The organism is Synergistetes bacterium HGW-Synergistetes-1, from assembly GCA_002839185.1.
In the GTDB taxonomy this organism is placed as follows: Bacteria; Synergistota; Synergistia; order Synergistales; family Synergistaceae; genus Caenicola.
Genome location: PGXO01000004.1, coordinates 57,672 through 115,342, shown reverse-complemented (window position 1 = coordinate 115,342; position 57,671 = coordinate 57,672). Strand labels below are relative to the sequence as shown.

At 47.7% G+C, this 57,671-nt stretch carries 51 protein-coding genes, 1 tRNA gene and 1 other RNA gene (2 of these 53 cut by a window edge); 7 read left to right on the top strand and 46 right to left on the bottom strand.

Annotated features, from left to right (window positions below):
• From CVV54_04135 to CVV54_04105, 7 genes are all read right to left on the bottom strand, one after another.
• A protein-coding gene (locus CVV54_04135; GenBank protein ID PKL04677.1) for a KipI antagonist crosses the window boundary here: on the bottom strand, nt 1–712 show its 5' portion. Its footprint begins 344 nt before the window's first position; the window shows 712 of its 1,056 coding nt (coding positions 1–712); its start codon is at nt 710–712; its stop codon lies beyond the left edge, outside the window.
• A gap of 2 nt (nt 713–714) precedes the next feature.
• Nucleotides 715–1,458, bottom strand: a complete 744-nt coding sequence (locus tag CVV54_04130) for an allophanate hydrolase (GenBank protein PKL04875.1) — start codon at nt 1,456–1,458, stop codon at nt 715–717.
• Between the two features lie 58 nt (nt 1,459–1,516).
• Entirely contained in the window at nt 1,517–2,722 is a 1,206-nt protein-coding gene (locus CVV54_04125; GenBank protein PKL04676.1) for a hypothetical protein, read from the bottom strand.
• A gap of 278 nt (nt 2,723–3,000) precedes the next feature.
• Entirely contained in the window at nt 3,001–4,242 is a 1,242-nt protein-coding gene (locus tag CVV54_04120; GenBank protein ID PKL04675.1) for a hypothetical protein, read from the bottom strand.
• Nucleotides 4,235–5,590: a sigma-54-dependent Fis family transcriptional regulator gene (locus CVV54_04115; protein ID PKL04674.1), complete on the bottom strand. Its 1,356-nt coding sequence runs from the start codon at nt 5,588–5,590 to the stop codon at nt 4,235–4,237. The genes CVV54_04120 and CVV54_04115 overlap by 8 nt, the downstream gene beginning before the upstream one ends.
• On the bottom strand, nt 5,571–6,974 hold the full coding sequence (locus CVV54_04110; GenBank protein ID PKL04673.1) for a hypothetical protein: 1,404 nt from the start codon (nt 6,972–6,974) through the stop codon (nt 5,571–5,573). Before CVV54_04110 ends, CVV54_04115 begins: the two co-directional genes overlap by 20 nt.
• Nucleotides 6,943–8,394 carry a sodium:solute symporter gene (locus CVV54_04105; GenBank protein PKL04672.1) on the bottom strand — a complete coding sequence of 484 codons (1,452 nt, stop codon included), beginning with the start codon at nt 8,392–8,394 and terminating at the stop codon, nt 6,943–6,945. Before CVV54_04105 ends, CVV54_04110 begins: the two co-directional genes overlap by 32 nt.
• A 238-nt stretch (nt 8,395–8,632) precedes the next feature.
• Between CVV54_04105 and CVV54_04100 the strand changes: the two genes are divergently transcribed.
• On the top strand, nt 8,633–8,821 hold the full coding sequence (locus CVV54_04100) for a hypothetical protein (GenBank protein ID PKL04671.1): 189 nt from the start codon (nt 8,633–8,635) through the stop codon (nt 8,819–8,821).
• Between the two features lie 143 nt (nt 8,822–8,964).
• Here the strand turns inward: CVV54_04100 and CVV54_04095 are convergent, their stop codons facing one another.
• Nucleotides 8,965–10,323 (bottom strand): glucose-6-phosphate isomerase, encoded by a 1,359-nt coding sequence (locus tag CVV54_04095; GenBank protein PKL04670.1) that lies wholly within the window; start codon nt 10,321–10,323, stop codon nt 8,965–8,967.
• Nucleotides 10,324–10,353: 30 nt separating this feature from the next.
• Nucleotides 10,354–10,599: an NrdH-redoxin gene (locus CVV54_04090; GenBank protein PKL04669.1), complete on the bottom strand. Its 246-nt coding sequence runs from the start codon at nt 10,597–10,599 to the stop codon at nt 10,354–10,356.
• A gap of 334 nt (nt 10,600–10,933) precedes the next feature.
• On the opposite strand from CVV54_04090, the gene CVV54_04085 reads away from it, so the two are divergent.
• Entirely contained in the window at nt 10,934–11,779 is an 846-nt protein-coding gene (locus CVV54_04085) for a dihydroorotate dehydrogenase (protein PKL04668.1), read from the top strand.
• On the top strand, nt 11,770–13,179 hold the full coding sequence (gene gltA / locus CVV54_04080; protein ID PKL04667.1) for a glutamate synthase (NADPH), homotetrameric: 1,410 nt from the start codon (nt 11,770–11,772) through the stop codon (nt 13,177–13,179). The genes CVV54_04085 and gltA overlap by 10 nt, the downstream gene beginning before the upstream one ends.
• A 53-nt stretch (nt 13,180–13,232) precedes the next feature.
• Here the strand turns inward: gltA and CVV54_04075 are convergent, their stop codons facing one another.
• The 12 genes from CVV54_04075 to miaB all read right to left on the bottom strand — a co-directional run bounded on the left by CVV54_04075 (nt 13,233) and on the right by miaB (nt 29,043).
• A complete protein-coding gene (locus CVV54_04075; GenBank protein ID PKL04666.1) occupies nt 13,233–14,390 on the bottom strand; it encodes an MFS transporter in 1,158 nt (385 codons plus the stop codon).
• Between the two features lie 177 nt (nt 14,391–14,567).
• Nucleotides 14,568–16,655, bottom strand: coding sequence for an elongation factor G (gene fusA, locus CVV54_04070; protein ID PKL04665.1), 2,088 nt, complete (start codon nt 16,653–16,655; stop codon nt 14,568–14,570).
• Between the two features lie 159 nt (nt 16,656–16,814).
• The gene (locus CVV54_04065) at nt 16,815–18,272 is read right to left on the bottom strand and encodes an Asp-tRNA(Asn)/Glu-tRNA(Gln) amidotransferase GatCAB subunit B (GenBank protein PKL04664.1); all 1,458 of its coding nucleotides are present in this window, start codon (nt 18,270–18,272) and stop codon (nt 16,815–16,817) included.
• The gene (gene gatA / locus CVV54_04060) at nt 18,269–19,750 is read right to left on the bottom strand and encodes an Asp-tRNA(Asn)/Glu-tRNA(Gln) amidotransferase GatCAB subunit A (protein ID PKL04663.1); all 1,482 of its coding nucleotides are present in this window, start codon (nt 19,748–19,750) and stop codon (nt 18,269–18,271) included. The genes CVV54_04065 and gatA overlap by 4 nt, the downstream gene beginning before the upstream one ends.
• Nucleotides 19,751–19,752: 2 nt before the next feature.
• Nucleotides 19,753–20,082, bottom strand: a complete 330-nt coding sequence (locus tag CVV54_04055; GenBank protein PKL04662.1) for a hypothetical protein — start codon at nt 20,080–20,082, stop codon at nt 19,753–19,755.
• 33 nt (nt 20,083–20,115) lie between these two features.
• A complete protein-coding gene (locus tag CVV54_04050) occupies nt 20,116–22,140 on the bottom strand; it encodes a DNA ligase (NAD(+)) LigA (protein ID PKL04661.1) in 2,025 nt (674 codons plus the stop codon).
• A 5-nt stretch (nt 22,141–22,145) separates the two neighbouring features.
• A complete protein-coding gene (gene lysS / locus CVV54_04045; GenBank protein ID PKL04874.1) occupies nt 22,146–23,621 on the bottom strand; it encodes a lysine--tRNA ligase in 1,476 nt (491 codons plus the stop codon).
• 116 nt (nt 23,622–23,737) lie between these two features.
• Nucleotides 23,738–24,820, bottom strand: coding sequence for a dihydrouridine synthase (locus CVV54_04040; protein ID PKL04660.1), 1,083 nt, complete (start codon nt 24,818–24,820; stop codon nt 23,738–23,740).
• Nucleotides 24,798–25,565: a pantothenate kinase gene (locus tag CVV54_04035; protein ID PKL04659.1), complete on the bottom strand. Its 768-nt coding sequence runs from the start codon at nt 25,563–25,565 to the stop codon at nt 24,798–24,800. The genes CVV54_04040 and CVV54_04035 overlap by 23 nt, the downstream gene beginning before the upstream one ends.
• A 60-nt stretch (nt 25,566–25,625) precedes the next feature.
• Nucleotides 25,626–27,056, bottom strand: a complete 1,431-nt coding sequence (locus tag CVV54_04030; GenBank protein PKL04658.1) for a hypothetical protein — start codon at nt 27,054–27,056, stop codon at nt 25,626–25,628.
• The gene (locus tag CVV54_04025) at nt 27,046–27,750 is read right to left on the bottom strand and encodes a hypothetical protein (GenBank protein ID PKL04657.1); all 705 of its coding nucleotides are present in this window, start codon (nt 27,748–27,750) and stop codon (nt 27,046–27,048) included. Before CVV54_04025 ends, CVV54_04030 begins: the two co-directional genes overlap by 11 nt.
• Before the next feature lie 15 nt (nt 27,751–27,765).
• On the bottom strand, nt 27,766–29,043 hold the full coding sequence (miaB, locus tag CVV54_04020) for a tRNA (N6-isopentenyl adenosine(37)-C2)-methylthiotransferase MiaB (protein ID PKL04873.1): 1,278 nt from the start codon (nt 29,041–29,043) through the stop codon (nt 27,766–27,768).
• Nucleotides 29,044–29,185: 142 nt separating this feature from the next.
• Between miaB and CVV54_04015 the strand changes: the two genes are divergently transcribed.
• On the top strand, nt 29,186–29,659 hold the full coding sequence (locus CVV54_04015) for a hypothetical protein (protein PKL04656.1): 474 nt from the start codon (nt 29,186–29,188) through the stop codon (nt 29,657–29,659).
• Nucleotides 29,660–29,682: 23 nt separating this feature from the next.
• Complete coding sequence (locus tag CVV54_04010) at nt 29,683–30,387, top strand: iron-binding protein (GenBank protein PKL04655.1); 705 nt, start codon at nt 29,683–29,685, stop codon at nt 30,385–30,387.
• A 114-nt stretch (nt 30,388–30,501) separates the two neighbouring features.
• Here CVV54_04010 and CVV54_04005 read toward each other — a convergent pair whose 3' ends face one another.
• From CVV54_04005 to CVV54_03990, 4 genes are all read right to left on the bottom strand, one after another.
• Complete coding sequence (locus CVV54_04005) at nt 30,502–31,449, bottom strand: homoserine O-succinyltransferase (protein ID PKL04654.1); 948 nt, start codon at nt 31,447–31,449, stop codon at nt 30,502–30,504.
• A 293-nt stretch (nt 31,450–31,742) separates the two neighbouring features.
• Nucleotides 31,743–32,009 carry a Txe/YoeB family addiction module toxin gene (locus CVV54_04000; GenBank protein ID PKL04653.1) on the bottom strand — a complete coding sequence of 89 codons (267 nt, stop codon included), beginning with the start codon at nt 32,007–32,009 and terminating at the stop codon, nt 31,743–31,745.
• Nucleotides 32,002–32,241 carry a type II toxin-antitoxin system prevent-host-death family antitoxin gene (locus tag CVV54_03995; GenBank protein ID PKL04652.1) on the bottom strand — a complete coding sequence of 80 codons (240 nt, stop codon included), beginning with the start codon at nt 32,239–32,241 and terminating at the stop codon, nt 32,002–32,004. Before CVV54_03995 ends, CVV54_04000 begins: the two co-directional genes overlap by 8 nt.
• 88 nt (nt 32,242–32,329) lie before the next feature.
• The gene (locus tag CVV54_03990) at nt 32,330–33,934 is read right to left on the bottom strand and encodes a hypothetical protein (GenBank protein PKL04651.1); all 1,605 of its coding nucleotides are present in this window, start codon (nt 33,932–33,934) and stop codon (nt 32,330–32,332) included.
• Nucleotides 33,935–34,384: 450 nt separating this feature from the next.
• Between CVV54_03990 and CVV54_03985 the strand changes: the two genes are divergently transcribed.
• Together CVV54_03985 and CVV54_03980 are read left to right on the top strand one after the other, a co-directional pair.
• The gene (locus CVV54_03985; protein PKL04650.1) at nt 34,385–35,404 is read left to right on the top strand and encodes a hypothetical protein; all 1,020 of its coding nucleotides are present in this window, start codon (nt 34,385–34,387) and stop codon (nt 35,402–35,404) included.
• A gap of 46 nt (nt 35,405–35,450) precedes the next feature.
• Nucleotides 35,451–35,984: a hypothetical protein gene (locus tag CVV54_03980; GenBank protein PKL04649.1), complete on the top strand. Its 534-nt coding sequence runs from the start codon at nt 35,451–35,453 to the stop codon at nt 35,982–35,984.
• A gap of 138 nt (nt 35,985–36,122) precedes the next feature.
• On the opposite strand, the gene ssrA is transcribed toward CVV54_03980, so the two are convergent.
• The 21 genes from ssrA to CVV54_03875 form a co-directional block, all read right to left on the bottom strand.
• Nucleotides 36,123–36,477: a transfer-messenger RNA gene (ssrA, locus tag CVV54_03975) on the bottom strand.
• Nucleotides 36,478–36,526: 49 nt separating this feature from the next.
• Nucleotides 36,527–36,994 (bottom strand): SsrA-binding protein, encoded by a 468-nt coding sequence (locus tag CVV54_03970; GenBank protein PKL04648.1) that lies wholly within the window; start codon nt 36,992–36,994, stop codon nt 36,527–36,529.
• A gap of 108 nt (nt 36,995–37,102) precedes the next feature.
• Nucleotides 37,103–37,180: transfer RNA gene (locus tag CVV54_03965), tRNA-Pro, on the bottom strand.
• A gap of 37 nt (nt 37,181–37,217) precedes the next feature.
• Nucleotides 37,218–38,192 carry a threonylcarbamoyl-AMP synthase gene (locus CVV54_03960; protein PKL04872.1) on the bottom strand — a complete coding sequence of 325 codons (975 nt, stop codon included), beginning with the start codon at nt 38,190–38,192 and terminating at the stop codon, nt 37,218–37,220.
• An 8-nt stretch (nt 38,193–38,200) separates the two neighbouring features.
• On the bottom strand, nt 38,201–39,322 hold the full coding sequence (locus CVV54_03955) for a tRNA guanosine(34) transglycosylase Tgt (GenBank protein PKL04647.1): 1,122 nt from the start codon (nt 39,320–39,322) through the stop codon (nt 38,201–38,203).
• Nucleotides 39,315–40,136 (bottom strand): TatD family deoxyribonuclease, encoded by an 822-nt coding sequence (locus tag CVV54_03950; GenBank protein PKL04871.1) that lies wholly within the window; start codon nt 40,134–40,136, stop codon nt 39,315–39,317. The genes CVV54_03955 and CVV54_03950 overlap by 8 nt, the downstream gene beginning before the upstream one ends.
• A gap of 194 nt (nt 40,137–40,330) precedes the next feature.
• The gene (locus CVV54_03945) at nt 40,331–42,289 is read right to left on the bottom strand and encodes a methionine--tRNA ligase (protein PKL04646.1); all 1,959 of its coding nucleotides are present in this window, start codon (nt 42,287–42,289) and stop codon (nt 40,331–40,333) included.
• On the bottom strand, nt 42,290–43,126 hold the full coding sequence (rsmI, locus tag CVV54_03940) for a 16S rRNA (cytidine(1402)-2'-O)-methyltransferase (protein PKL04645.1): 837 nt from the start codon (nt 43,124–43,126) through the stop codon (nt 42,290–42,292).
• A 1-nt stretch (nt 43,127) separates the two neighbouring features.
• Nucleotides 43,128–43,856 carry a methyltransferase gene (locus CVV54_03935; GenBank protein PKL04644.1) on the bottom strand — a complete coding sequence of 243 codons (729 nt, stop codon included), beginning with the start codon at nt 43,854–43,856 and terminating at the stop codon, nt 43,128–43,130.
• Nucleotides 43,856–47,275, bottom strand: a complete 3,420-nt coding sequence (smc, locus tag CVV54_03930; GenBank protein ID PKL04643.1) for a chromosome segregation protein SMC — start codon at nt 47,273–47,275, stop codon at nt 43,856–43,858. Before smc ends, CVV54_03935 begins: the two co-directional genes overlap by 1 nt.
• Nucleotides 47,250–48,758, bottom strand: a complete 1,509-nt coding sequence (locus CVV54_03925; protein ID PKL04870.1) for a ribonuclease E — start codon at nt 48,756–48,758, stop codon at nt 47,250–47,252. The genes smc and CVV54_03925 overlap by 26 nt, the downstream gene beginning before the upstream one ends.
• Before the next feature lie 16 nt (nt 48,759–48,774).
• Entirely contained in the window at nt 48,775–49,377 is a 603-nt protein-coding gene (locus tag CVV54_03920; GenBank protein PKL04642.1) for a hypothetical protein, read from the bottom strand.
• Nucleotides 49,370–51,154: a B12-binding domain-containing radical SAM protein gene (locus CVV54_03915; GenBank protein PKL04641.1), complete on the bottom strand. Its 1,785-nt coding sequence runs from the start codon at nt 51,152–51,154 to the stop codon at nt 49,370–49,372. Before CVV54_03915 ends, CVV54_03920 begins: the two co-directional genes overlap by 8 nt.
• 105 nt (nt 51,155–51,259) lie before the next feature.
• A complete protein-coding gene (locus tag CVV54_03910) occupies nt 51,260–52,372 on the bottom strand; it encodes a rod shape-determining protein RodA (protein PKL04640.1) in 1,113 nt (370 codons plus the stop codon).
• Nucleotides 52,365–52,646 carry a cell division topological specificity factor MinE gene (gene minE, locus CVV54_03905; protein PKL04639.1) on the bottom strand — a complete coding sequence of 94 codons (282 nt, stop codon included), beginning with the start codon at nt 52,644–52,646 and terminating at the stop codon, nt 52,365–52,367. Before minE ends, CVV54_03910 begins: the two co-directional genes overlap by 8 nt.
• A 12-nt stretch (nt 52,647–52,658) precedes the next feature.
• Nucleotides 52,659–53,456 carry a septum site-determining protein MinD gene (minD, locus tag CVV54_03900; protein ID PKL04638.1) on the bottom strand — a complete coding sequence of 266 codons (798 nt, stop codon included), beginning with the start codon at nt 53,454–53,456 and terminating at the stop codon, nt 52,659–52,661.
• Between the two features lie 12 nt (nt 53,457–53,468).
• Nucleotides 53,469–54,137, bottom strand: a complete 669-nt coding sequence (locus CVV54_03895) for a septum site-determining protein MinC (protein PKL04637.1) — start codon at nt 54,135–54,137, stop codon at nt 53,469–53,471.
• 14 nt (nt 54,138–54,151) lie between these two features.
• Nucleotides 54,152–55,924: a penicillin-binding protein 2 gene (gene mrdA, locus CVV54_03890; GenBank protein PKL04636.1), complete on the bottom strand. Its 1,773-nt coding sequence runs from the start codon at nt 55,922–55,924 to the stop codon at nt 54,152–54,154.
• Nucleotides 55,917–56,384 carry a hypothetical protein gene (locus CVV54_03885; protein ID PKL04635.1) on the bottom strand — a complete coding sequence of 156 codons (468 nt, stop codon included), beginning with the start codon at nt 56,382–56,384 and terminating at the stop codon, nt 55,917–55,919. The genes mrdA and CVV54_03885 overlap by 8 nt, the downstream gene beginning before the upstream one ends.
• Nucleotides 56,381–57,166 carry a rod shape-determining protein MreC gene (locus tag CVV54_03880; protein PKL04634.1) on the bottom strand — a complete coding sequence of 262 codons (786 nt, stop codon included), beginning with the start codon at nt 57,164–57,166 and terminating at the stop codon, nt 56,381–56,383. The genes CVV54_03885 and CVV54_03880 overlap by 4 nt, the downstream gene beginning before the upstream one ends.
• Nucleotides 57,167–57,213: 47 nt before the next feature.
• Nucleotides 57,214–57,671 carry the final stretch of a rod shape-determining protein gene (locus tag CVV54_03875; protein ID PKL04633.1) on the bottom strand. The gene runs 598 nt beyond the window's last position, so the window shows 458 of its 1,056 coding nt (coding positions 599–1,056); its start codon lies beyond the right edge, outside the window; its stop codon occupies nt 57,214–57,216.

The window sequence follows — 57,671 nt, the reverse complement described above, 5'->3', positions numbered from 1 at the left end:
CATCGGATACGATGTCCGCTCCCTTTTCGGTGTGTTCGATCTTTGCACCTTCCAGACGGCAGCCCATCCTGTCTGATTCAGCTGTGATCGTGTACTCAGATTCGAAAAGGAGTTTCTTTCCTTCTTCAGTGAAGGCATCTTCCTGGAGTCCTGTTATTATTGCAAGCGGAGCATTTGCATCCTGTGCCGGGTCCAGATCTTCAGGCAGACAAAATCCTTCAAGTTTCTTCCATAGTGCCGCCGGTTCCCCGATCTTAATAACGTCTCCGATTTTAAGAGCGCGTCCCTCAACTCCGCCGATCTTTGCGCGTATATACGTTGAACAGCTGTTCATGACGGGCGGGATATAAACACCGCCGGCAAAACAGAGGTTTCCTCTGCAGCCCTTCCCTTTCGGTCCCTTAAAAGTTATCACATCTCCATCGTTCAGTACAACAGCCCGCCATGAGCCGACTGCCTTGCCGTTTACGCTGAACCCTAAGTCAGCTCCTGCAAAGACCGCTGCACCGGATCCCTTTACCTCAATTTCAGGTCCAAGGAGAGTCACTTCAAGGGCGGCAGAGCCTTCCGGATTACCAAGCATCGCATTTCCAAGCCTGAGGGCAGGAAGGTCCATCGCCCCTGCCACAGGGACACCGCTTGACTGGTATCCCCATCGTCCCAGGTCCTGCACGGATGTGAGCATTCCTGCTTTTTTAATGATCAGTTCCATTGTCATTTCGCCTCCGTTATGAGGGGTTGGTAAGTCCCCGCAGCCACTTCGGCCTCAATTTTCTTATATTCTTCTTCAGTAACAGGAACAAAGCGCACTTCATAACCTGCTTCGATCAGCGTGGGGCGGGAAGCTTCAGGCGTGAACAGCCGCAGCGGAGTCCGGCCGATAAGCTGCCATCCTCCCGGGCTGTCTATCGGGTATATCCCTGTCTGTTTTCCTGCTATCCCGACACTTCCGCCATTTATCACTGTACGCGGGTTGGTCAGCCTGGGTGTCGCTATGCTCTCGTCCATGCCGCCAAGATAAGCGAAGCCCGGCATGAAGCCTATCATGTAGCAATGGCATGACTTGGAGCTGTGTCTTTTTATTACCTCTTCTTCCGTTATCCCCGCATGTTCTGCAACGTTAGCTATGTCCGGCCCGTATTCTCCCCCGTAGCAGACCGGAATAGATATCTCGGCAAATAAGGCCTGACCATCTTCACCGTCAAATTCCGGAGCTGACTTAGCCGCATTGACTACCTCATCTGCGCTGACAACTGTCGGATCAAAATAGACAGCCAATGACCGGTATGTCGGCAGGCACTCGACTATAGGGATATCCTTCTGTGTAAGAAGATGTTTTTTGAGATTCATCACAGCATCATTGGCGCCGCGGTCGATCTCATCGGCAAATTCGACAACAACGCAGGACTCCCCTGCTGTAAGATACTTTGGATCCTTGATGTACAACGACATTGATATCACTCCTTGCTGACAATTACATGGGAGAATTTAAATTCTCCCATGTAATTGTACATCCCTATGAAAAAAGTTTGGCAATTCCGGTCAATGATTTAAAGCCCATCCATGCCGTAAATACGACCATGATCCATCCCAATACCGCAAGGACTTTCGGATGATGATAATCAGCTCCGACGATCTTCTTATTGAAAGCCGCAAGCAGCATGACTCCAAGAGAGACAGGGAGGATCAGCCCGTTCAGCGATCCTGCCACTATCAGAAGGGGTACCGGACTCCCCAGTGTTGAGAAAATAGCCGTTGAAACACAGATGAATCCGATTATCCAATAGCGCGCATACTGCTCGATCTTTCCAAAAAGTGTTCTGAGGAAGGATATTGATGTGTAGGACGCGCCAACCACAGAAGTGATGGCAGCACACCAGAGTATCAGGCCGAATATACGGTAACCGATCTGTCCTGCTCCGATGAGGAAGGCTGATGCCGGAGGATTTTTAGGATCAAGAACTGCTCCGGTCGCAACAACACCCAATATTGCCAGGAAGAGAAGGTATCTCATAATGCCTGTGATGGTGATCGCCTTGACAGAACCGGAGGATATCTTGGGAAGATTTTCCATTCCAGTTATACCTGCGTCAATTATGCGGTGAGCACCTGCAAATGTAATATATCCACCGACTGTACCGCCTACCAGAGTAAGGATGGTCATCCAGTCGATCTTTGAAGGCATTACTGTCTCCTTAAGAGCCAATGCCACCGGGGGCTGTGTCTTGAAAACCATGAAAAGGACCATTGCGATCATTGTTACTCCAAGTATCTTTGTAAAATTGTCCATCGCCTTTCCCATCTCTTTGTTTAGGAATAGGGCTATGGCGATCCCGGCGCTAACTATCGCTCCCGGTACAAATGGCACCCCGAGCATTACGTTGAGTCCCATTGCTGCGCCACCGACGTTGCCTATGTTAAAGACAAGTCCGCCCAATGCAACAAGAAAAGCGAGGAAATAGCCCAGTCCGGGGAGTACCTCGTTGGCAACATCCTGCGCGCGCTTGCCTGAAACACCGAGAATGCGCCAGATATTCATTTGCACTACGATATCGATAAGGATTGAAACTAAAATTGCAAAAGCAAAGGCCGCTTTCAGCTTATCTGTAAAGACAGCTGTCTGTGTCAGGAACCCCGGTCCGATAGCCGAAGTTGCCATCAAAAATGCTGCACCGATAAGAACACTTGCTGCTGATCCAGGATCCTTTTTCTTTTCTGCCATAATTCAGCACCTCCAAAATTAATTAAGCAATAACGCCTGCTTTATTACATGCAATAAAGTTGCCAAAATGACAAATAACTAAATTTGAAGAGCAGAAAAGTCAGATAAACATAATATCCATTACAACGGATCATTTTTTTAAGAAAGTCATCTCATTTTACTTTGAAAGGAAAGTTGTTTTACGGGGTAATTTTTGTGTTTTGCTTAAAACAGATCTTTAAGTGTGCGTTTCTCGCACATCATTAAAGAATTCGCACATTTCTTAATATTGTGCATCTTTAACTATTTGCTGCCCGGGGCAGCCCCATTTTTTTTCTGTGCCAGGCAACTGTTCTGGTCGGCATAGAAATAATGTCACCTATCATACGGTCGTTTTTTCCCTTTTTGTTAAGGTCTATGATCATTGACCTTAGTTCCTTCACGCTGATATCCGGCCTCGATGATAGTCCCCTGGAAAAAAACGTCTTCATCCTGATCGTCCTGTTAAAAGCGCGGCACCAGGTATTGCCGATCGAACGGCAGACAGTTGAAGCGCTTAGTTCCAGCCTTCTTGCAGCATATCCGTAAGTCAGGGGGGAGACGGTATCTTTTTCGCCTTTCAGAAAATCTGACTGGATCTCAGATATCAGAATAGCTATTCTGAGCAGAGTCCTGTACCTCATTCCCAGCCTTATAAGCGTAAATTTTGTTTTGGACCATAAGGGAGATATCCATTTTTCTTCAAGAAGCTCATTAAGAGTCATGGGCATCTCGCCCAGATTGCTCTTTATTGATGGTAGGTTCTCCCTCAGTAATTTTGGAACAGGGGTCCCATTTCTTATCACAAATTCTATTTCGGGGCAGGCAGCAGAGACAGTTGAGAAATTTGATCCAGGAGAGGGGTCAAGCTTTCGAATCATATCCAACGCTTCTTCTATAGCTCTTTTGTCGCAGCACATTTTTCTTGAAAGGTCAGAAAGTCGACCCTCCGTCAGATGTTCATAGCCGTCCGTCAGTATTGACCATGAAAGGCTCTCTTTAAGACCCCCTCTTTCAAGCTGTATGAGCAGGCATTCCCTTAGGTCTGAAGCAAAAAGACCGGGCGGATCGACGTATCCCTGCAGGCTTTTTATGTATTCAAGCGCTTTATCTGAGCACACTCCTATCCTTTGGGCTATGCTTTCAGCAGAAGTGTTTAAATATCCTTTATCGTTTAGGAAAGAGCACCAGAATTCGGCTGATGAATATGGAGGTGGAAGATCATCAACGTTCGGACAGGTTGCTATTTGCAGTGACAGATGCTCCTCAATGTTTTTGGGCGCAGGGATCGAATCAGAATCTAAAGTATCTATGTCAACTGCGCTGCTCTGCCATCCGGGTGGTACAAAATGAAAAAAAGGATTGTCTCCTAGGATATTACTGCACTCTTCCGTCAGTTCTTCCAACGGCACAAAAAGGAGGTTTGATCCCAGCAGGACTTTTGGATCGAGCCTGTTTTTAATTTTGAGTTTTTGTCGCTGGATCAGCTGATGATCATTCAAGTCCGTGTCTCTGCATCCTTCTCAAGAGTGAAAACCTTGAAATGCCGAGTTCCGTTGCCGTCTGAGTACGGCTTCCCATACATTTGGCAAGTGCAGATACTATCATTTCCCGTTCGATCCTGTCCATAGTGTGCGGAAGTGATTCGCCGCTCAAGTGACCCGCAGAAACTCCGATCATGCTTTGCTGCTGTATTTCAAGCATTTCTGCAGGGAGATCTGCAAGCCGAACTATATTGTCCGAGTTATCCTTCAGGATCAGTATCCTTTCGATCAAATTACGCAGTTCTCGTACGTTGCCGGGCCACCAATAGGTCAGGAACACATCCTTTACATCGTCTGTGAAGACGTTTGCCCCCTTTCCCAGTCTTTTTGAAAATTCTGCAAGATAAAAAGAAGCAAGTTCAAGCACATCCTTATCTCTCTCCCTGAGCGGAGGTATCGTTATCGGTATGACTGAGATCCTGAAGAAAAGGTCTTTTCTGAACTTCTCTTCCCTGACATGTTTCTCAATGTCTATACAGGTAGCGCAAATAAGATTAAGACTGACATTCTTTTCTTTGGTGCTTCCCAGCGGCCGGAAGGATCTTTGATCAAGGAACCTGAAAAGCTTGCTCTGTAGACTGAGAGGCATGTCTCCGATCTCGTCCAGGAAAAGTGTCCCCTTGTCTGCAATTTCTATCAGGCCCTGCTTATCCGTGTCAGCGCCTGTGTATGCACCTTTATGATAGCCGAACAGTTCCGATTCAAGCAACGATTCAGGGATAGCAGAGCAGTTCAGCGCAACAAAATCACCCTTGCAGTTCGACGCATGATGGATCATTCTTGCCGCTACCTCTTTGCCGGTTCCGCTTTCACCCTGCAGGAGAACTGTAATATTCTGATGCCGGGCGATCTTCATGATCGTATCTCTGACCTTGTGCATTTCATTTGAAGTTCCAAGCAGCTGGTTGGGACCTTCTGAGAGGAGAAATTCTGCCTGATTCCTGAATCTTATCGATTCAATAGCCTTTTCTACCATATTTTTCGCCGCGTCAAGAGGGAAAGGCTTGTCCAGGTAGTTGTATGCCCCCTCCTGTATGGCCCTCACGACCAGTCTCGAATCACCAAAGGCCGTCATGAGGATGACCTTGCATCTGGGGTACTGTTTAAGAATTGCAGGCAGGACGTCTATTCCGTTTCCATCAGGCAGACGCTGATCCAGAAATATGAGCGCAGGTATTTCAGCTCCAAGAAGCTGATGGAGTTCTGATATCGTTTTTACCGTTTTAGCGCTGTAGCCGCTCTTTTCAAAAGCTCTTTTCAGCCCGTTTGCAAGGTTGACCTCATCGTCAACTATCCATATATTCATTTGCTGACACCTCCATTGGTTCAAGATCAACGTCGTACCGGTCACCCTCGGCAAGGGGGGCAAGGGGTATGAATATGTTAAAATTCGTGCCCCCTGAAGAAGTATCCATTGAAAGAGTGCCTCCCAGTCCGTCTACTATCCTTTGCACTATGCTGAGTCCCAGCCCGGTCCCGTCCTGCCTGGTAGTAAAGAACGGATCGAAAATCCTGTGCTGTATCTCGGCAGGTATCCCAGGCCCTGTGTCACTTACCCTGATAAGCCCCATCGTTTTTATCCCATGGTCGGTTCCAGAATAACCGGTCACTATCGAAAGCACCTTCTCTCTGTCCGACCCTGATGCGGACATTGACTGGATAGCGTTGAGCGAAAGATTCATGATAACATGCTGGAGCATCTCGTTATCAGCCAGCACGTTCACACCGCTGTCCTGTTTTTGAGTGACAAGCTCTATGTCCTGCTTGTCCGCCTGAGGCTTTAACATCGATACGCACCATGGAAGGATATCGTCCAGTCGCACCTTTGCCATCATAGGCTGCTTGGGCCTTACAAAGGAGAGAAGCTGGGTCACTATCCTGTTAAGCCTGTCTATTTCATGATCAAGTATCGCAATATATTCTTTAGCATCTGAAAGGCCGATGCCGATTGAAGATCCTGTATCATCTGGGATCGATTCCAATTCCATCCTCAAAAGGTCCAGCTGGATCCTGATGCTTGCAAGGGGATTCCTTATCTCGTGAGATAATCCGGAGAGCATCTCTCCCAGAGCCGCCAGCCTGTCCATCCTGCTTACCTGTCTCTGTACCTCTTTCCATCTTTCCAGCTGTTTGGCCATATCATTAAAGCTGTCTGTCAGCTCGTGGAACTCGTAAGGACTTAGTGCGTTATGTCTTATGGTCACAGGGCTTCCCTGCGCGATCTGTTTGCATCCCCAGGCAAGACGCCTTAAGGGCCTTGTCAGCACATAAGATATCAGAACAGCAAGTTCCACAGCGGCGATAAGACCGAGCAGGCCGACAAGGATGAGGTAGCGCTCATCTTCAACGAGAGAAATAATTATATTTTTAGGATCAAGAATGAAACTTAACGACTGATCTCCGTTTTTGATAACGAGCTCCGGCTTTTCATCCGGCAGAGGCTCCCTCCAGAAAGGTCCGAGCTGTCCCATCACTATCTCTTTCTGAAGAGAATATTTTCTTTCCTCTGATATAACCATTAATTCCCTGCCGAATTCTTCCGCTGAGTGTTTTTTGGCGACATAACTCTGGTGAAGTCTCGCGCCCAGTGTCAAAGAAACCATTGAGATGGCAAGGGACATAAATATCCATTTCATAAGGGTTTCAAGGCTGTATTTGCTATACATCTTTTTCCTCTCCCGCGGGATCATTCTGTGTTTTTCTGCTATTGTCAAAAGTTGAATATTTGAACATTTTAAAAAGGAGCGCCTCAAGCATCAGAACAGCAAGCATTGCATTTTCCGGGCTGATCTCTGCTGCAAAAACCAAAAAACATTGAACTGAAAGCGCAGTACTCAAAACAAAGAATAATTTATCATTGATTATCCAAGAGGGAAGGAAAAGCGGAAAGAAAAAGCAAATAGCTACGAGAGTCCAGCTTATGCGTCCCAGCATCAGATAGCCCGGTAGCCCTGCGTGGGACAAAAGGAGCGCAATAGAGGCTATTACAGTTATAGCTATCCTGTTTATTACAAGAAACCGGTCTTCATAATATACAATGCTCTCTTTTTTATTCTCTTCCATTTTGATGGGGAAAAGATCATAACAGAGCGAGCACGCAGCAAGCAAAAGCTGAGAATTAGCTGTGCTTACAGCTGCAGCTATTACGCCGATAAGCAGAAATGTGCTGGCAAAGGCTGGAAGATACTGACCTAGTCTTGCAAACGAGAGTGTCTCCTCGATGTTGACTATAGCAGGATAATAGGATCTGCAGACCAGAATAAAAAAAGTCACACAAATATAGATCCATCCTACGATAAAGGGTGAAGCGGCTATCATTTTGTATGCATCTTTTTCTGTACGGCTGGCAAGTATCCTCACCGCGTACTGGGGATTTCCGGCTACTCCAAGACCCCACGAAAGCATTATTGCAAAGGCTGAAAAGATCTCAGCGTTACTTAAAGATTTTACGGTTTCAAGCTGGCCTTTCATCAAAAATACATTTGCGGCAGTTGCAAATGAAAAACCTGACGGAAGGGCAAAAGCTGCTGCCACTGTCACGCCAAGCACAATAAGCAAAAGGTTGAGCATGTCGCTCCTGACCACGGAGATGTAGCCTCCAAAGGTCGTGTAGAGCACGAAAAGATATATGAGCGAGGTCGATGCAAAGCCTGAGGGGATGTCCAGCATATAGGAGACTATTATGCCGAAAGCCCTGAACTGTATTACAAGATAGAGTGTGTAGAGGAATACCATCGTCAGGGCGACCAGTTTCCGGACCCTCTTGTCGCCATAAGTTTTCTCCAGCCACTCAGGAAGGGAAAGTACCCGTTTCATACGCAGCCTTTTAACGATAAACGGAAAGAAAAGCAGCCCCAGAATCCATCCATTGACAGAGGCAAGAAATGCGACGTACCCGTCGCTGTACAGCCACATGCTGTATCCTACCAGAGAGAGAGGGCTCATCCATGTAGCGCAAAAAGTCGCAGTCGTCGGCAAGGCGGAAAATCTTCGCCCTCCGAGATAAAAAGAAAGCCTTGTCTCTTTCCAGGCAAAAGACTGCCCTGTCATTAAAATTATTGAGATAGTGTATGCGCCAAAAGCCAGCAGATAATATATCAGGGGAGACATCTGTAAAACACCCCGCTCATCCTCTGTTTTTCTTCTCCCGGGCAATGCGGAAAGCTATGATGCCGGGCAAAATAACAAGGACAGCAAAGAGAATCCAGCTGAAAACTATAAGAGTCATCTTATCCTCTCCCAAAAAAGGATCGACAGACCAAAGGGCAGATCTGACTGGTCTGAACCGCCTTAATGTAGTAACATATACAGCGGACAAAAAAGATAATTATACGGAGGCCGCAGCAATATGGCAAAACAGCAACCAGAAGGCGTCTATCTTTATATTGATGACAGCGGTTCACGGTTCATTGCAGTAATTGACGCATTTGGCACTGCTAATATGCTGCCGTGGAAACAGCCGGGAGAATTAAGCAGCATACAGGAAAAAAGCTGGAATCTTCAGGGAGAGTTCATAAGGCTTAAGCTCTCCGACTGAAGACAGCTGCAACTCTCTTTGCCGCTAAAGTAAATAATGTCATCGGCTTAAATCAAATAAAATTCGCCCGGAAAAATTTTCCGGGCTTTTTTCTTGTTTTAAAGATTTAAGGACGTCCGGTATCATCCATGTTCATTTGTATTCTAGATTTCAAGAGAGACGTCCGATATTTTTTTGAACCAGTCTTTTGCTTCTGCCGCATCCTCTTCGAATCCCTTGCGTCCCATAAGGCCGTAAGTGTATTTTTTACCCTGTTCCACACCCGGCTGATCAAAGGGATCTATCCCCATCATCCTGCCTGTCATCGCTGTCATATATTCATAATAGAATATCAGGGCACCTAAGGTTTTGCAGTCTATCTTCTCTGTCTCTATCCATATCAGAGGGTGTCCTGTCTTGGCTACAGCAGCTGCAGTGCTCATGGCTTCAAGCCCGAGCATATTGCCGATTTCTGCACCGTCAAGGTATGAAAGAGGCTTCAGCGCTTCGCAGTCCACCGGAGGCACATTGACCTTCTCACCATGTTTCTTAAAATTTATGATCGTGAAGAGCTTGTCGTCAGGTCCCTCTGTGTATAGCTGGACCTGAGAATGCTGGTCTATCGCACCTACAGCTCTAACCGGAGTCGTGCCCATCCCCTTTTTTCCAAGGCTCTCGCCCCAGAGCTGGGCAAACCATTCAGCAAAAAAAGCCATCCTGCTCGAATATGGCATTATGACAGTCATCGGCCTGCCCTGTTTTTCGTGGTAAAAGTGCAAAGATGAATCGACCCAGGCTGGATTAGTCTCTATTGAGTCATTTTCAAGAAGATATTTTTTCATCTTCCCTGCACCCAGCAGAAGTGCATCTATATCGATACCTACTGCAGAGGCGCTTACCAGTCCTGCAGCAGACAGAACAGAATACCTTCCGCCAACTGAAGCCGGCAGGTCTATGACCCTGCATCCTGAATTGCGGGCAAACGAACGGAATATCCCCTTTTCAGGGTCGGTTATGACGAGTATGTTATCCTCTGCCTTGCCTCTGAGCTTTATCATTTCATTCCTGAACCAGAGAAACTGAGACATGGTCTCTGCTGTGGCCCCGGATTTGCTTACGCCTACAAGGGCTACGCTTCCCCCTTTTACCTGTTCCCAGATGGCACGCGTCTTTGTGGGGTCAGGGTTGTCTGCAAGATAAAATTTTGGGCTAACTCCATCTGAGTTACGGAATTCGCTCAGCAAAGCCTGATTCAGCATCAGGTTGCCCAGCGCCGAACCTCCGATGCCGACATGTATTATTGAATCATAGCCCTTCAGCCATTCAGCCGTTCGTTTTATTTCAGCTGTATCTATTTCAGGAAGATCCATCCATCCGTGGCCATCTGTATTTGCAGGGGTCTCTCTAAGCCAGTCAGCAGCTTCGGCACAGGGGACAGCGTGCTCTTTTCTGAAATCAGAGAAAGAAATATCTTCCCTACCTAAGGCTCCCCCAAAATGAAAACAGATCGACAGGTTATCCATGAAAACACTCCCCTTGGGGTCTATTTTGAATTATTTCAGCAGACCTGCTTCTTTAAGTGTTTCATTGATCTTGGTTTGGTCGAAGCCTACTATGTATTTTTCACCGATCTGGATGACAGGGACTCCCATCTGCCTTGTTTTTTTAACAAGCTCCATTGCCGCTGCCTTGTCTCCTGTAACGGTCTTGACCTCATACTCAACATTCAGCGACGAAAGATACTCTTTCGCCTTATCGCACCACGGTCAGGTGTTGGTAGAATATACTTTTACTTCCATCACGATCACTCCTTGTTGTTGGTGTGGGCCGGGAACGTCCCTGCTGTTAATTATAACGCCAATTTCAGGTTTTATTTTTTGACGAAAGATATCTTTTCCTCTTTTGATGACTTTGCTGATAATATTAATAATAAAGGTTTATTACTGTCTTTTTCATTCGGTATCATCTTTTTATCCAGCCTTGTACCATTATCGCTTTTTTTCTTTTTTGGGTGGTTTGGTTTTGTGCCCTTTTATATGTTGCAATTATTCACAAATTGAGATAGATTTAACAACGCATGTTTAAAAATTTACAAACAAGAGTTTTATGAAGAATCTTTAGAGGAGGTACGTTATGTTCAAGATCGTTTCAAAGCAAAAAATTGCACCCAAAGAATTTGACATATGGGTCGAAGCCGAGCGCATAGCCAAACATGCGAAGGCAGGCCAGTTTGTCGTTCTTCGCGTTGATGACCAGGGAGAAAGGATACCCCTTACTATCGCAGATTATGACAAGGAGAAGGGGCTTATCCGCCTTATTTTCCAGGTAGTAGGCAAGACCACTGCTGCAATGTCATGTCTGAATGTGGGAGACTCTATCAAGGATATATCCGGTCCCCTCGGCACTCCGAGCGAAGTTGAAAAATTCGGGACCGTCCTGATGGTCGGCGGTGGAGTCGGTATTGCCGCTCTCTATCCCATCATCAAAGAACTCAAGCTCGCAGGAAACAAAGTCATCACTATACTGGGCGGACGTACTTCTGATCTCGTAATAATGAAAGAAGAATGCGCAAAATACTCTGATGAGCTTATCATTACCACTGATGACGGTTCTGAGGGTATGAAGGGCGTTGTTACAGAGGCCATGAAGATGGTCGTTGAACGCGGAGAAAAAATTGACCGCTGCTGGTGCATAGGCCCCTCAATAATGATGAAATTCGGCACAAAAGCCGCGGCTCAGCTGGGCCTTCCTATAACTGTATCGCTCAACCCGCTGATGCTCGACGGAACAGGAATGTGCGGATGCTGCCGTGTTACAGTAGACAACAAGATCTTTTTCGCATGTGTTGACGGACCGGAGTTTGACGGGCATAAAGTGAACTGGGATGAGTTCATGAGCCGCCTGCGCCAGTACAAGGACGAAGAAAAGATCTCCATGGATAAATTCGAAGCTGAAGTAGGTGAACCGTCATGGCAGTAACATTTTCTAAATGGAAGACCCCCATCAAAGAACAGGACCCCGAGGTACGCAGAAGCAACTTCAAAGAGGTCTGCCTTGGCTACTCGATCGAAGAAGGAATGAAGGAAGCTGCACGCTGCCTACAGTGCAAAACAAAGCCCTGTGTAGCCGGATGCCCTGTTGCAATAGACATCCCGAGTTTCATTAAATGCATCAGAGAAGGAGATATGGCCGGAGCAGCTGAGGTAATGAACAAATACACCAACCTTCCAGCGGTATGCGGCCGTGTATGTCCTCAGGAAACACAGTGTGAGGAGCGCTGCACCGTAGGCAAGATGCCCGGTTTCGAGCCCGTTGCGATAGGCAAGCTGGAACGGCTTGTGGCGGACTGGAAATATACCCAGGAAAAGACTGCATCGGAAAAAGCACAGGCAGCTTCAAAGGGCAGAGTAGCAGTAGTCGGCTCAGGACCTTCAGGCCTGACAGTAGCAGGCGACCTTGCGAAGAAAGGCTATGAAGTAACGATATTCGAAGCCCTTCATGCCGCCGGTGGAGTTCTCATTTACGGTATCCCCGAATTCCGTCTTCCGAAGAGCATAGTTAAGATGGAGATCGACGCTATGCAGGATCTGGGAGTTAAGATCGAATGCAACGCAGTCGTAGGCAAGAACATAACAATGCAGGAGATAATGGAAGAGTTCGATGCCTGTTACATAGCTGTCGGTGCGGGAGCTCCCCATTTCCAGGGCGTACCGGGAACAACACTGAACGGTGTTTACTCAGCAAGCGAATACCTTACAAGGATCAACCTCATGCACGGATACGAGTTCCCTGGATACGACACGCCAACTAAAAAGTCAAAGAAGGTCGTCGTCATTGGCGGAGGAAACGTAGCCATGGACTCTGCCCGCTCTGCAAAGAGGCTTGGAGCGGATGAAGTTACCATCGTTTACAGGCGCTCTCTCAAAGAGCTCCCTGCCCGTATCGAAGAGTATCACCATGCCGTAGAAGAAGGCATAGTCTTCAACTGGCTCACCAACCCCACAGAGTATGTAAACAACGGAGAAGGCCAGCTCTGCGGAGTAAAATGCATAAGGATGGAGCTTGGAGAGCCGGATGCTTCCGGACGCAGGCGTCCCGTTCCCGTTGAGGGCAGTGAATTCTTCATCGAAGCTGATTGCGCGATCGAAGCCATAGGTCAGGGTTCAAACAAAGTCCTTCTCTCCACCTTCCCCGAGATGAAGCTCAACAAGTGGGGATACATCGAGGCAGACCCCAAGACAGGCGCAACCTCAGTCCCCGGAGTCTACGCAGGCGGCGACATAGTTACAGGAGCGGCTACGGTCATCCTAGCTATGGGAGCCGGAAAAGATGCGGCTGAAGCGATCGACAAGTACATTACAGAAAATAAATCAAAGTAAGTAAAGAATCAGCTCATAACTAAAAGACCGGGTCCGAGAGGGCCCGGTCTTTTTTACGCCTGTTCCTTAAGACTTCTGCGGAGAGGCATCCAGCAGAAGTACTGCATCGCTGAAGAACCTACCAATACAAGGATACCTATAAGACGAAATGCTCCGCTTGCTCCGAGCAGGGGCGATATTAATCCAAAGATAAGAGGCGTTATGACCCACCCCAGATCTATTGCTAGAAGCAGTGAGCCTGTCGCTTTAGGGTGGTATTCAATGGAGAGCAAATCTCCGATTATTGATAGGTCCGTAGGAAACCCTGCCCCTATCCCAAAACCAAAGGCCAGACCAAAAGTAACAAAAGAGATCCAGCTGGAGCTGAAAGACAGACACAGCAGAGAAACCCCCATAAGTCCCGCTGCAGGTGCAGCAAGTAGGATCCTGGGAACATTGTCCATCGTTCTGAACCCGGCTGTTCTGATGATCACAGCGGCAACTGCTACTGAAATCATGAACCATGAGACCGGGACTCCCCTGTCCTCTGCCAGCGCCGCAGCGCAGAGTGTCGCACCATCGGCCAGGGACATGAGGAAAGCTGTAAGATAAAGAGTCTTCACCCCGGGACAGCAAAGCATGTTTTTATAAGTCCCCCAGACAGGCTTCTCCTGAGTCTCTGCCGAAATGTCTCTTACACCAAGGCTTATTGCAAGGCAGATAAAAGCGACGAGTACCGGCAGCCAGAGATAATAATTTGAATGTCCCATTTTCAGAAGAAATTCCGACAGAGGAACTATCGTCGCCATGGGAAGCATAGAACCGGTCGTAAAAAGAGCAAAACCAATACCTCTCGACCTCGCGTCCAGTATCATCGACTGATATGCAATAGTTGCAACTATAAAAACACTTGCGCTTATTCCGGAGATGGCCCTGAAAATAAGAAGTATCGCCGGATCTGAAAGAGACAGGGCTATCCCCGCGGCTGCAGCGGCAGAGATGATGGAACTCCCTATAAGTGCCCTTCTTATCCCAAGTCTCTCCATAGTCCAGCTGCCAAGCGGCCTGCAGACTATCATAGCCATGTAGAAGATACTGAGAAACAGCCCTACCGCCCTCGGAGATGCTCCCGATGCGCTGTAAAAGGGACCGAAAACAAAATAGACGTTTGAAAGGCAGTTGATGCCGTAATAGGCAAGAAATACCAGCAGGACTTGTTTTGAGACCTTCATTAATGATACATCTCCAGTTGTTCCTTAAGATCTGTCTTCTTTGATCCAAGCTTTAAAAAAATAATAGAAGAGAAGAATATTGCAGTCAATATAAGAAACGCGAGATCCTGAGACGCGTTTGAAACGTCATGGATCCCGCGCGAAACTTGCTTAATGAGCTTAAGTCCGACTGGCAGGCTACTCTTCCTCTTCTACGCGATCCTTCTCTGCTGCTTCTATTATTTTCTTTGAAATATCTCCCGGAACCTCTTCATAATGTGAATATTCCATTGTGAAGGTACCTCTTCCGGATGTCATCGAACGAAGGATGATCGCGTAGCGGAACATCTCTGAAAGCGGGCACTGGGCCTTGACTACCTGAAGTTTTCCCTCGCTGTCTATACCCATTATACGTCCGCGGCGGCTGTTGAAGTCTCCCATTACGTCTCCCAGACACTCTTCCGGCACCATGACCACAACATTCATAACCGGCTCCATAAGTATAGGCATAGCATCTGCCATTGCTTTTTTGAAGGCCAGCGAAGCTGCGATCTTAAATGCCATCTCAGAAGAGTCGACATCGTGGTAGGATCCGTCATATATCGCGCATGAGAAGTCTGTGGTAGGATAACCTGCAAGGTAACCTCTCTGTGCAGCTTCCCTCAGGCCCTTTTCAGCTGCCGGGATATAGTTCTTCGGAACTACTCCGCCGACTACGCGGTCAATGAATTGGATACCGGCATTCTTTTCGATCGGGGCAAGCTCAAACCATACGTCACCGTACTGTCCTCGACCGCCGGACTGCTTCTTGTGTTTTCCCTGTGCGCGGGCGGTCTTCTTTATCGTCTCCCTGTAAGGGACCTTTGGGGTGCGTGTCTCAAGGTCGACCTTATAGCGTTCTTTGATCTTTGAAAGCATAATATCAAGGTGCATGTCACCCATTCCAGAAAGAACTGCATCGTTAGTTTCGGGGTTCTTTACGAATGAAAGTGTCCTGTCCTCTTTCAGTGTCTTTGTTATTGCTGTGCCGAGCTTATCTTCGTCAGCACGGCTCTTGGGCAGTACTGCTACGCTGTATACAGGCTGAGGGAACTGTATCGGGCGGAACTTGAGAACTTCGCCCTTTGTTCCCAAAGTATCTCCGGCTGTGGTGCTTTCAAGCTTCGGGATCGCAACTATGTCACCAAGTACGATCTCTTTTTCCTCAACGCTCTCTTTGCCTTTCATGAAACGGAAGGAGCTGATCCTCTCCTCTTCACCTTCGGTGACGTTGAATACCGTCTGATCGCTTTTAAGGGTGCCGGAGAAGACCTTTACAAAGGAAAGCTTTCCGACATAAGGGTCGACCATGACCTTGAAAACAAAACCGAGGAAGGGGCCCTTCTCATCAGGAACTATCTTTATTACTTCATCACCTTTAAGGGCAGCGCGATTAAGCATGTCCTTTGGTGACGGCATATAGTTCACGACCATGTCCATGAACTGATATACGCCGATGTTCCCTGTGCAGGATCCCGGAATTATCGGAAATATTGATCTTGCACAGACAGCCTTGCGAAGTACTTCCTGGAGTTCGTCAAGAGAGATCTCTTCTCCGTCAAGGTAACGCATCATGAGCTCGTCATCAGCTTCCACTGCTCTTTCCACAAGCGTCTCTCTTGCTGCAGCAACAGCATCAGCCATATCGGCAGGAATCTCTCCCTCTGTGACATCCTTGCTCCCGTCGCCTTTGTACATGTATGATTTTCCGGTCAGTACGTTTACTACTCCTTTGAAATCAAGCTCTTTGCCTATTGGCAGGTAGAGCGGGACCGCCCTGTCCGATATATTTTCCTGAATATCCTTGACTGCGGTTTCAAAATTAGCATTTTCACGGTCAAGTTTGCTTACGAAGAAGATCGCCGGCGTTTCAAATGTCTCAGCAAAAGCCCAGACGCTCTGGGTCTGTACTTCGACGCCTGCTGTGGCGTTCACGAGAACTACGGCACCGTCGGATACCCTCATGGCACAGCGCTGTTCGCCCACAAAATCCGCAAAACCCGGCGTGTCCAGCACATAGATCGTTTTATTCTTGTATGGGATGGTAGCAAGAGAAGTGCTTATTGAAATTCCGCGCTTCTGTTCTTCAGAATCAAAGTCTGAAACAGTGTTCTTGTCTTCGATCCTCCCCATCCTCGAAATAAGGCCGGCATCATAAAGCAATGCCTCGTTAAGTGATGTCTTTCCTGCTCCTCCGTGTGAAATTAGAGCAATACTGCGAATGTCCTCAGGTTTACGTGTCCCCATTTATTTCACTCCTTCTGATGAAGCTGAATATACTATCTCATGGTTACATGGTGCCCCGTTTCTTCACAACCCGTTGATGATAACCTTTGAAACACCTTTACGTCAATCTCCGACTGTACAAAAAAGGGTGAAGACAGACTCATCCTCACCCTTTTAGTTTTAATTCAGCATTGAATTTACAAGCGACGCCACCTCAGCAGGGTCGGCAGATCCTCTTGTCTCCCTCATTACAAGCCCCTGGAGGAATTTCACCTTTGCGCCCTTCTTGTCGTTTCCTGCCCTAATAGTCTCAACTGCTTCCGGTTCGCTTTCGAAGATTTTACTGATGACATCCCGAAGGGCAGGACCTGTGATTCTGCCGTCTGAGACTCCGCAAAGTCTGATAGCCTCTTTTAGAGACATCTTTTTTTCAACCATCACCGCAAGAACGTCTTTTGCCTGAGTGTTGGAAAGTTCTCTCTTCTCCACCTTGATTATAAGCTTTCCAAGTTCCGAAGCAGGGACGGGAAAATCGTTTATCCCTATGCTAAGGTCATGCAATATCCTCTGAACCTCCATGCGCATCCAGTTGGCACATTTTGAAGGCGGGGCTCCCTCCGATACACATGCCTCGAAGTAGTCCGCGGTCTCCTTCTGTTCTGTCAGCTGCAGGCTTTCTTCCAGAGATACGGAATATTCCCTTATGAACCTGTCAAGTTTCTCCCATGGCATCTCAGGAAGGCTCTCCCTTATCTTCTGCACATATTCAGGATCTGCTGATATCGGGGCCAGGTCCATCTCCACATAGTACCTGTAGTCCCTCTCCCCCTCCTTGCTCCTCATCGACCTTGTCACACCAGCGACATCGTCCCAGAGCCGCGTCTCCTGCACAAGACGTCCGCCTTCGTCAAGGACTTTGTTCTGGCGTGCTATCTCATATTCCAGTGCCCGCTCTATGGATCTGAGTGAGTTTACGTTTTTAATTTCCACTCTTGTACCAAGGCTGCCGTCCGGTTTGCTGAGCGAGACATTTACGTCGACCCTTAGTGAACCTGACTCCATCTCTCCGTCTGATACATCCAGATACCTTGCCAGCTGTCTTATCCGTGTTATGTACGCTATTGCCTCTTCTGATGAATTCATGTCGGGTTCCGAAACGATCTCGGAAAGCGGCATTCCTCCGCGGTTATAGTCAACGAGTGAATAAGAGGCTCCTGTAAGGCGTCCGTCTGAGGTGGGATGTACAAGCTTGCCCGCATCTTCTTCAAGGTGCAGATGGTGGACCCTTATCCTCTTTTCTTTGCCGTCTGCAAAAATGTCGACATAGCCCCCCACGGCTATAGGATGTTCGTACTGTGTGATCTGGTACGCTTTGGGCAGGTCCGCATAGAAATAATGCTTCCTGTGGAACCTGGTGTTGTCGCATATCGAGCAATGAAGTCCAAGTCCTATCTTCACACCAAGCTCCACAGCATGGTCATTGAGTATCGGGAGTGTTCCCGGAACTGCAAGGCATACAGGACATACATTGGTGTTTGGAGTGGCTCCGATGTAGTCGCTGGAACAGCTGCAGAAAAGTTTGGTCTTCGTCTTCAGCTGAAGGTGTATCTCAAGACCGATAACAGACTCTCTCTTCATTCCCTGCAGCCTCCTTTCTTTTCAATATCAGCGATCGGAGGAGAACCGGCTTTATTTTCTATCGCGCGCGCAAGCGACAGCAATCCGGCGTCTCCGAATCGCGGCCCCATAAGCTGAACGTTCGTAGGAAGACCTTCTTCTGTAAAGCCGACGTTAAGGCTTATGCTGGGCAATCCTGCGAGGTTGGCTATCGAAGAAAAGGCGTCTCCCAGATATATGCGTACAGCATCTTCCTCTACAAGCCCCTTTTTATATGGCAGCGCAGGGGATATGGGACAGATCAGCGCATCAACGCCCTTGAAAAGTTCGGCGTATTCGTCAGCTATCATCTGCCTCACCTTTGTGGCAGGAACGTAGTAATTTTCATAGTAACCCCTCGTAAGGATGCATGTACCTATCAGTATCCTTTTGCGGACTTCTTTTCCAAAACCCTGGTTCCTGCTTCTTTTGTACATTTCAACCAGGCTTCTTCCGTCTGCATGGTGTCCGTAACGCATGCCGTCAAAACAGGCCAGTTTGGAACTGGCATCGCCCAGTGCCACCATGTAGTAGCAGGCGACAGCGTGTTTCATCGTTATCGGGAGTTCAGCCTCAACTATTTCCGCTCCTGCGGACCTGCAATATTCAACGGCTTTTTCTATGGCTTCTATAAGGGGCCTGTCCATGCTTTCTGTATCATAGCCGGTCAGGACGGCGATCTTCTTTCCTTTTATCCCCGCTGAAGCCGCTTCAGAGAAAGAGGGCCTTTCGTATGCATCACATGTAGTATCGTTTGGATCCGGACCGGCAAGAACTTCCATAGCTACAGCCATGTCACTGATATTTCTTGTTATGGAACCTACCTGATCCAGAGATGAAGCATATGCTACAATGCCATATCTGCTGATCTGACCATAAGAGGGTTTCATTCCCTGCACGCCGCAGAAAGCTGAAGGCTGCCGGACAGAGCCTCCGGTGTCGCTGCCCAGCGCTATAGGACAAAATCCGGCGGCGACCGCAGCCGCGCTCCCACCCGAGCTGCCCCCCGGGACCCTGTTGAAATCCCTTGGATTCAGTGTGGGGCCGAAGATAGAGCTCTCTGTAGTACTGCCCATTGCGAACTCATCCATGTTGGTCTTTCCCATAAGGACAGCTCCCGCATCTTTCATCCTTTTGACAGCTGTCGCGTCATAATCAGGTATCCAGTCGGAAAGCATTTTGCTGCAGCATGTGGTCCTGATGCCATCAGTGCAGAAATTGTCCTTAACCAGAAAGGGTACTCCTGCCAGCGGACCCGGATCTTTTCCTTCCGCAACTGATTTGTCTATTTCTTTTGCATCTCTATGAGCGCTTTCCTCTGAAAGGGTCACTACTGCGTTGATCCGCCCGTCAAATTTTTTTATGCGCTCCAGGTGTGACGATAATACCTCGGACGCTGTCCAGTTTCCTTTTTTTACGCCTTCTGCGATCTCGAGGGCGGATAGTTTATGGAATTCCATCTCTATTCCTCCTCTTCCATTTCCAGATCATCTCTGGCTATGATCCTGGGAACGTGGAAGAAGTCTCCCTCTCTGACAGGAGCCTGATCAAGGAATTGATCCCTTCCCTCCCAGACAACTGCGCTGTCCTGTCTTCTCGCAGGAGCTTTCATGACATCCCACTCGAAGGGGCTGACGTTTGAGCTGTCAAGTTCCTGCATGTCATCGCACATCCTGAGGACCGCGTTGACCCTGTCAAGGACCTCTGCGTACTCTTCTTCGGGAAGGCCTATGCAGGAAAAGCCCAGGACCTCTCTCAGCCTTTCCTCGTCCATTTCCATCTTCTTTATCATCCCTGATCCCTCCAAACTGCGGGGAGCACTCTGCTATTGTGCTTCGCTCAGTCTTTTGATAAAATCCTCTTCTTCAAGCACTTCTATTCCCAGTGAGCGGGCCTTCGAAAGCTTGCTGCCCGGTTTCTCTCCCGTCACAACGAAATCTGTCTTTCTGCTTACGCTGTCTGATGTTTCTCCGCCAAGGGCCTTTATTTTTTCAGATGCCTCAGGTCTTGTCATCGTGGAAAGTTCCCCGGTGAGAACAAATTTGAGACCGCTCCAGGGAAGATCCTCACGGGTTTTAGCAGAGCTCTCTATGATCATGTTGACCCCGGCCTCTTTGAGCCTCCTGATCACATTTGCATTATGAGGCTCCAGAAAAAAAACCCTGAGAGATTCTGCTATCACAGGTCCTATGCCTTCCATCGACTCAAGTTCATCGGTCCTGTTTACTGCAATTTCAGACAACAGTTCAAGGGAACGGAATTTCTCTGCGAGATCGTTGGCTGTCCTCTCACCGACATTCCTTATCCCAAGAGCGTTTATAAGGGCTCCGAGTGGCCGCTTCTTTGACTTTTCTATAGCTTCTGTAATATTGCGGGCTGATTTTTCTCCCATTCTCTCAAGCGGGATGAGATCTTCTGTTTGGATAGTATACAGATCCGCAAAATCAGATACTATCCCTTTTTCGACGAGCAGGGCGACGATCTTATCTCCGAGGCCGCGTATGTCCATTGCCGCTCTTGAGGCAAAGTGGGATATCCCCTCTTTTATCTGCGCAGGACAGGTACTGTTTGAGCATTTTATCGCCGCTTCACCACTGAGGCGAACTGCGCCGGAACCGCAGACAGGGCATATTTCCGGTATCCTGAACGGGATTGTCCCTTCAGAGCGCCTTTCTTTTTCTACCCTTATAACTTCCGGAATTATCTCGCCGGCCTTGTGCACGAGCACGTAGTCCCCGATGCGGATATCCTTGCGGTCTATCTCGTCCTGATTGTGCAGTATCGCCCTTCTGACAACTGTTCCTGATAGATGGACTGGCTCAAGCACTGCGGTTGGGGTAAGTGTCCCGGTACGCCCGACAGTGATTTCTATATCGATTATTCTGGTCACTTTTTCTTCAGGCGGAAACTTGAAGGCTATCGCCCATCTGGGAGCTTTTGAAGTAACTCCGAGCATTGCCCTCAGTCCTATGTCGTTCAGTTTTACAACTACTCCGTCAGTGTCTATAGGGTGTTCAAATCTTTTTTCGGTCCATGCTTCAAGATAGGACTCCACCTCTTCAAGGGTCGAGCAGAGACGCTCCGAACCCTGTACGGGAAGTCCGAGCCGGCTGATCGTCTCCAGCATCTCTTTCTGGCTTCTGATGCCATGCTTTTCAGGATCCACTACCTGATAGAGGTATATCTTCAATTTTCGCACTGCCGTAACTTTGGGGTCCAGCTGTCTTACACTGCCGGCAGCGGCGTTTCTGGGGTTTGCGAAAAGAGGCTCTCCAGCTTCTTCCCTGGCAGCGTTAAGCGCGGCAAATCCTTTTTTGTCCATGCAGATCTCGCCGCGGACTTCCAGTTTTCCACTGACTGTTTCACGAAGTATAAGGGGGAGGCTCTTTATAGTCCTCAAATTGACTGTGATGTCTTCTCCCACACGGCCGTCACCACGTGTCGCGCCGCTTACGAAGACACCGTCCTCATAGATGATGGAGACTGCAAGTCCGTCGATCTTAGGCTCACATAACACCTGTACACTATCCACGCCAAGCGCCTGTGACGTCTTCGCATAGAAAGAGCGGAGTTCATCTTTGTCAAGCGCGTTGTCCAGACTCATCATTGGCTCGCTGTGCTCGACTTTTACAAAACCTTCCCTCGGAGCTCCACCTACGCGATGTGTCGGGGAATCAGCCGTCAGGAGTTCAGGATACTTTTCCTCTATAGCTGCAAGTTCCCTTAAAAGCTGATCGTACTCGAAATCCGTTATTTCAGGGCTGTCCTGGACATAGTAAAGCTCCGCGTGGCGTTTAAGCTCCGCGCGAAGCTCAGAGACCCTCTTTTTAAGGCTTTCGGGTACTGCCATTGATATTAATCCTTCGGCTTCATCGTAGGGAAGAGGAGTACGTCCCTGATGCTCTTGGAGTTGGTCAGCAGCATTACTGTTCTGTCTATACCGATCCCCATTCCTCCCGTAGGCGGCAGGCCGTACTCAAGGGCGTTGATGAAATCTTCATCAAAGGGATGGGATTCCTCATCGCCTTCGTTTTTTTTCTTCTCCTGATCCATGAAACGCTCCCTCTGATCTATAGGATCATTGAGTTCGCTGAAAGCATTGGCAAACTCCCAGGCGTTTATAAAGAGTTCAAATCTGTCAGTGATATCCGGGTTTTCCTTGTTCCTCTTTGAAAGAGGTGAAATAACCGTAGGGTGTCCGATTACGAAGGTCGGCTGGATGAGTTCCTCTTCCACATACTCTTCAAAGAATATCGGCAGTATGTCGAACCTGGTATCTGAGGGCTTCACCTCAAGTCCGCGGATAGCTGCCTGCCTGCGTGCCTCTTCGTCGGTTATCGTGCTGAAATCTATCCCTGTGTGCTCTGTGACCAGTTCAGTCATGGTCGCTCTGCGGAAGGGAGGATTCAGGTCGATCTCTGTGTCCTGGTAGTTGATTACACGTCCCCCAAGTTCATCTGCACATGCTACTATGATCTCTTCGGCAAGGTCCATCATATCTTTGTAATTGGCATAGGGCCAGTAGACCTCAAGGGTGGTAAACTCCGGGTTGTGCTTCATGTCCATGCCCTCGTTGCGGAACTGCTGGCCTATCTCATAGACTCTCCCGAGCATTCCTACGACCAGCCTCTTGAGATAAAGTTCAGTCGCTATCCTGAGATACATGTCTATATCCAGCGTATTGTGATGCGTTATGAAAGGCCTGGCGTTTGCTCCACCCGCTATCGTTGAAAGTATAGGGGTCTGGACTTCAAGCGTTCCGTGGTCGTCAAGGACCTTTCGGAAGGTCTGCATTATCTTTGTCCTTTTGCGGAAGGTATCTCTTACCTCGGGGTTAGCAATCATATCAGCATAACGCTGCCGGTAGCGTACTTCCATATCCTTGAGTCCGTGCCACTTTTCGGGCATCGGCCTGAGGGCTTTGGAGAGCAGACAGAAACTTTTTACTGAAAGTGTAAGTTCTCCGCGCTGTGTGCGGAACGGTATCCCTGTAATACCAAGGAAATCTCCTGCGTCTACCCATTTTTTGAAGAACGTGTAATCCTTTTCACCGAGAACATCGAACTGAAAACAGAGCTGGAGCTTTTCAAGTTCGTCTTCAAACGTAACAAAGGCCGTCTTTCCGTGGCGTCTTACTATCATTACCCTGCCCGCAGTCTGGATCAGGTCTTCGGACCACTCTTCCTCTTTGAGGGAATCGTAATTTTCTTTTACATATGACAATGTATGCTTAACATCCCAATGGTCCTGCTGGAATGGGTCATACCCCTCTTCCTGGCGCAGTCTCATCAGCTTGTCTTTGCGCTGGCGAAATATCTCCTCTTCAGGCATGATATTTTTCTGCTGCTGTTCTTCTTTCCTTGTTTCGTCCGCCAATTGGATCACTTCCTCTGTCGTATTGTCTTTCCTTTATAAAATCATTCCACGGGAATATTCGGGATAAGTTGCTATCCGCCAATAATTCCCCTTGGAAAATTTTCCGCTGTTATCTCGATCTCCGGCATGCTCCTGACTTCCTGCCACCTTATCAGGAGATCTTCCATCTCCTGCCATGTCCTGGCTAAGGCCCCTCTCCTTCTGAGCTGCGCCGCTCCGGAAAAACCTTTGAAGAGCGCGGAGAGCATCCTTCTTGAGATCATCATGGCCAAGGATTGCCCCTCGGTATTATAAATGCTGCGGCCGAGTTCGAGAAGAAGCTCAGACTGGAAATCCGGAGCCGGATCACAATATTTTTGAGGAACGTCGGCTCCCAGCGCCCTCAGCGTTTTGGGTATGATAAAAACGTCTTTTAGTATACCCCTTCCGGCAAGGACCGCGGCACAGCCCCTTCTTAAATAATCACAGAGATCGCCCGGCTCATAGCAGTCTCCGCTTCCGCCTATCATTCCCGTGAAATGGCGTGCCACATCTTCAACAGCCTCGCGCGATGCTTTGCCTTCGTATCTTTGTGCAGGAGTCCTTCCGTGAACAAAAATAAAATCCGCACCGGAATCAAAGAGCAGATCACAATAATCTGACGTCGTCATACGGCTTCCGGGAGGCATGATCCTTATCTTTGCCCAGGTCGGGAGCCCAGTTTTTTTCATTGCTTTTATTATTTCTGCTGAGATTTCGGGATGCTCCATCAGCTTTGAACCGCTGCCCTTTTTTGTGACCTTTGGCATGGGACAGGCCATGTTTATCTGTAAAGCTTCAAAATTTCTGATTTTCAAAGCTGCCTCTGTTCCTCTTGCAATATCTTCGGCGTTTGAACCAAATATCTGCAGGACGACAGGACGCTCCTCTTCTGAACCATAGAGCAGCTCCTTTGTTTTGCGCCCCTTATGGCAAAGCCCGAGAGCACTGACCATTTCTGTGTGTACCAGCCCTGCACCCAGACTCCGGTAAAACTTCCTGACCGAAGCAAAAGTTATGCCTGCAAGCGGTGCAAGCCAGATCGGGTTCTCTGTTTCTACTCCGCCTATCTTTAAAGGGTGCCCCGGAACAAGAGGAGAAAACGTTTCTCCCTTATTCAAATCTGTTTCTTTCATAAATTATCCTGAGTCCCTCTATCGTCAGCCACGGATCGACCTCTTTTACTATATCGGAGTGCCGGGCAAGTATGGATGCGTGCCCTCCTGTAGCCACCACGCGGCAGGGGCCTCCCAGCTCTTTGAAAACTCCGCAGAGAAGAGCCTCGACCAGTCCGACTGTTCCGTAAACTATTCCTGACTGTATGGCCTCTGTTGTGTCTCCCCCTATGTAGTGTCCGGGAGCCTCAAGTGATATCTGGGGAAGCTTGGCTGTGCGGGAGAAGAGGGATTCCATGCCAAGCTCCATTCCCGGCGCTATAGTACCTCCGACATATGCCCCATCGGCAGAGATCACATCAAGCGTTATTGCTGTGCCAAGGTCTACGATTACAAGAGGGGCTCCGTACTTTTCAACACCGGCGACTGCGTTCAGCAGTCTGTCCGCTCCAAGTCCGGCAGGGTTTTTCATCCTGACTTTCACACCTGTGTCAAGGTCCTGGCTCACTTTAAGACAGGGCACTCCAACGTAATTCTTTATCCCTTCCATGAACATCTCATCAAGCGAGGGTACGACGCTTGCATATACCGAAGCACAGATCATCTCTTTCGAGATCCCGGAGGCACTGAGGAGCCCCAGGATCATGAAGCCTACCTCATCCGCCGTCTGTTTCCTTGAGGTCAGCCTCCAGTGATCTATCAGCTTTTTGCCTTCGAAGATCCCCATAACAGTATTTGTATTTCCAACATCGAGCACGAGAAGCATATATCATTCCTCCGCCAGAGAAATTGTTTTTAAGCAAAGAGTCCCCCTATTTTACAACAATCAGGCAAATAAGAGGACCAGAAGGGGAAACATAAGAGCTGCGCCGGGTATTCTTTTTAAAGATATCCCTGAAGCATAAGCTGCTGCTGCAAAGAAAAGGATCACAGCAAAGACCGTAAGGGGAAATGCCTGGACAACGTTCCATGGCATCAGTTCAACAAGCTTTTCAGAGAGTATGTCCCAGCTCTCAAGCAGATACTCGCACATATCGGCTATCTCCCGGCTGAACGGCAGGCCAAAGAAGGCTGGAAGCGAACATAATAAGACTATAGGGAAAATAATTGCAAAAAGCGGTATCGCTGCAATATTTATAACGAGCCCAGCCACAGGTACTTTTCCAAATGCCGAGGCTATCACAGGAGCGGTCACGAACCAAACTGCTGCTGATCCTATCAAAACCCCGGACTTATTTTCCTTGATGATACCAGCAACAGCACAAATGGTAAGAGCGGCCAGCATCGAAAGTCTCCATCCGATGTCATGGAATGTCCGGGGTTCCCAAAGCAGCATTACTATGCCTGCCGCGCTGACACTGTTAAAAGGGCTGGAAGGCTTTCCAAGAAAAAGACCCAAAAGGTACACCTGCAGCATTATCCCCGTTCTGACGCCGCCGGGAGGAAATCCGGCCAGTGCGATATAGGACCATACAAGCAATGATATGAGAACGATCTTAAGCTTCCCTCTTTTCAGGAGAAGTCCTGCAAATGCGGCCAGTATGCCCACATGGAAGCCTGAAACTGCCAGAAGATGGACTGTACCTGCCTCCCTGTGACTCTCTGTAAGTTTTTTGTCCCTTATACCAAGAGTAAGGGCAAGCATATAGCCTGACATAAGTTCGGGAAGGTCTTCGTCTATTTTTCTCTCCAGAAAATTCCTCCATCGGTAGATCCCCGAAGGAGGTGATGTAACTTCAAGATCAAGAAGTATGATCTTTTTAACTGCGCCCTTTGACCTCCAGTAAAGGTATTCATCAAATTCATCTTTTTTGTCCGCCCTTTTGAAATCAAAAACGGCGCCCCTTAAACTGACTCCGGAACCCTCGTCAGGAGCAGCGGAAGGATGGGAGTAGGCAACCATCTTTCCATGATCCGTGGATATCAGAAGTGCTCTTCGACGGCCCCATTGCCTGTTTTGCAATACCCTGCCTTCAGATCGTATCGTTGAAGGGACCTGAGGCTCAAAACCGACCCTGTAATTAAGCCAGAGGGATGCGGCGAATGTCAGAAGGATGACAAGTGCGAAAGATAAGTTCCACCCGCTGACAGGACAGAGAGTCCCGGTCAAAACCCATGAGGATGCTGCAAGAACTGAAATAACTGCTGATATAAGCGGAGAATATCCGAGATAAGAGGCATAGAGTGAAAAGCAGATACCGAGGAGAGTAACAAAGGCCGGAGCGTATGAGAGCGGGCCGTTCCTCCTATTGCGCAACTGTCACTAAATTCTTTACTGCGTCATATTTGGCAGGTCCTATGCCTTTGATAAGAAGGAGGTCTTCTGCCCTTTTATATGCACCGTTTTTCTCTCTGTGATCGATTATTAACTGGGCGGTTTTTGGGCCCACTCCTGGAAGTTTTTCTAAATCTTCCCGCATTGCTGTATTGATATTTATGAGACCTGCGGATGCCTTTGGACCGATACTGCCGACACTGGAAGTCGGCTGGGCAGGTCCGGCAGGTACCTGCTGCAAGGGCACAGTTTCTTTCTTTGCAGGAAATTTAATGTGCGCGCCATCCTGAAGCATTGCAGCCAGATTAACTGCTTCCTGATCCGCTTCAGCAGCAAAACCGCCTGCTGCCTCAAGGGCATTGTAGATCCTTGATCCTGTGGGTATCCTGTAAACGCCCGGCTTTTTGACGGAACCGGTTATGTAAACGACCCACTCCTCTTTTACAGTCTCAGGCTGAACGGGAACTACAGAAACTGCCTGAGAGGAAGATGTGGCTGATGTCGAAACATCGATCGTATCTTCCATTACCGGCATCATATCTACTGTCTTTTTTCCTGCTGTGTCCTCTCCAAAGCGGCCTTTGAAAGAATGGAGGAGTATAGCTGCAGAAAAAAAGCATATTAATCCCAGGATCAACAATAAATAGTTACGCCGGTTTCCGCCCTCTCCAAACATCAGAAGACCCCTTTTCTAAATTATTTCTCCTTCAAGCGACCAGTGGCTGGCCCTGATTATCTTCACATCTATATATCTGCCCATGTACTCTGGTCCGCCTTTGACAATAACGACCTTGTCCGTTTTTGTCCTGCCCTGGAGCGAACCCTCTCCCCTGGGCGCAGGTCCGTCAACAAGTATCTCAAATTTTCTGCCGACATATTCTTCGTTGAGCTCACGAGCCAGCTGCGACTGAAGTGCGTTTATCTCGTTGAGCCTGGCTGCCTTTACTTTGTTGTCTATATGCCCCTCCATAATGGCAGCCTTCGTGCCTTCTCTGGGTGAGTAGGCAGCTGTGTGTATTATATCGAACCTGAGTTCTTTAAGCAGGTCATAAGAATCCTTAAAGTCCTCTTCCGTCTCCTGAGGAAATCCGACTATCAGGTCTGTGGTCAGGCTGACATCGGGAAGGACGGAGCGTATCCTTTTTACCAGTTCAATGTACTGGTTCCTTGTATAACCCCTGTTCATCTCTTTCAGTATCCTGTCGCTTCCCGACTGCACAGGAAGGTTTATCGCCCGGCATATTGACGGGGTACCGGCCATTACTTCAAGAATATCCTCATCAAAATCCTTGGGATGGGAGGTCGCAAAACGGAGGCGCCGGATCCCTTCGATCTTTGAGACGTCCCTTAGGAGGGAGGCAAAACCATATTCTCCCTTTTTATCTTTACCGTATGCATCAACGTTCTGGCCAAGCAGTGTTATTTCTGAAACACCTGATGCCGCAAGCGCTTCTGCCTCTTTTATTATTTCGGCGTGACCTCTTGACTGGAGTCTTCCCCTTACGTAAGGAACTATGCAGTAAGTGCAGAATCTGTCACAGCCATAAGTTATCGTTACATACGCTTTAAATGGATTCGTGCGTTCTGTAGGCACCACTTCAAGGTCTTCAAGGGCTCTCGGGTCATCGTCCATAAAAAATCTCTGCGCGCCGTCCGAAAATGAGTCCTCTATTCCCTGCGGCACCAGACCAAGATGCCTGGGTCCGGAGACAAGCCTCACACAGGGAAATTTTTTTGATATCGACAGGCCTATCCTCTGTGCCATACATCCTACCAAAACCACCGCAGGCGATCCCGTCTTCCTGTATCGGAGATCGTAGCGCCCTATTTCACTGGCTACCTTCTGCTCCGCCTTTTCCCTTATGCTGCAGGTGACCATGATAATTACATCTGCGTTCTCTTCCGGGACCTCTTTCCAACCCATGTGGATCATCGACGTCCTTATCCTGTCTCCGTCGTATGAGTTCATCTGACAACCAAATACTTTTATTGCAAAGCTTTTCAAACTTTTATCTCCTTTATCCCTCTTTGTTTTCCCTAGGCATTATATGCCCTGACGAAGAAACTTTCCACTTTGCGTTGTATAATATATCGGTATCGGAGGTGCGCTGATGAAAAAAACTATTATCTTCTCTCTTGCACTACTAGTGCTTTTTTTAAATATTTCCCTCTCTTCGGCACAAATGACGGACGCCCTGCCTGAGATCACAGGATGGATCAACGGCGAACTGAGAAAGACAGAATTTGACACTGTCTCAGGCAAAAGAGGCTTCTGGCTCGAAAGAGATTACAGGAACAACGCAGGTGTACCCTTCCATGCAGTATGGATGGAAGGCTCGGGAGACAAAGGCTGGACGCCTCCGGTAAATGAGATCTCGGCGGATGACGGGCCGCTGGGAACAGGAGCTTCATACAAGACTCTTTCTGTCAAAGGGGAGAAAGCAATAATCGAACATCATCCTGTTACCGGTTACAGCCTTTCTGTCAAAGTAGGCAAAAAGGGGACTCTCACACTGGAATCACTAATCGCCACTGAGGAAGAGATGACTGCGGCTGCGGAAGTCCTGGTCGGCAGGATCAACTGACATCTCATTATAGGAGATCTGATATGACTGAAAAAAAGATTAAAATATTAAAAGACGGACCATACCTTGTATCCGGAGACCTTGACCTTTCAGAAAAGATCATCCTGCCTGAGAAAGACAATGCAAATGATGCCAAGTATGTGTGGGGCGATGCGGGCAGTATCAATCACGATAAAACCTATGCGCTCTGCCGCTGCGGAGCATCCAAAAACCATCCGTTCTGCGACGGAAGCCACGAGGATATCAACTTTGACGGGACAGAAACGGCTTGCAGGAAACTTTACAGGGATCGTGCAGAGCTCATAAAGGGCAATAATATTGACCTGCTCGATGACGGAAGGTGTGCCGGCGCAAGGTTCTGCTACAGGAAAACGGGAGACGCGTGGGACCTCGCCACATGTGAAGACAACTCAAAAAAAACCTTATCCGAAGCAGTCAAATCAGCTTCGGAATGCCCGGCAGGCAGGCTCACAGCCGTAGCAAAGGATGGCACCTGCATAGAACCCGAACTCGACCAGGAAATAGAAATAACACAGGATCCTGAAAATGACGTAAGCGGCGGGATATATGTCAAAGGAGGCATCCCCCTCGTTTCTGCTGACGGATCTGAATATGAGATCAGAAATCGGATCGTATTATGCAGATGCGGAAAATCAAAGAACAAACCCTTTTGCGACGGGGCCCACGTAGATGCAAATTTCAAGGATAAGGGCAGTATTAAAAGCTGAAACAACAAACAAAACACAATGATTTATAATTATTTAAGCCCGTCCCCCTGATCGTGAAGATGTCACTGTTCGATCAGGGGGACGAGCCATTTTACGCTTCTTTCATACCGGAGACTACTGATCCAGCCAGTCATTCTCCCTGCTGGTACCGATGGCATCAAGCTCAAATGGCGTTGTTTGATAGACAAAATAATTCAGCCAGTTGAAAAAAAGAAGATTGGCACTGCTCCTCCACGTCACCAGAGGCTTCCTTGTGTCGTTGTCATCAGGGTAGTAGTTCTTCGGGACCTCGATCGGCAGACCCGCATTCTTGTCCCTTAGATATTCTTTTTCAAGGGTGAGCGCGTCGTACTCGGAGTGTCCGGTTATGAATATCTGTTTGCCCTGTTCTGTCTTTATCACGTATACTCCGGCTTCTTCCGAAGAAGCCAGTATCTGCAGCTCAGGCACCGCTTCGACATCCTCCCTGTGTATCGTTGTGTGGCGGGAATGGGGTGCCATGAATACATCATCGAACCCCCTGAAAAGCATCGAGTTTTTGTATTCGACCTCATGAGGGAATACCCCAAAAAGCTTTTCGGCCATGGGATACTTTTTTATCCCGTAATGATAGTAGAGCGCCGCCTGAGCTCCCCAGCAAATGTGGAGGGTGCTGTAGACATGCGTCTTGCTCCACTCCATTATCCTGCACAGTTCATCCCAATATTCCACATCCTCAAATTCCATCAGTTCAACAGGCGCGCCTGTAATAAGAAGTCCGTCAAACTTTCTCTCTTTCACATCTTCAAATGTTTCATAAAAGGCCAGCAGATGTTCACGGCTCGTGTTCTTCGCCTCGTATGTCGCGGTCTGAAGAAGTGTAAGTTCGACCTGAAGAGGCGAATTGCTCAGCAGGCGCGCGAACTGCGTCTCAGTTTCGATCTTTGTCGGCATAAGGTTCAGCAGTGCGACCCGGAGCGGTCGTATATCCTGCTTTGCTGCGCGCACTTCATGCATAACGAAAATATTCTCATTCAAAAGTGTCTGTGTTGCCGGAAGACTGTCCGGTATCTTAATAGGCATCTATATGCCCCCTCTCTTTATATTTATACAAATAAAAAAGCAGCCCATTTCGAAAAATGGACTGCCTTGGTAGTTTTTTTTCGGATCTCGCGACGCATCAGGGCCGCGAACTGCCGTTATAAACTCCAAAGGCACTCCCGCGCATCATCATGCAGCACATTAGCATCATCGTATAACTGTTCATCGACATGGCGCTTCCTCCTTTGTCCAGTTTCCGGAAATTTTAATTACTCTTGACATAAATGTCAATAAGCCTATGTTCTGCGTCTTTTTTATTTTTTTATTCCTATCTGCTAATCGTAATGGAGCCACATGCTGACAATTTTTATTGTCTCTTCTTTTTCATATACCTGATATACAACTCTGTGCTGACGATTTATTCGTCTGGAATAAAATCCTTCAAGGTCTCCGCAAAACTTTTCATAAGGCGGATAAGGAGCAAAAGGATTTCCTTTTAAAACAAAGAGGATAGAAACGATTTTCTCTCTGTCTCCAGCAAGATATGCTTTTTCTCTGTCATTGACCGCCTGCCTGGTATATACTACCTTCCAATCAGTCATCGTCAAGCTCTACACATTCACCCAACGGTATTGCCCCACCCGCTAAAATCTTCTCCCTCATTCCAGGAAGAGAAAATATATAGAGCGTTTCAGATATGGATCTATAATCCTCTTCAGAAAGCACAACGACATTCTCCCTCTTGGTTGTTATGTAGACTGGTTCCTGTGAAGTGAGCACCTCGTCTACCAATCCAAACAGGTTATCTCTCGCAGTAGTAGCGTTTATTATCATGTAAAACACATCCTGATATGTACATCATCTAGAACACTATAACGTACATATTAAACTTTTGTTATCGTAATTCAGGATGGTTTTAAATTTATTTTTTCTTGATCACGCTAAAACCTACTGATTTGATCGATCTTTTTTCTTCGTACATCTTAATGTCGGCATTTTTGATCACTTCATCAAGCATGGTACGGTCAGATTTTTTAATTTCCGCAATACCGTGACTCAGACTTATTATGTATGGCTTATCTTCTTCATTTACGAGTTCAATTTTATCCAATATCCTGAGCCATGTTGTTTCAACCCGATCAATGTCTATATTGACAAAACATATTAAAAATTCATCTCCGCCCAACCTTATTAATAAATCGTTTTCCCTGATATTTTCCTTTATTATTTTTACAGAGTTTAAGATCAGGTCGTCTCCCTGCTCATGACCAAGCATGTCATTAATTTCCTTTAACCCGTTTATGTCTATAAAACAAATAATAATATCTTTCTTTTGCTGTATAAGGTTTTCAAGCATCTGCATGCCTGTCGCTCTGTTCAGACAGCCGGTCATTGAATCATAGGTGGCCATTATTTTGATTTTTTTATTTCCCGACATATAAAGTGCTGATATGATGGAAAAAACCAGTGATGCCAGAATGAGGCTGATAAGTATCGTTGGGGACCGCAGTGTATTCGTGATGCTTAAAACAAAAGTGTTTTCGTCATTTGCAAAGTAAAACATCTTGTCAGATGTATGGCACACTACGATCCACTGAATTTCGGACGTATTGATACCTGATAATGTATCATCTTCTTTTTTAAATCTCTTCTGGAGCTCTTCCTTGGGATTTATCGTATCGAATGAAAACGATCCATTTTTTGTGAAAAAATGTCCCTTCTTCTCTTTAGTTATACGCTCCCATTCTGATGGAAATATATTTTTGAAGGTGTAGTTTTCTCTCCCGGGATATATAAAACCCCATTCTTTAGCTTTATCAGGGCCAATAAGCCAATAGCTGTCCTTGTTTATAAGCTGAATGCTCCCGACAGTACCGTCGGTCAAATCAAATAATTTTTGTTTTATATTTTCACCTAAATAGTTTGCAACAAATACCCCTGTTTTGACATTGTTTTTGTCAAAGACCGGAATACCAAAACGTATCATAGGTTTTTCCGGCTGTTCTATTGAATTCCCTTCAATATTTAAATCAAATTTTGACATATATATTTCACCTGGACCAAGCTTGATAGTCTCAGTAAAATAATATCTGTCTTTTTTGTTCTGCAGCAGGTCTTCCGGAACTATTTCAGGTTGTCCTTTATTGTAATTTATCCTCAGTAATTCATTTCCCTGATCATCCAGATAGCGCAGCTGGTCGTATTTCATTTTGCTGTCAGAAAACACCATCCACTCATCTTCAACACTATTTTTATCCATACCATTATTTACATATTCCAAAAACAAAGGACTGGTGTTCAAGTATTTTATATCAGCGACTATTTGTTCTAATTCGTTTATAGTTAGATCTCTGCCAATTTTAACAAGAGCAGCCTGGCTTTGTTCTAAAAAATTTTTATCGTTAATAATGTCCTTCTGCTTATAAACAGCAAATGCAAGCAAAAGAGAAGTCATGATCAAAATAAATATAATCAGCAGGGAATATAGGTAATTATCCGTTTTGAATGTTTTAGGCATTTCGGGCATCCTGCTTTCAACTAAAATTAGATTTGATGATCATACTTTGCTGCATTTTTTCATTTACTAATATACATCAGCTCATCCTCTTTTTGCAAAAGACTGCAAAAAACTGTTGAACTTGCTGCATCAACAAAGACTGGGAGATGAGCTTTAACTAGCTTATCTCCAGTCTTTGAGAAGATCAACTAAAAAATAGTCAGGCATTAAGAAAGGTTACAGGAAGATACCTGACAATATTCAGCTTAAAACTTATCTTTCATCAGCATTCTGTTTGCGTTCAGAAATGAAAACAATAATATTACTGCCCTGAGCAAACTTATGCTACACTTCAGTGGTTCTGAAATGTGGCCGTTGATCTGCACCTTTTATTGCAGACAACTGAGAACATGACTTTTATATGTCTTTACAGATCCGGAATCTATTAGATCAACTTATGTTAATTTATGGAGAAATTGTATGTCAGATATTAATGAACGTTCCTATTTACTTGATAACTTAAAGGGATTACTGATTGTTTTTGTAGTAATCGGACATTTTTTTGATGTATGGGCCAGCAAGTATTTTAATATACGCTTTATTTATACATTTATTTACCTTTTTCATATGCCGTGTTTTATTTTCATTTCAGGATATTTAACTAAAGACCCTGAAAAAAGCAGAGACAATGCATTCGAGAACCTGTTGGTTCCATACATTGTTATGAGCGTTTTATGGAAAACATACTGCACTATATTCTCCATAGTTTTGCATGGATATTCTTCCAAACTTTTAAGCTTTTCAATCCTAAACCCGGCATATGGTTTATGGTATTTACAGGCATTATTTATCTGGAGATATTTTTTGAAGGATATCCTGAGAATCAAATATACACTTTTGGTAAGCATCTTATTATCATTGCTTGTGGGAACAGTCAATGAATTCGGCACTGTACTCAGTATGTCACGGGTTATAGTGTATCTGCCTTTTTTTCTCGCCGGCTACTATGCAAGACATAAAAATTATCTTCCCGAAATACTTTCTATATCAAAAAAGCATGCCTGGATCATAGTCTTTATTACTGGTTGTGTGGCCTTGTTGTTATCCTTGCAGTCAAATTCGTTATTCAGGTATTTATTTTATTACAACTCTTACCATCTGTTGGGATTAAATGATGTTGTTGGAATAATAACAAGGGCAATGACTTTATTTGTAGGTTTAATGATGACTGCTGCGTTATTTAAAATTTTGCCAGATAAACCAACAAAACTTGTTGCAATTGGCAGAAACTCCATGGTCGTATACATAGGACATTTTTATATTGCTTATTATTTCCACAATATGTTTTACAATCTAACTGAATTTAATATTTTACTATTAGGGTCATTTTTGATCTTTATAACAATATTATTTTTATCCTTAGATTCAATATCCAACATTTACAATAAATTCATGAATAATATATTAAATATTATATTTATAAAACGCCCCATACATTAAAAACAGCAGATAGGTTTCATTTAAAAATAATTAAGGGGATAATAGTATGCCGAAAATATGGACCTGGCTAGTAATTATGCTTACAATAGTTGCTTCAGTATTTTCATTCCTCATATACAGCGGAAAATATGATAAACCTGCTTCAGTATACACACTCGGAGATAGTGTCAGTTATTATAAGACAGAAGACAATGCCCGCAAATATATGCTTGCAGGCTGGAGCAGACAGGAAAAAGGATATACCTGGACAGACGGCAACGAAGCATCTATGCTTTTTGACGTACAAAACGCCGGAGATAAAAACCTGCTGCTTCAAATAAGAGCTTTCGCTTACCTCGGTGGGGGCCTTCCTTGCCAGACCGTCGACGTACACGTAAATGAGATTAAAACAGCATCATGGAAGATCACAGATGAAGCATGGTATGAGGCTGAAATTCCATATACGGCCGCAGGAGATGGTTTGCTAAAAATTAAATTTGTCATAAGTGACCCGACTTCGCCCAAAGAAATCGGTATGTCCACTGACGAGAGAAAGCTGGGAATTGCTGTGAAAGAACTCATTATCGGTGTTAAAGACTGAACATTTCCAATTTCTTACTTCTTTTGCTGCTGACATTAATACTTCCTTAAAAACCGGAATTTGGTAAGCTTATATCATAATCAACCACACTTTAAAGACAAAAAAAATAGACCCCATATCAGGGTCTATTAGGATAGTTGGTGGAGACGCGGAGATTCGAACTCCGGTCCAACAGGGGCCAATCTGGGAGGCACTACGAGTGTAGTCTCTGTTTTAATTTCGGATCTGCGGCTCCCAAAGACAGGATCCGCATTTCCAAGCCTTCCCTAGAGTCTCGAACCTCTCCCAGAAAGCGCTGAAGAGATTCCAGTCATCTTTGTGACACTCTTCTAAAGCCCGATGACGGAAGCTTTAGAGAGCGCGCCGCTTACTTAAGCAGCGAGTGCGTAATCGTTATTGACGATTATTGTTTTGGAGCCGGATTAACGAGGATTCCCCATCCTCGACCCGCTCCTCCCGATCCTCCAACCTGCTGTCGAAACCATACGTCCCCTTATGTACGAGCTTGGTAATTCGAGCCCGCTTTCAATACTGCAGTATGATCAGCTTTCGCGCGACCTGTTGCGGATAGCCCGCTCCATTTCACGGTTGGCGTCCTTCTCTGCTGCGGTATCTCTTTTGTCATGGAGCTGCTTGCCTTTTGCTACGGCAATTTCGCATTTCGCCCATCTTCCCTGCTTGATGTATATTTTCAGGGGCACGAGCGTAAGACCTTTTTCTCTTGTTTTTGCCAGAAGTTTCCTGATCTCAGACTTATGAACTAGAAGTTTCCTCGGTCTCAAAGGTTCTTTGTTGTAGTAGCTTCCCTTTTCGTAGGGTGATATATGAACGTTGTAAAGCCATAACTCTCCGTTCTCTACCCTGGCGTATCCGTCCTTGAGGTTTATCTGGCCTTCCCTTACTGATTTGATCTCTGTTCCCGAAAGGACCAGTCCGGCTTCAAAAGATTCTACTATGAAATACTCATGCCGCGCTTTACGGTTTTGAGCGACGGTCTTATCCTCAGGCACAGAAATCACCTCACTTGAAGACTATAACAGATTGAACAGCGATAGTCAAATACGGAAAATTACTGAAAAACAAAACCCCCGGCGTTTGCCGGGGGCATTATTTCGAGATGGTCGGGGCGAGAAGATTTGAACTTCCGACCTCCTGGTCCCGAACCAGGCGCGCTAACCAGACTGCGCTACGCCCCGGAAGCAGCGCAAATTATAGCATTCTAACCGGACCGCGTCAAATACCTGAAGCACGTATCAGCCGGTCCTTCAAAGCCCGTCCGATACCACTCTCATCAGGTATCTGAGCGATAATTATTTCCGCTCCGCATTTTTCGATCATCCTTAGGGCACGAAAAAGTTCTTTGGCATATTCCTCTGTGTCCCTGAATATTATCTTTACGGCAGGTGAATGCTCCGGTTCGGATGTCCCTATCCATGCCCACTTTTTGCCCTCTGCCTCATTGCTGTATGAGCTGTCCGTCAGGACAAGAGGGATACTGGGAGCATAGTGTCTGTAGCGTGTTCCGGGAGAACGTTTTATCGACTCACCGTCACACGGTAAAAGGACGGGCATATCGAGGGCTTTCTCTATCTCTTCTTTGGATATGCCCCCCGGCCTTAAGAGTACTGGGGATCCTCCGCTAACATCAAGGACTGTTGATTCGAGACCAACCATTGCAGGTCCGCCGTCAAGGACCATCGATACGGCATCTCCTATGTCCTCTCTCACCGTCACTGCGTCTGTGGGGCTCGGCCTTCCGCTTCTGTTGGCGCTTGGAGCAGCGATCGGAACTCCGGCGGCACGGATCAGCTCAAGTGCAATAGGGTTGTCAGGCATTCTTATCGCGGCAGTATCGAGACCTCCACGCGTTACATGAGGAACGATCCTTTTTGCTTTCAGTACAAGTGAGAGCGGTCCGGGCCAGAATGTGTCCATCAGGAACCTTGCCCGCCAGTTTAGCTCGACCACCGACTCGGCCATTTTTATGTCGCAGACATGGATTATCAGAGGGTTGTCTGAAGGGCGTCCTTTGGCAGAATATATTTTCGTTACTGCTTCAGCGTCAAGGGCGTTTGCACCAAGACCGTAGACTGTTTCGGTAGGAAAGCCTACAAGCTCTCCGGAAAGTATTTTTTTTGCTGCCAGCCGTATCTCCGAGAGCATTTCATCATTGATCCCGGCCTTTCGTTCTTCCAGCCTCTCTTCCATTCTGCTCATCATGGCTGTATTGGTCCTTCGTTGTACTTGCTGAAGAAATCACGCCGGAACTGAGGATAACGGCCCTCTATTATGGCCTTTCTGGCATCCCTCATCAGGTTGACAAGGAAGTAGAGGTTGTGCCAGCTGCAGAGCCTCGCGGCAAGTATCTCTCCCGCGGTATAGAGGTGCCTTATGTACGCCCGCGTAAAATTCCTGCATGTATAACAACCGCATGAAGGATCTATCGGAGTAAAGTCCCTGGCAAAACCCCTGTTCTTGAGGTTGAGCTTTCCAAAACTCGTCAGTACGCCCCCGTTTCTTCCGTTCCTCGTTGGGAGGACACAGTCAAACATATCTATACCTCGCGCCACACCCTCGATAAGGTTGGCAGGATGTCCGACACCCATCAGGTAACGTGGCTTGTTCACGGGCATTTCGGGGCATAGGGCGTCAAGGATCCTGTACATATCCTCATGGGATTCCCCTACGGAGAGGCCTCCTATGCCGTAACCGGGAAAGCCGATTTCTTCAAGTCTTTTTATGCATTCTATACGCTGGGCTTCAAACATAGAACCCTGTACTATCCCGAAAAGGGCCTGATCTTCTCTTGAATGATGTTCCTTGCATCTCCCGGCCCAGCTTATAGTCCTCTCCATGGCGGCCCTTGAATACTCTTCAGTGGTCGGCCAGACGACGCATTCGTCAAAAGCCATCGCTATATCGCTGCCAAGCTTCTGCTGTATGTCCATGGAATCTTCGGGACGCATGAAGTGTTTGCTGCCGTCAAGGTGGGACCTGAACTCGACACCCTCATCCGTTATCTTTCTCAGTTCTGAGAGGGAGAAGACCTGAAATCCGCCGCTGTCGGTAAGTATGGGGTGATGCCATTGCATGAACTTATGCAGCCCGCCTGCCTCTTCAACGATATCAGCTCCAGGACGCATGTAGAGGTGGTATGTGTTGCCGAGAATTATCTGAGCTCCGATCTCTTCAAGTTCCGGCGGGGTCATCGCTTTAACAGTGGCCTGAGTGCCAACAGGCATGAAGACAGGGGTCTCTATTACACCGTGCGGTGTAATAAGCTCACCTGCACGGGCGCCCGTCTCAGGACATTCTGCTATTAGCCTGTACTCAAACATTACCGGCACCTCCCCAGCCGAAGAGTCTTTCACCGTTCTCTTTGACAGCTGCGGCAAACTCTTCGAGCGACATTCCCTTGAGCATCGATATCATTTCATAAACATCACGGACATGGCACGGCTCGTTTGTCCTGCCTCTTATCTGCTGCGGGGCAAGGTATGGGGAATCTGTCTCGCAAAGTATCCTGTCAAGAGGAACTGTGTCCATCGCTATCTCGCGAAGCGCCTTGTTTTTGGGATATGTGACAGGTCCCGCGAAAGATATGTAAAAACCCATCTCAAGCGCATCGATCGCATTCTGCCTGTCTCCGGAAAAACAGTGGATGACTCCGCCGATCAGGTCGGCTGATTCCTCTTTTAGAATAGCCAGCGTCTCAGAATTGGCATCTCCTGATGACCTCTTTGCAGAATCTCTTACATGGATAACGACAGGTTTGTTTATTTTTTTTGCAAGGCGTATCTGGGAGCGGAATACCTCCCCCTGTATCTCCCTTGGGGAATTATCATAGTAGAAATCCAGTCCTATCTCGCCGACTGCCGATACCTTGCTGCTCATAGCAAGGGACTCCAGCTCTTCGGGAAGTCCCTCAGAAACGGAGGAAGCTTCGTGAGGATGGATTCCTGCAAGTGCCCAGATTTCAGGCGCTCCTTCGTGTTTTTCAGCCAAGGTTACTGCCTCCCTGGTGGAGGCCAGATCTGCTGAAGCAAAAATCAGACGCTTTACATCAGACTTCAGGGCATTCCCGAAGACTTCGGAAAGACCGTCCGGATAATATTCTTTGTTCAAATGGCAATGAGTATCTACAAGAAACATACTTCTGCCCCTTTCATAAACAGAGGAGGGCTCAGGCTTATCCGCCTGCTGTACCAAATAAGTGCAGATCATGCCGCTCAAAAGAACTGCTCCTCCCTTCTTGTTTACTAAGAGAGGAGTATGTCCGTTTTGATCAGGCTGTCGATTTTCAGTTCTTTTAGAGACCGGACCATTGTGCCCGTCCCCGATATTTTTTAGTGGACTCTGCTCCCTATCGGTATGGAATCATCCATGACCGTCAGAAGCGTGAGAGATTCCTTTCTGGTATCAGGGCTTTCTGCTGCGAGAAGCATCCCGTTGCTGGGAACTCCGCGGAATTTAGCCGGTTTCAGGTTGCACAGCACCACTATCTTTTTGCCTTCAAGCTCTTCGGGCTTGAAGAACTCCCTTATGCTTGAGACTATCGTGCGTTTTTCATAACCAAGGTCAAGGCTCAGGATGTAAAGCTTGTCAGCCTTGGGAACTACGTCAACCTTTTCGACCAACGCTACCCTGAACTCCAGTTTGCTGAAATCTTCTATTCCGATCTCGGCTTCGTGGTCATCGAAATTATAAAATGCTGTGGGGTCAGCAGCCGCCCTCTTTTCAAGATCACGTGCCTCTTTTTCTATTTTCCATTTATCTATGTCGATGCGCGGGAAGAGTATGGATCCTTTCTTCACGGTCACAGGACTCTCTGTGCCACACCATGACCATGAAGCACGTCCTCTGTCAAGCGGACTTTCTGTCAGGCCAAGCTGTTCCCAGATACGGGCGGACGTCTCAGGCATAAAGGGGGCTGCAAGTACTGCGGAAAGCCGCAGTGATTCCCAAAGTGTCCTGAGGACGGCGTCAAGCCTTTCGATCTCACCATCTTTGCCAAGCTTCCATGGCTGTGTCTCATCAATGTATTTGTTGGAACGGCTGATAAATGCCCAGAGAGCTTTCAGGGCTTCGTCGAAAGCAAAACGATCCATGAAGGTCTCCATGTCCTTGACTGTTTTGTTTGCAAGATACTCTATCTCTTTATCGATATCCTCGCTCTTAAAGTTTTTCGGGAGTTCCCCTCCGCGAAATTTCTCTATCATCTGCAGGCTTCTGCTGAGAAGGTTTCCAAGATCGTTTGCCAGGTCTGAATTTATCCTGTGTACCATGGCATTTTCAGAGAAATCTCCGTCGTTTCCGAAAGGAACTTCGCGAAGCACGAAATAACGGAACGCGTCCACACCGTAAAGATCGGCCATTTCAAAGGGATCTACAACATTGCCGACGGATTTTGACATCTTTTCGCCTTCAACAGTCCACCATCCGTGCGCAAAGACCCTGACAGGCGGGTTTACACCGAGTGCAAGGAGCATGGCCGGCCATATGACACAGTGGAACCTTATTATGTCTTTTCCGACAAGGTGGCGCACCGCAGGCCAGTATGTCTGCCACAGACCTCCCTCTTCAGGGAAGTTGAGGGCCGAGAGATAGTTGATGAGGGCATCGAACCATACATAAATTACATGCTTTTCATCTCCCGGAAGCGGGATCCCCCAGTCAAGGGTCGTACGCGAGACAGACTGGTCACGAAGACCGCTCTTAATAAAACTGATTATCTCGTTGTACCTTGACCTGGGCATTATTGCTTCGGGGTTCTCTTCATAGTATTTGAGCAGTGGCTCCGCATACTTCGAAAGTTTAAAGAAATATGTCTCTTCGGTCATCTTTGTAAGCGGCCGGTGACAGTCGGGACATGTGTTGCCTTCTCCCATCTGGGCTTCTGGGACGTATGTTTCGCATGGGACACAGTACCATCCCTCGTACTCTCCCTTGTATATATCACCGTTGGCCATGAGACGCTTGAATATTTCCTGGACCACTTTTTCATGCCTGGGTTCCGTAGTCCTGATAAAATCATCATTGGATATGTTAAGAACGCCCCAAAGCCTCTGGAAATTCAGCACGACCTCATCGCAAAGCTCTTTTGGCGTGATGCCTCTTTTCTCAGCGACTGTCTGGATCTTCTGACCATGTTCATCGGTGCCGGTAAGAAACCAGGTATTTTCTCCCCCGGACTTGTGCCAGCGGGCCAGGACGTCAGCCGCTATGGTCGTGTAGGCGTGCCCGATATGGGGAACATCGTTGACATAGTAGATCGGTGTGGTGATATAGAAATTTTCTTTGGACATTTATACTACCTCCCCGGTACAGTTCTCAAAAATATACCGTTTTATTCTGTTTCGTGGGATACAATACTTTATTGAGAGCAAGTTTGCAACATTTTTTGTCGATTCGCCCGCTTTGCACATTATGAGCACCTCATCCATCCAGACGCCATCATCAATAACAGAAACTGTATCTTTTGCTCCCTCGACTATGCAGACAAACTCTCCCCGTATCTTGTCCTCGCTGATGATATCTTTGAATGTCAAAAGAGTGCCGCGGATCGATTCCTGATGCACCTTGCTTATCTCTTTGACAAGTACCGCAGGTCTGTCTCCGAGTATATTCCCCATCAATTCTAATTCTTTAAGGAGTTTGTGCGGAGCCATGTAGAAAACGAGGGTCTGCATGTTGTGCCTGAGCTCTTCAAGCCTGGATTTTTTATCTTCTTTCTTTCCGTCCAGGAAGCCTATAAAGGTAAATGAGTCCATCCCCATCCCTGAAAGCAGTATCGCCGGAAGGAGCGCGTTTGCACCGGGCAGCACATCCATTGGAAGCCCCTTTTCGATGACGGCCTGTATCAGTATCATCCCAGGGTCTGATATTCCAGGGGTACCGGCGTCTGATACCAGTGCCACGGTCTCACCCTCCCGTATTCGTTTAAGCAGGGTCTCAAGCCTCTCCGTCTCGTTGAACTTATGGTATGAGATGAGGGGTTTCTTTATCTCGTAATGGTTCAGCAGCTTCAGTGTGTGCCTGGTATCCTCGCATGCGATAATGTCCGCCTCGCGAAGTGCCCTGAGGCCTCTTATTGTCATGTCTTCCAGATTGCCTATCGGTGTCGGGACAACTATAAGGGGCATTTTACTCTCCTCCCGTTGTGTAGGCTTCCAGCAGCTGCGGGGTCTCTTTCCCCTCTTCGTCAAGGACGAATAAGGGAGTCTCGATCCTGAGTCCATGCTTTGAGGCCCTCACTGCTTCTATAAGGACCACCGATGCTTCTGCACCGGGTTTTGGATGAACTGACCTGAACCTTTTGGGCGCTATGTTGTATTTGTCCAGCAAAGCTATAAGTTCGCCGGCTCTTCCCGCATGTATTACGATATCAAGGTATCCCTTGTTTTTCAAAAGATAACGGCATGCCTGTATAAGTCCCTCAAGCGTGCAATCCAAACCGTTCAGCGCTGTGGCAAGAGCCGTTGAAGGACTTACACTGCCGCTTTTTTTCTCAAAGTAAGGCGGGTTTACTGCCACTCTGTCAAAGCTCTGTGCTTCCCATATCGTCCTGTGATCCCTTATATCTCCGGTGTAAAATTTTACTTTATCTTCCAGGCCGTTTTCCACAGCATTTTCTGCTGCCATCTCTATAAGGTGAGACTGGATGTCAACGCCTTCAACAGTATGACCGCGTTTAGCAAGAATAAGGGAGATCGCTCCGTGTGCACAACCGATCTCAAGTATCCTCTCACCCTTTTTGGGCCTTGTGAAATGAGCAAGAAGTATCGTGTCAAGGTTGACCCTGGGTCCCTCGTTCTCGGGAGGCTGCTTTATCTTAAGTTCGCCCCTGAGCAGATCTTCGCGGCCTTCTTTCATCAGGCCCAGTCCTCCAGCCTTACTCCTATGACCTGGGAAAGCCCCGGTTCGGAGAGGGTGACTCCGTAAAGGACATCTGCCCTTTCCATGGTCACTCGCCTGTGTGTCATGGCTAGTACCTGCCTGTTCTTTGCATATTCTTTGGCAAGCTCGGAGAACCTTCTGAGGTTGACCTCGTCAAGCGCGGCATCTACCTCATCCAGCACTGCAAGAGGACAGCCGGCGACTTCCATCGATGCAAAAAGAAGCGATATGGCTGCAAGGGACTGTTCCCCTCCCGAGAGCTGGTTTATGCTCTGGGGATGTTTTCCGGGAGGCCTTGCAACTACATCGACACCGGTATCCCATATCGTCTCTCCCTCTATCATCTCAAGGTGGGCCTCTCCACCTCCGAACAGCCTCTGGAAGAGGGAGCAGAACCTGTTGTCCACTTCCTGAAGAGCATCAGAGAATACCTTATATGCCTGCCTGTCCGCATCTGAAATGAGTCTTTCAAGCTCCGCTGCGCTGGCCCTTACGTCATCAAGGTGCTCGCCCATGAAGGCAAGCCTGTCCCTGAGGTTTCTGTCCTCTGATAAAACTCCCATGTCAACTTCGCCGAAGGCTTTGATCTTCCTGTCTCCGTCGCGTATGTTCTTTCTGAGGTCTTCAATATCCTCATCCTCAGGCAATGCCGATCCTCCCGGATAGGGGTACTGATCTTCCCAGGTGTTTACCAGCTCCTCAAGCTCCCTCTCCGTTTCTCCCCTCTTGATTTCAAAAGTGGAAACTCTTTCGAGGGCAGATCTTGAACGCATGTCGGCAGTGACCGTTTTTTTTCTGATAAGGTCACGTTTCGATTCCAGCTTTGAAAAACCGCTTACGTGCTTTTCTATCTCTTCCGTGAGCACCTTCCGTCTTTCAAAAATGTCAAGACAGCTTTTACCTACCCTTGCAAGGCAGGCCCTCTCGCGCACACACCTCTGATCGAGCTCTGACATCTCTTCATCCAGGCTCCATATCTTGCGCTCTTCGGACCTGATTTCATTGCTGACTCTTTCCATCAGTGCGAACCTGGAGCTAAGCCTCTCTGCCATAACGGCAGCTTCTGAGCGAAGCCTCTCTCTCTCCTCTATGATCAGATGATCATCTTCAAGTTTTGACGGGCTGTCCCATTTTTTTTCAAGGTCTGACAGGGATGAAAGCACGGAGTTCCACTGTCTGCCTGCCTCTGCAATTGCTTCCAGTATCCTTCCCCGTTCGCTCTCTATCCTCTTCTGCTCTTTTGAGCAAGAGGCTTTTTCATCTTCCAGGATGGCGATCCTTCCGTCAAAATCCCTTATTCTCCTGGTGTATTCTTCCTTCTCTTCGGAGACTCTGAGCTCCTGTGCTTCCGCATCCTTGAACTCTTTCGCCAGATGTTCCGCAGTTGATGTGAAGCTTGCAGCATCATGCTCGAGCTTCACTATCTGGGCTTTCATCTCTATGGTCTTCCCTGATTTTTGCGATCTTCCTCCCGATACAGTTCCTCCCGGCTGGAAGACATCGCCTTCAAGCGTGGCAACGGGTCCCTTGAAGCCTGACCTGACGAGTTCCTGTCCGACTGCGTAGGATTCAACTATGAGAAGGTCACCCATTATCTGCTGGATCGCCGGAAGCCAGTGGTCATCTACTTTAAGCAGATCTATTGCCCATCCGGTGATTCCTGCTTTGGGCAGCCTGAACTGCTTGTCGGGATACCTGGGGCGGCATCTTTCAAGTGGAAGGAATGTCGCTCTCCCTATTGCATTGACTTTCAGTTTGTCTATGCATCGGCCGGCTTCTTCGAGGTCTTCAACCAGAAGCTGGAACTGCCGGCCTCCAAGATAGGCCTCAAGTGCTGTTGAATAGATCGGATCACAGGTGAAGACATCAACTACGGCATGAGGCGAGGCGTCAAGCCTGTTCAGCCTGGCCGCTGAGAGAAGGTATTGGACAGGACGGGGGTAAAGATCAGCCTGCATAGCCTCCGTCACCTCGTTGAGCTTTGACCTCGAGTTGGAGGCTTCCCTCCTGGCGCGCTGCAGTTCAGCCGCAAGGGTCTGGACTTTGGCGTAGAGATCACCGTGAAGGGAGACTATCTCATCCTGCTCTTTTAACAGCCTGTCTCTTTCTTTTCCCAGCTTCTTTATCTCTGCATCTATATTTTTGGCGGGGTCGGGTGCGCATTCTTTTTTATTCCTGATCTCGAGCAGGTCTTTGCCAAGGAATGAAAGTTTCGCTTTTATCTGCTGCAGTTCGGCCTCAAGACGGCCCTTTTCATTGTTCCAGGCTTCCCTCTGCTCTTTTTCCTCTTTGAGGCGGAGGTTGTATTCCTGCCATTTTTTCTCTATTTTCTCAAGTGCCTTTTGTCCTGCTTCAAGTTCTTCTCTTGCTTTTTTATTCTCTTCCTGTGTCTTTTTCTGCTCTTCCATGAGAACTTCCATGTGCTCTTTTGCTTTTCTTCGTTCCTCCGCTGCCTGGTCAAGCCTCTCTTTTGAAGCCTTGAGGTTTGATGCTGAGGCATATCCGGATTTTATCAGCCCGTCGTAACTCTTTTTGCTCTGTTCCAGCTCCCAGGTCTGCTGCTGCTTTTCCCTGGAAAGCAAAACAAGGTCTTTTTCGAGCTGTTCCAGTGCTTTTTTCCATAGATCAGACCAGCCCAACACCACTGACTGTTCATTTTTAAATTCTTCCAGGCTTTCATCTATCTCTGCGATCATAAGCTCAGACCTGTGCCTTCTGAGCCAGTATAAAAGTTTTCTCTCCTCTTCGATCTTATCAAGTATCTCCCTGAGCTCTGACGCTCTCCGGACCTCCGGGGCAATTTCTTCACGGCGTGCCTGGAGTTCGGCCATAACGTTCCTCAGCTGCTCATATTCTTCTTTTACTGTAACAAGCCTGTCAGAAGCGTCCATGCGCCTCTTCCTGTAGACATCTATACCGAACAGGGATTCAAGGCGCATCCTTCTTGCCAGAGGTCTCTGCTGAATGACCTCAGCAACTTCTCCCTGGCCGATGAAGGCGAATCTGTCTCCCTCAAGCTTCCAGTCCCTTTTCGTCTCATCCAGCTCGATCAGTGTTTTTCTGGCATTGTCAACAAAAAGTATCGTGTTGCCGTCAGGAGCGGTAACTCTTCTTTTTACTGAGCAGGCCCTTGAATCTTCCCTTAGCTGCAGAAGCACCTCAGCTTCTTTTGCTGCAGGAAGGCTTATAGATCCCTGAAAAAGGAGGTCGCTCTGCCTCGATATGCGGAGCCGGCCAGCATGGCTGTCACCCAATGACCATCTGAGCGCGTCAAGTATGTTGCTCTTTCCGCTTCCGTTTGGCCCTACTATTGCAGTGAATCCCGATGAGAGTATAAGGTCGTGGGATCCGCCGAAACTCTTAAATCCCTTAAGCTGAAGACGACTTATGTACAACTGCCCAGCCCTCTCTTTTCTGAAGAGCGTTTATCCTGTGTTCTATCTGAACCAGGCTTCCCTGCGCGTCGAGTCTGAATTTGCCCCACGAAAACTCAGGACATCCCCTTATAAATATTTTTTTATCAAATTCCTCTTCCCACGATGCCAGGAATGTTTCGGCTATGTACCCGGCTATGGAAGAATATGCCTCGACGAGCAGAGCTTCAGACCTTGAAGACATCGTTATTTTCCTGATAAATCTCTTTATCTGCATCGCGATGCTCTCTTCGCGCGGCACCAAGCCAAGTCCTCCGCAGAAAGGGCAGCCATGGCTAAGAGCGGCTCTTATATCGGTCCTGGCCCTTTTTCTCGTTATCTCTACCAGTCCCAGTCCGGTGACTCCATAGACCCTTGCTTTGCATCTGTCGTTCCTGAACAGCTCCTGCAGCTCGTGGATGAGCTCGTGGTTCGACTCTTCTGTATCCATGTCGATAAAATCTACGACAATTATCCCACCAATGGCGCGAAGCCTGAGCTGCCTGGCTATCTCCTCTGCAGCTTCCATATTTGTCTTGAAGATCGTGTCGTTCAGGTTTTTGGAACCAACAAATTTTCCGGTATTAACGTCAATAACTGTTAGGGCCTCGGTCTGGTCGATGACAAGGTATGCTCCGGAAGAAAGCCAGACTTTCCTGTCCTGCAGCTCCAGCAGCTGGTTTTCGATGTTGTATACGTCAAATATCGGCGTTTTGCCTTTGTAGAAGTTTATTTCGATATTTTTGCCGGGAAAGAAGCGCTCTGCAAAAGACTGGATATTATCCCTGTCCTCTTCAGTATCTACAACTATTTCGTCTATATCCTCTGTGAGATCATCCCTGAGGACTCGCTCCAGCAGGCCAAGGTCTTTGTGTATCAGGCATGGGGCCCCGTTTTTTTCTGCATTGTGTTTTATGGTCTCCCACTGGGCGAGGAGATCCTGTACGTCATTTTCAAGGCTTTCTTTGTCGCAGCTCTCTGCTACTGTTCTGATTATTATTCCGAATCCATCCGGACGTATCTCCTTCGATATCGATCTCAGGCGAGCTCTCTCGTCATTGTCCTCTATCCTTTTGGATACACCTGTTTCATGTCCATCCGGAATGAGTACCATGTACCTTCCTGCCAGCGATATTCTTGGAGATACACGGGCTCCTTTGCCTTTTCTCGCATTTTTTACTACCTGTACCAGCATTTCAATTCCCGGTTTTACGTCTATTCCATGCACATCATCAAGATAGAGGAAACCGTTCCTTCCATCCCCAAGGTTTAAAAATGCGGAATGCATGCCCGGAAGGACACTGTCCACCCTGGCCTTGTATATCTCACCTGTTCTCTGATGCTCCAGCATTCTTTCTACGAAGAAATCATAGAGCTTGCCCCTCTCGTCGAGGATCGCTATCCTGATCTCTTCAGGGTCAATAAGATTTGCTACTATTTTTTTTGTCGGTTCGAATGATGTCATGTTCATTCCTCCATGATCAAATGAGAGGCAGTATTGTGCCGGTCCCGGCATCCCACGTGCCCACACATTCTCGGACAAGATAAAGATCTTTCCATCCCTCGCATATGCCCTCTTCTTTAAGGCTCCTTACAAGATTTCCTGCCCCGCAGTGTTCGAGATCGCCGATAGTAAGCACTGCAGAACCTTGGTCGACATAGGCTCCATAGAGTATCCCTGTCCTCTCGATCTCCTTTAGAAGCGTATCCAGCGCATCGCTTTCAAACTCTAAATCAACGCCGCTTATCCTGTATATCGCCGCTGTCGCAAGTTTTGAAAGGGGAGGCCCATCAACTTCAGCGTATTTTAGTATCTGTATGCCCTCGGGGAGCTTGCCGTTCCATCTTTCTGAACAGGAATAATCCCACTCATTGAACCAGAAGTCAGCCGGTTCCTGCACACCTTCAACTCCTGCCGCAAGCGCAGGTCCGAGGCTGATATGCGGGTGAGGTGAAAAGCCCTGGGTAAATTCCTGTGAAAGACCTGCTCTTCTGGCAGCCCTTGAAAATAAGACCGGCAGATCAAGGTGATTCAAAAAGGTTATCCATCCTTTTTTTTCGAATATTATCCTTATCCTAGACATCTGAGCAACCTTTCACGGCAGTTCTTCCCTGCCAGCCGCATGCATTGCACCCTTCCCTGCAGTCGCGTGTCACATCTCCGGTCATAGCCCTCTCCCTCTCACTGAGAAGGAACTGCTTTGAAACTCCGGAATCTATGTGATCCCACGGAAGGAGTTCATCCAGGGCACGTTCCCTGCATGCGTATCCGTCAGGATCGATCCCCAGGTCAGTGAAGACTTCCATCCATCTTTCAAAATTGAAGAATTCCGACCATCCGTCAAACCGCTCTCCCCTGTTCCACGCTTCTTCAACTGCGTCTGCAAGCCTGGCATCACCGCGGGCAAATACACCTTCTATATAGGTCTGCTCGGGCTCATGGTAGGATATGGTCACCTTGCGATTCCTTATATTGTTCTTTACCCATCTTCCCCGCTCCCTCAGTGTGAGGCGGTCAAGCTGTGCTTCCCATTGGAAGGGCGTATGGGCTTTGGGGACAAAACCTGCAAGCGAAACACTTACATCTCCCCGTCGTTTGTGCCTTTTCGCTATCGATACTGCCTTGTTGCATATTTCGTGTATCGCTGCAATATCTTCGTCCTTCTCAGTAGGCAGACCCATCATAAAATAGAGCTTGACCCTGTCCCAGCCATGGGAAAAAGTAGCATTGAGTGCAGATTCAATATCTTCGTCAGAAACGCCCTTGTTTATGACATTCCTCAGACGCTGCGTACCTGCTTCGGGGGCGAATGTGAGTCCGCCCTTACGGATCGATTCAAGTTCAGCTGCCAAGTTAACAGAAAAAGCATCGACCCTTAGGCTTGGCAGGCTTAGTTTGATCTGGTTGTTTTTGAGCATGGGGCCAAATCTTTTAAGTATCTCACCCATCCCGCCCCAGTCGCATGTTGCAAGTGACAGCAGGCCTACTTCTTCCCACCCTGTATTCTGAAGGAGCTCTTCCACCTGATCTGCAACTGACGCCGCACTTCTCTCCCTGACAGGCCTGTCGATCATGCCAGCCTGGCAGAAACGACATCCCCTGGTGCAGCCTTTGAAGACCTGTACCGCTATCCTGTCATGTACTATCCCAGTGTTGGGTACGATCATATCCCTGTTGTAAAAAGCCGAGTCAAGATCTTCCACTATCCTGCGCATCACCGGTTTATCCGGTTTTATCATCGGGACATAGACCCCTTGGATCTTTGACAGCGCCCTTATCTTTTCTTCCCTGCTTCTGCCCTTAAGTTCATGTATTGCCCTTAGTACATCAGGAACCAGTATCTCGCCGTCTCCTACGCAGAATGCGTCGATAAAGGGCGACATCGGCTCCGGAGCAAGAGCTCCCGGGCCTCCCGCAATGACAATAGGGTCTCCTTCTTTCCGATTTTCAGAACGAAAAGGGATCCCGGCAAGGTCCAGCACGGTCAGAATGTTGGTATAAGAAAGTTCATACTGAAGAGTAAAGCCGACAACATCAAATTCTGATACAGGCCTCCTGCTTTCAAGGGCCCAGAGCTTTGTGCCTGATGATCTCAGAGCCTCCTCCATATCAGGCCATGGAGTATAGACCCTTTCCGCATCCGCAAATGGAAGGGTCTTGGTCAGTCCGTAAAGTATCTGGTATCCGAGATAGCTCATCCCCACTTCGTATACGTCGGGAAAAGCATAACAAACCCTGACTACATCTGAGTCTGAGCTTTTTACCGGGCCGCTCCCCCACTCGCCTCCTGTATACCTTGAAGGTCTTTTGACCGATGCAAGGATGGATCTGCGAAGGTCAGCCCCTCTTTCTGATAACATTTTGATGATCCTCCTGATGCAGGGAGTGCTCCTGATCGGGGCATCCCCGCTCTCTAAATTTTACCGGGCAGGAATTATTGTTTATTCCGGCCGTGTAATTTCAATTTAAAACCTGCCCTCTCTCGATACTATGACAACGCTCTGAACCAGCGCCAGCGCTATTGCCACCGCCAGAAGCGAACTTCCGCCATAACTGAAGAGAGGCAGGGGCAGACCGGTTACAGGCAGCAGGCCCATGCTCATTCCGATGCTTTCAGTTATCTGGAACCATATCCACGCAACTATTCCTGCTGTAAGCAGTTTTCCCCTGGTGTCCCTTGTATAATATGCAACGTTGAGCATCCTCAAAAGCAGCATCGTAAAAAGAATCAAAACGACCAGACAGCCTATAAAGCCAAACTCTTCAGAAAATACGCTGAAGATAAAATCCGTGTGCGGTTCCGGTAAAAAATGAAGTTTGCCCTGGGTGCCGTGAAGAAATCCTTTTCCGAAAAGACCTCCTGATCCGACAGCTATCCTTGACTGTATTACATTATACCCCGCACCCTGGGGGTCTATTGTAGGATCGAGAAATACCATGAGCCTCATTTTCTGATAGGGCTTGAGAAATATCCATGCGGCAGGCAGCATCGCCAGGATGGAGATCACTATACCCGACAGAAATTTCACGGGCGCTCCGGCCGCTATCAGTACTGCAAAAAGCATCACGGAGTAGACAAGAGAGCTTCCCAGGTCGGGCTGAAGAAGTATCAGCACTATCATAACTCCTCCCAGACCTACAGCAGCAGCTATGCCTTTCATATCTGTCGGAGGCAGTTTGAAACAGATCTTTGCCAGCGCCAGTGCCAGTATGACCTTGCCCATTTCAGAGGGCTGTATCCTGAAAAAACCAAGGTTGAACCAGCTTTGGGATCCCTTTGAAGTATACCCGACTGCCAATAGCAGAAGCAGAACCAGAACCATAATGGCAAAAAGCGGTCCTGCAAGATCCAGGAACCTTTGATACCCTATCTTTAACACCATCGCGTAGACGACCGCACTTGTTCCACCCCACACCAGCTGGCGAACAGCAAACGAGGAGAGTGTGACAGCCTTATTTGGGCTCGCACTGTAAATAGCAGCTATTCCAAAAAGAAACAAAGCTATTGTGGCAAACAGCATTAGCAGATCAATGTTCGACCTGATCTCCCTCCAGCTGCTGCCGCTCTTTTCAGCCATTCTTCTTCCTTCCTCTTACCGGCCTTTGTGAACTCTTAAGCGGTATGTCTGCGACCAAAGCAACTGACCGGTTTCGCCTCTCCAGATTCATATTTATTCCATTTTCGTCTATATCCAGATATTTTTTTAACAGCTTCACCATGTCCACCTTCAACGCTTCCAGTTTCTCTGGAGCAATATCGTTGCGGTCATGGATAAGGACGAGCTGCAGCCTCTCTTTTGCTACTTCCTTGCTTTTGCCCCCTGAAAAGAACCGTGACAGGAATTCAAACATTATATTTGCCACCTACTTTCCAAAAAACCTACGAAGGGAAGAGAAAAATCCCTTCTGATTTCCGGAGAGGTCCATAAAAGGAACTTCGTTGCCGCAGATCCTCTTTGCTATGTTCAAAAAAGCCTGAGAGGCTGCTGATCCATTTGAAAATGTCAGCGGTTCCCCTTTGTTGGATGAAGTAACAACGCTTTCGTCATCAGGTATAGTACCTATCAGGTCGACAGCAAGGATATCTAAAACATCCTGGACGGCAAGCATATCGCCACGTTTTACCATCTCAGGCTTGATCCTGTTAATAATAAGGCTGATAGGAGCTTTTTCCATAGATTCGAGCAATCCTATTATCCTGTCAGCATCCCTCACTGCCGAAACTTCAGGGGTAGTCACTACCAGAGCTTCGTCAGCGCCTGCCGAGGCATTTCTGAACCCGGCCTCTATACCTGCAGGGCTGTCTATAAGGACATAATCAAATTCACTTCTGAGCTGTCTGCAGATATCCAGCATCTGCTCTGATGTAACTGCATCCTTGGTCCTTGACTGTGCCGTTGGGATCATATAGAGATTGTTTATCCTCTTGTCTCTTATCAGTGCCTGGTTGAGCCGGCAGGTACCCTCGATAACGTCCACCAATGTATATACTATCCTGTTTTCAAGACCCATTATCACATCAAGGTTCCTGAGCCCCACATCTCCGTCTACCGCAACAACTTTATGACCCTCGCTTGCCAGTGCGACAGCGAGGTTGGCGGTAGTTGTTGTTTTCCCTACACCGCCTTTGCCCGATGTAATAACTATTATCCTGCAGTCCATACTTTCATCCTCCTATATCGCAGGCCACTCTGTGAGCAGCACTTCATCCTCGTTAACGGTTATTACAACAGCTTTACCCCATATATCAGAACTTTTATCAATTAGTCCTACCTTGCGGCCGATCCTGACCTGCCCAGATTCGAATGATCTTGCAGAGACCGAAGCCGTTTCGTCTCCTTTAAAACCCGCGTGAGCCAGGCCTTTAAGTCTTCCAAATACAACTATGTGTCCCACGGCAGAAATCTCTGACCCGACATTGACGTGGCCTGTCACTATAACATCTCCCTCATGTATTATCTTCTGTCCCCCGCGCAGTGTTCCAGAATAGAGGAGCGTCCCGGCTCCTTTGCGGCTTGAAGGTCTTTCCTGTCTTGATTTATTATCAAAATCTCCGACAGCCATACCCAGTCGTTCCAGTGCCAGGGCTGTCTCCGGATCGGTAACGGCCCAGCTGATAACAGAGCAGCCGGTCGGTTCGATAAAATATTTCCATATCTTGGCAACAAGGGCAGCTCCAAAGCTTCTGCCCTGCAGATCCATTATGATGCTGCTTCCCTCCAGCAGGGTTTTCCCGTTGACAGTAAGTTCCTCAAACTCTTCAAGTATCTTTTTTTCGCTAAGTTCCTCAGGAACTACGCATCGTAAAATTCCTGTCTGTATACCCTTGAGATGGATCATCATTCTCAAATTCACCCCTATTCTGTTTTAGGCTTGACCGGGGCCGGTTCGGCGTACTTATTCCCATTTATAAGCAAGTTGAGCATTTTTCCAACTATTGGCCCTGCGACCGCTCCTCCGCCCTTTCCCGCTTCCGCGATGACAACCACTGCGTAGCGCGGCGCGTTTGCCGGAGCATATCCTGCAAACCACGCGTGGTCTTCACCATGGGCGTTCTGAGCCGTGCCGGTCTTTCCTGCGATCTGAACTCCAAAAGAACTTGCGCGCCTTCCGGTGCCTGTGCTTGCAACTTCACGCAGGCCTTCCTGCATTATCTTTATGATCTCCGGAGCTACTTCAAGCTTAGTGTACTCAGGTATCGCTTTAGAATTTATTCGTGGCTTAACTAGTTTACCCCCGTTGGCTATAGCGGCGTAGGCTCTAAGGAGCTGGACAGGCGTCATAAGGACGTAGCCCTGTCCTATTGAATAATTGACAGTATCTCCCCCGTACCAGTTTTCCTTTACCCTTTCTTTTTTCCACTCCGGTCCTGCAATAGTTCCTGAAATTTCTCCCAAAAGGTCTATTCCTGTCTTTTCTCCGACACCATACTTTCCGGCAGTTTTGATCAGTCTGTCTATCCCCAGCCAGGTAGCTGTCTGATAAAAATATACATCGCAGGAATCCCTGAGGGCCGTTACTACAGTCTCAGGACCATGTCCTTCTCTTTTCCAACATCGGAATCTTCTGTCTCCAAGTTCAAAGTATCCAGGACATCTTACAATTGTCTTTGTATTAACCACTTTATTTTCAAGCACGGAAGAAGCCGTGACGATCTTAAACGTTGATGCCGGTGGATACCCGCCTGATATCGCCCTGTTCATCATCGGTCTTTCTTTGTGGTCTGTCAGGGCCGCCCATTCCTTGTTTGAGATGCCCCAAGTGAAGGGGTTGGGATCATAGCTTGGGGACGAATAAAGACATTTTACAGAACCATCGTTGACATCCATTGCAACGACAGCCCCCCTGAATTTTCCTATCAGTTCCGCAGCATAGCGCTGCGCAGCAAGGTCTATCGTCAGGACTGCATCACTGCCCCTTTGCGGAGGGCTGTAAGATATATCCCTGAGCTTTCTTCCCTTTGCGTCTACTTCTATTACCTCTTCACCGGGCAGACCCTGAAGATCTTCATCATACCAAGCCTCGATCCCGTTCTTGCCTATCATGTCGCCACCGCGGTATGAGCTGTCCTTTCTTGTTTCCAGCTCATCTTTGGTTATCTCTGAGACATAACCGACCACGTGTGCGGTAAAATTTCCTGCCGGATACGTCCTCTTCCAAACAGGTGTAAGAAAGAGCGCCTCACTGAAATTTTTGTCTGTGATCAGCTCCGCTGCCTGAGCAAATGTAAGGTTCGATGCAACTGTTATCGCACGGTAAGGTGCAGAATACTGCTTTTCTATCAGTATTTTCAGTTCTTCTTCGTTGATCGGGATCCCATTTCTCATAAGGATCGACGAAACCAGCTTTATGTTGCCTTCCCGCTGAAGATCTACAGGGTATCCGTTAACGCTGAAAGTCCTAACATTAACAGCAAGGGGCGCTCCTTTGGAATCTGTGATCGTGCCTCTTGGCGGCGACATTCTTATAATTCTCAGTCTATTCTGCGATGCCAGCCTTACATACTCGTTTGCCTTGATTACCTGGAAGAAAAATAGGCTCATGAGCAGCACCGCAACTGTGAACAACACCATAAACTGAAGGAACCTTATCCTTCTGTCTATGTCGAACCGGGCCTGTCTGCTAGACATTCCTGTCTGAGACCTTCCAATATATCAGGGAAAATACGATCACAAGAGGCACACCCAAAAGCTGCTGCACAAAAAACTGTCTTAAGGCTACCTGGCTTGGGACCGTCCATAATGCAAAATGTGCAAATCCGGAAAAAAGGATCGAAGCAATGAGTATAAATGTAAAAAAGACAACTGTTCTGCCCTGTGCCGGAATTTTATACCAGAGAAAACATGAGGCAGAGACTAGTCCTGCATTCAGAGCCGCTGTCAGTCCCGGAAGGTTAGTCCACCTGAAATCCCATAACAGCCCCCCTGCGAAAGCGGCCCAGATCAGAATTATCTGTTTCTCTTTCCTGGTCGCAGGCAAAAGGGACAGCAACAGCAGCATCATCAAAAAAATATTGGGGACAATAAAAAAGCCCATTAAAAATACCTGGACAAAATCCTGTAATAACCAGACTGCGATCAGATAAATCATTCTTTGCTGTCTCCGCCCAAATAGATTTCAACGCTGTAAAGCTGCGTCAGGTGAGCTCCAGCCTGGATACTGATCGGCAAGAAACCATCTTTGCTCTCTTTGGCACCAATTACGCGTCCTATGGGGATACCCGGGGGAACATGCCTGCCCATAAGCGATGTTGATACTCCCATCCCGTTTTTAAGGTGTCTCTCCTCTGGAACATAGAGAAGCGTAAGATTTCCCCTGTCATCACCGTTTATGACCCCCAGATCACGTGTCTCGTCCACGGCAGCAGCTATAAGAAAGGAGGAGGATGTTATCATCTGCACCCACGAGTAGTTCTGATCAACCCTTATTACACGACCGATCAGAAAACCTTCGGATGTTACAGCAGCGCCTTCCTTTATTCCGTCCCTGCTTCCTTTATCGATCCTGAATTCCTGCCACCAGTCATCAGGGTAGCGAAGCGTTATCTTTGCGGTAACATTGCCCTCTTTAGCAACTGGGATTTTAACGCCGGCTCTTTGAAGCTCCTCCGACATTACTCTGTTTGCAAGCTCAAGTTTTGTGACCCTTTCCTGAAGGCTGGATCTCTCAAGCACCCAGTTGCTGCTGTATTTCACTATGTTTCTCAGTTCTATGGCGGGTTTTTCCGGATAATAAAGGATGTTGTTTGCGCCATCCACGAAGGTGCGGTGCAATTCAGGGAATGCGATCATGATCCAGAGGACACAAAAACCCAACAGCACGGAGATCGCTCCGTGCAGCCATGGTTTAAGCTCTCTGTCCAGAATATTCATTCCGACAGCACCTCCAAAATCTTCTTAAAAAGGCAGGACAATATGTGTCAGCTGCCCTGTCTGTCTATCGTTATTGAAACTTTGCTCTTTTCCCTTGGAGTCTCCAGAATTTTACCGAGCCCGAGCGCCACTGAAAAGAGCGGCTGTTCTGCCACATGGACAGGTACATTGAGGGCATCAGAAAAACGCAGGCTGAGTCCTCTTAAAAGGGCAGTCCCTCCTGAAAGCACTATACCCTGGTCCACAATGTCCCTCACAAGCTCAGGCGGCGTCTGCTCTACCGCGGAGCGTATCGTGTCCTCTATCTGGGCAACGACAGGTTCAAGTGCCTCGCGCACTTCTACGGAGCTGAGGTTTACCACCTTAGGCAGTCCGTCGACCAGGTCTCTTCCCTTGACGTTCATAGACAGTTCCTGTTCCATAGGGAGAGCCGATCCTATCGCTATCTTTATCTCTTCCGCGGTGCTCTCTCCTATGGCAAGCGTGTAATTCTGCCGCATAAGGG

Bases quoted from the DNA above. Each gene is read 5' to 3' on its own strand.
- CVV54_04065 (PKL04664.1), bottom strand. From the start codon at position 18,272: ATGAAGAGAGAGTCTGTTATCGGTCTTGAGATACACCTTCAGCTGAAG.
- gatA (PKL04663.1), bottom strand. From the start codon at position 19,750: ATGGAATTCCATAAACTATCCGCCCTCGAGATCGCAGAAGGCGTAAAA.
- CVV54_03955 (PKL04647.1), bottom strand. From the start codon at position 39,322: ATGTTTGAGTACAGGCTAATAGCAGAATGTCCTGAGACGGGCGCCCGT.
- CVV54_03980 (PKL04649.1), top strand. From the start codon at position 35,451: ATGCCGAAAATATGGACCTGGCTAGTAATTATGCTTACAATAGTTGCT.
- CVV54_04075 (PKL04666.1), bottom strand. From the start codon at position 14,390: ATGAAGGTCTCAAAACAAGTCCTGCTGGTATTTCTTGCCTATTACGGC.
- CVV54_04055 (PKL04662.1), bottom strand. From the start codon at position 20,082: ATGATAAAGAAGATGGAAATGGACGAGGAAAGGCTGAGAGAGGTCCTG.
- CVV54_04105 (PKL04672.1), bottom strand. From the start codon at position 8,394: ATGTCTCCCCTGATATATTATCTGCTGGCTTTTGGCGCATACACTATC.
- CVV54_03995 (PKL04652.1), bottom strand. From the start codon at position 32,241: ATGATAATAAACGCTACTACTGCGAGAGATAACCTGTTTGGATTGGTA.
- CVV54_03920 (PKL04642.1), bottom strand. From the start codon at position 49,377: ATGTCTAGGATAAGGATAATATTCGAAAAAAAAGGATGGATAACCTTT.
- lysS (PKL04874.1), bottom strand. From the start codon at position 23,621: ATGCCTGAAGAGGAGATATTTCGCCAGCGCAAAGACAAGCTGATGAGA.
- CVV54_04125 (PKL04676.1), bottom strand. From the start codon at position 2,722: ATGGCAGAAAAGAAAAAGGATCCTGGATCAGCAGCAAGTGTTCTTATC.
- CVV54_03935 (PKL04644.1), bottom strand. From the start codon at position 43,856: ATGAAAGAAGGCCGCGAAGATCTGCTCAGGGGCGAACTTAAGATAAAG.
- CVV54_03880 (PKL04634.1), bottom strand. From the start codon at position 57,166: ATGAATATTCTGGACAGAGAGCTTAAACCATGGCTGCACGGAGCGATC.
- CVV54_03985 (PKL04650.1), top strand. From the start codon at position 34,385: ATGTCAGATATTAATGAACGTTCCTATTTACTTGATAACTTAAAGGGA.
- CVV54_03925 (PKL04870.1), bottom strand. From the start codon at position 48,758: ATGACATCATTCGAACCGACAAAAAAAATAGTAGCAAATCTTATTGAC.
- miaB (PKL04873.1), bottom strand. From the start codon at position 29,043: ATGAACTCATACGACGGAGACAGGATAAGGACGTCGATGATCCACATG.
- CVV54_03885 (PKL04635.1), bottom strand. From the start codon at position 56,384: ATGATTTATCTGATCGCAGTCTGGTTATTACAGGATTTTGTCCAGGTA.
- gltA (PKL04667.1), top strand. From the start codon at position 11,770: ATGGCAGTAACATTTTCTAAATGGAAGACCCCCATCAAAGAACAGGAC.
- CVV54_04010 (PKL04655.1), top strand. From the start codon at position 29,683: ATGACTGAAAAAAAGATTAAAATATTAAAAGACGGACCATACCTTGTA.
- CVV54_04040 (PKL04660.1), bottom strand. From the start codon at position 24,820: ATGAAAGAAACAGATTTGAATAAGGGAGAAACGTTTTCTCCTCTTGTT.
- CVV54_04005 (PKL04654.1), bottom strand. From the start codon at position 31,449: ATGCCTATTAAGATACCGGACAGTCTTCCGGCAACACAGACACTTTTG.
- CVV54_04100 (PKL04671.1), top strand. From the start codon at position 8,633: ATGGCAAAACAGCAACCAGAAGGCGTCTATCTTTATATTGATGACAGC.
- CVV54_04085 (PKL04668.1), top strand. From the start codon at position 10,934: ATGTTCAAGATCGTTTCAAAGCAAAAAATTGCACCCAAAGAATTTGAC.
- CVV54_03950 (PKL04871.1), bottom strand. From the start codon at position 40,136: ATGTTTCTTGTAGATACTCATTGCCATTTGAACAAAGAATATTATCCG.
- minE (PKL04639.1), bottom strand. From the start codon at position 52,646: ATGTTTGAATTCCTGTCACGGTTCTTTTCAGGGGGCAAAAGCAAGGAA.
- CVV54_03945 (PKL04646.1), bottom strand. From the start codon at position 42,289: ATGTCCAAAGAAAATTTCTATATCACCACACCGATCTACTATGTCAAC.
- CVV54_04050 (PKL04661.1), bottom strand. From the start codon at position 22,140: ATGGCAGTACCCGAAAGCCTTAAAAAGAGGGTCTCTGAGCTTCGCGCG.
- CVV54_04025 (PKL04657.1), bottom strand. From the start codon at position 27,750: ATGTTTGGAGAGGGCGGAAACCGGCGTAACTATTTATTGTTGATCCTG.
- mrdA (PKL04636.1), bottom strand. From the start codon at position 55,924: ATGTCTAGCAGACAGGCCCGGTTCGACATAGACAGAAGGATAAGGTTC.
- CVV54_04115 (PKL04674.1), bottom strand. From the start codon at position 5,590: ATGAATATATGGATAGTTGACGATGAGGTCAACCTTGCAAACGGGCTG.
- fusA (PKL04665.1), bottom strand. From the start codon at position 16,655: ATGGGGACACGTAAACCTGAGGACATTCGCAGTATTGCTCTAATTTCA.
- CVV54_04095 (PKL04670.1), bottom strand. From the start codon at position 10,323: ATGGATAACCTGTCGATCTGTTTTCATTTTGGGGGAGCCTTAGGTAGG.
- CVV54_04110 (PKL04673.1), bottom strand. From the start codon at position 6,974: ATGATCCCGCGGGAGAGGAAAAAGATGTATAGCAAATACAGCCTTGAA.
- rsmI (PKL04645.1), bottom strand. From the start codon at position 43,126: ATGCCCCTTATAGTTGTCCCGACACCGATAGGCAATCTGGAAGACATG.
- CVV54_03990 (PKL04651.1), bottom strand. From the start codon at position 33,934: ATGCCCGAAATGCCTAAAACATTCAAAACGGATAATTACCTATATTCC.
- CVV54_03915 (PKL04641.1), bottom strand. From the start codon at position 51,154: ATGTTATCAGAAAGAGGGGCTGACCTTCGCAGATCCATCCTTGCATCG.
- CVV54_04000 (PKL04653.1), bottom strand. From the start codon at position 32,009: ATGACTGATTGGAAGGTAGTATATACCAGGCAGGCGGTCAATGACAGA.
- CVV54_03895 (PKL04637.1), bottom strand. From the start codon at position 54,137: ATGATGATCCATCTCAAGGGTATACAGACAGGAATTTTACGATGCGTA.
- CVV54_03960 (PKL04872.1), bottom strand. From the start codon at position 38,192: ATGGAAGAGAGGCTGGAAGAACGAAAGGCCGGGATCAATGATGAAATG.
- CVV54_04015 (PKL04656.1), top strand. From the start codon at position 29,186: ATGAAAAAAACTATTATCTTCTCTCTTGCACTACTAGTGCTTTTTTTA.
- CVV54_04035 (PKL04659.1), bottom strand. From the start codon at position 25,565: ATGCTTCTCGTGCTCGATGTTGGAAATACAAATACTGTTATGGGGATC.
- minD (PKL04638.1), bottom strand. From the start codon at position 53,456: ATGGACTGCAGGATAATAGTTATTACATCGGGCAAAGGCGGTGTAGGG.
- CVV54_03910 (PKL04640.1), bottom strand. From the start codon at position 52,372: ATGGCTGAAAAGAGCGGCAGCAGCTGGAGGGAGATCAGGTCGAACATT.